At 41.8% G+C, this 42215-nt stretch carries 35 protein-coding genes, 1 tRNA gene and 2 pseudogenes; 20 read left to right on the top strand and 18 right to left on the bottom strand.

What is annotated here, in order from left to right; translation table 11 throughout:
• Window positions 1-789 (top strand): annotated as a pseudogene (locus ACKTT2_RS13755) (IS1634 family transposase); the annotation flags it as partial.
• Between the two features lie 361 nt (window positions 790-1150).
• Entirely contained in the window at window positions 1151-3277 is a 2127-nt protein-coding gene (locus ACKTT2_RS13750) for a caspase family protein (RefSeq protein WP_407887685.1), read from the top strand.
• Between the two features lie 52 nt (window positions 3278-3329).
• Here ACKTT2_RS13750 and ACKTT2_RS13745 read toward each other — a convergent pair.
• The 3 genes and pseudogenes from ACKTT2_RS13745 to ACKTT2_RS13735 all read right to left on the bottom strand — a co-directional run.
• Window positions 3330-3509, bottom strand: a pseudogene (locus ACKTT2_RS13745) (RluA family pseudouridine synthase); the annotation flags it as partial.
• A gap of 110 nt (window positions 3510-3619) precedes the next feature.
• Window positions 3620-3970 carry a clan AA aspartic protease gene (locus ACKTT2_RS13740; protein ID WP_407887683.1) on the bottom strand — a complete coding sequence of 117 codons (351 nt, stop codon included), beginning with the start codon at window positions 3968-3970 and terminating at the stop codon, window positions 3620-3622.
• Between the two features lie 11 nt (window positions 3971-3981).
• Window positions 3982-4254: a hypothetical protein gene (locus tag ACKTT2_RS13735; protein ID WP_407887681.1), complete on the bottom strand. Its 273-nt coding sequence runs from the start codon at window positions 4252-4254 to the stop codon at window positions 3982-3984.
• 207 nt (window positions 4255-4461) lie between these two features.
• Between ACKTT2_RS13735 and ACKTT2_RS13730 the strand changes: the two genes are divergently transcribed.
• A complete protein-coding gene (locus ACKTT2_RS13730) occupies window positions 4462-5094 on the top strand; it encodes a hypothetical protein (protein WP_407887679.1) in 633 nt (210 codons plus the stop codon).
• Between the two features lie 159 nt (window positions 5095-5253).
• Here ACKTT2_RS13730 and ACKTT2_RS13725 read toward each other — a convergent pair whose 3' ends face one another.
• Window positions 5254-5586, bottom strand: a complete 333-nt coding sequence (locus ACKTT2_RS13725; RefSeq protein ID WP_407887677.1) for a hypothetical protein — start codon at window positions 5584-5586, stop codon at window positions 5254-5256.
• A 954-nt stretch (window positions 5587-6540) separates the two neighbouring features.
• Between ACKTT2_RS13725 and ACKTT2_RS13715 the strand changes: the two genes are divergently transcribed.
• The 5 genes from ACKTT2_RS13715 (at window position 6541) to ACKTT2_RS13695 (ending at window position 13208) form a co-directional block, all read left to right on the top strand.
• On the top strand, window positions 6541-7455 hold the full coding sequence (locus tag ACKTT2_RS13715; RefSeq protein WP_407887675.1) for a histone deacetylase family protein: 915 nt from the start codon (window positions 6541-6543) through the stop codon (window positions 7453-7455).
• Between the two features lie 72 nt (window positions 7456-7527).
• Window positions 7528-8673, top strand: a complete 1146-nt coding sequence (gene gshA, locus ACKTT2_RS13710; RefSeq protein WP_407887673.1) for a glutamate--cysteine ligase — start codon at window positions 7528-7530, stop codon at window positions 8671-8673.
• A 380-nt stretch (window positions 8674-9053) separates the two neighbouring features.
• On the top strand, window positions 9054-9515 hold the full coding sequence (locus ACKTT2_RS13705; RefSeq protein WP_407887671.1) for a tRNA (cytidine(34)-2'-O)-methyltransferase: 462 nt from the start codon (window positions 9054-9056) through the stop codon (window positions 9513-9515).
• A 2903-nt stretch (window positions 9516-12418) separates the two neighbouring features.
• Window positions 12419-12937 (top strand): M23 family metallopeptidase, encoded by a 519-nt coding sequence (locus ACKTT2_RS13700; RefSeq protein ID WP_407887688.1) that lies wholly within the window; start codon window positions 12419-12421, stop codon window positions 12935-12937.
• Window positions 12938-13134: 197 nt separating this feature from the next.
• Window positions 13135-13208 (top strand) — tRNA-Met (locus tag ACKTT2_RS13695).
• A gap of 97 nt (window positions 13209-13305) precedes the next feature.
• Here ACKTT2_RS13695 and ACKTT2_RS13690 read toward each other — a convergent pair.
• The gene (locus ACKTT2_RS13690) at window positions 13306-15381 is read right to left on the bottom strand and encodes an amylo-alpha-1,6-glucosidase (protein WP_407887669.1); all 2076 of its coding nucleotides are present in this window, start codon (window positions 15379-15381) and stop codon (window positions 13306-13308) included.
• Between the two features lie 184 nt (window positions 15382-15565).
• Between ACKTT2_RS13690 and ACKTT2_RS13685 the strand changes: the two genes are divergently transcribed.
• The 3 genes from ACKTT2_RS13685 to ACKTT2_RS13675 all read left to right on the top strand — a co-directional run bounded on the left by ACKTT2_RS13685 (window position 15566) and on the right by ACKTT2_RS13675 (window position 17128).
• The gene (locus tag ACKTT2_RS13685; RefSeq protein ID WP_407887667.1) at window positions 15566-16177 is read left to right on the top strand and encodes a peroxiredoxin; all 612 of its coding nucleotides are present in this window, start codon (window positions 15566-15568) and stop codon (window positions 16175-16177) included.
• Between the two features lie 66 nt (window positions 16178-16243).
• Complete coding sequence (locus tag ACKTT2_RS13680; protein ID WP_407887665.1) at window positions 16244-16468, top strand: hypothetical protein; 225 nt, start codon at window positions 16244-16246, stop codon at window positions 16466-16468.
• Between the two features lie 114 nt (window positions 16469-16582).
• Complete coding sequence (locus ACKTT2_RS13675; RefSeq protein WP_407887663.1) at window positions 16583-17128, top strand: peroxiredoxin family protein; 546 nt, start codon at window positions 16583-16585, stop codon at window positions 17126-17128.
• Window positions 17129-17154: 26 nt separating this feature from the next.
• Here the strand turns inward: ACKTT2_RS13675 and ACKTT2_RS13670 are convergent, their stop codons facing one another.
• The 5 genes from ACKTT2_RS13670 to ACKTT2_RS13650 all read right to left on the bottom strand — a co-directional run bounded on the left by ACKTT2_RS13670 (window position 17155) and on the right by ACKTT2_RS13650 (window position 22483).
• A complete protein-coding gene (locus tag ACKTT2_RS13670; RefSeq protein WP_407887661.1) occupies window positions 17155-18159 on the bottom strand; it encodes a DnaJ C-terminal domain-containing protein in 1005 nt (334 codons plus the stop codon).
• 176 nt (window positions 18160-18335) lie between these two features.
• Window positions 18336-18797: an AAA family ATPase gene (locus ACKTT2_RS13665; protein ID WP_407887659.1), complete on the bottom strand. Its 462-nt coding sequence runs from the start codon at window positions 18795-18797 to the stop codon at window positions 18336-18338.
• A gap of 117 nt (window positions 18798-18914) precedes the next feature.
• On the bottom strand, window positions 18915-20204 hold the full coding sequence (locus ACKTT2_RS13660) for a glucose-1-phosphate adenylyltransferase (RefSeq protein WP_407887657.1): 1290 nt from the start codon (window positions 20202-20204) through the stop codon (window positions 18915-18917).
• 137 nt (window positions 20205-20341) lie between these two features.
• Window positions 20342-20644, bottom strand: a complete 303-nt coding sequence (locus ACKTT2_RS13655) for a hypothetical protein (protein WP_407887655.1) — start codon at window positions 20642-20644, stop codon at window positions 20342-20344.
• A gap of 102 nt (window positions 20645-20746) precedes the next feature.
• Window positions 20747-22483, bottom strand: coding sequence for a S8 family serine peptidase (locus tag ACKTT2_RS13650; protein ID WP_407887652.1), 1737 nt, complete (start codon window positions 22481-22483; stop codon window positions 20747-20749).
• A gap of 403 nt (window positions 22484-22886) precedes the next feature.
• Here ACKTT2_RS13650 and ACKTT2_RS13645 point away from each other — a divergent pair, with 403 nt between their 5' ends.
• The gene (locus tag ACKTT2_RS13645; protein ID WP_407887650.1) at window positions 22887-24764 is read left to right on the top strand and encodes a response regulator; all 1878 of its coding nucleotides are present in this window, start codon (window positions 22887-22889) and stop codon (window positions 24762-24764) included.
• A 114-nt stretch (window positions 24765-24878) separates the two neighbouring features.
• Here the strand turns inward: ACKTT2_RS13645 and ACKTT2_RS13640 are convergent, their stop codons facing one another.
• The gene (locus ACKTT2_RS13640) at window positions 24879-25049 is read right to left on the bottom strand and encodes a hypothetical protein (RefSeq protein WP_407887648.1); all 171 of its coding nucleotides are present in this window, start codon (window positions 25047-25049) and stop codon (window positions 24879-24881) included.
• Between the two features lie 147 nt (window positions 25050-25196).
• Window positions 25197-25415, bottom strand: a complete 219-nt coding sequence (locus tag ACKTT2_RS13635) for a hypothetical protein (RefSeq protein WP_407887646.1) — start codon at window positions 25413-25415, stop codon at window positions 25197-25199.
• 482 nt (window positions 25416-25897) lie between these two features.
• Here ACKTT2_RS13635 and uvsE point away from each other — a divergent pair, with 482 nt between their 5' ends.
• Together uvsE and ACKTT2_RS13625 are read left to right on the top strand one after the other, a co-directional pair.
• Window positions 25898-26905, top strand: a complete 1008-nt coding sequence (uvsE, locus tag ACKTT2_RS13630) for a UV DNA damage repair endonuclease UvsE (RefSeq protein ID WP_407887644.1) — start codon at window positions 25898-25900, stop codon at window positions 26903-26905.
• Between the two features lie 54 nt (window positions 26906-26959).
• Window positions 26960-28558: an Hsp70 family protein gene (locus ACKTT2_RS13625; protein WP_407887642.1), complete on the top strand. Its 1599-nt coding sequence runs from the start codon at window positions 26960-26962 to the stop codon at window positions 28556-28558.
• 567 nt (window positions 28559-29125) lie between these two features.
• Here the strand turns inward: ACKTT2_RS13625 and ACKTT2_RS13620 are convergent.
• Complete coding sequence (locus ACKTT2_RS13620) at window positions 29126-29635, bottom strand: L,D-transpeptidase (RefSeq protein WP_407887686.1); 510 nt, start codon at window positions 29633-29635, stop codon at window positions 29126-29128.
• A 207-nt stretch (window positions 29636-29842) separates the two neighbouring features.
• Between ACKTT2_RS13620 and ACKTT2_RS13615 the strand changes: the two genes are divergently transcribed.
• The 3 genes from ACKTT2_RS13615 to ACKTT2_RS13605 all read left to right on the top strand — a co-directional run bounded on the left by ACKTT2_RS13615 (window position 29843) and on the right by ACKTT2_RS13605 (window position 32312).
• Complete coding sequence (locus ACKTT2_RS13615) at window positions 29843-30934, top strand: WD40 repeat domain-containing protein (protein ID WP_407887640.1); 1092 nt, start codon at window positions 29843-29845, stop codon at window positions 30932-30934.
• A 236-nt stretch (window positions 30935-31170) separates the two neighbouring features.
• On the top strand, window positions 31171-31344 hold the full coding sequence (locus ACKTT2_RS13610; protein WP_407887638.1) for a hypothetical protein: 174 nt from the start codon (window positions 31171-31173) through the stop codon (window positions 31342-31344).
• Between the two features lie 629 nt (window positions 31345-31973).
• A complete protein-coding gene (locus ACKTT2_RS13605; RefSeq protein ID WP_407887636.1) occupies window positions 31974-32312 on the top strand; it encodes a DUF760 domain-containing protein in 339 nt (112 codons plus the stop codon).
• A 136-nt stretch (window positions 32313-32448) separates the two neighbouring features.
• Here the strand turns inward: ACKTT2_RS13605 and ACKTT2_RS13600 are convergent, their stop codons facing one another.
• Window positions 32449-32772, bottom strand: a complete 324-nt coding sequence (locus tag ACKTT2_RS13600) for a threonine dehydratase (RefSeq protein ID WP_407887634.1) — start codon at window positions 32770-32772, stop codon at window positions 32449-32451.
• A gap of 569 nt (window positions 32773-33341) precedes the next feature.
• Between ACKTT2_RS13600 and ACKTT2_RS13595 the strand changes: the two genes are divergently transcribed.
• The 3 genes from ACKTT2_RS13595 to ACKTT2_RS13585 all read left to right on the top strand — a co-directional run bounded on the left by ACKTT2_RS13595 (window position 33342) and on the right by ACKTT2_RS13585 (window position 36567).
• Window positions 33342-34079, top strand: a complete 738-nt coding sequence (locus ACKTT2_RS13595; RefSeq protein ID WP_407887632.1) for a cytochrome c biogenesis protein CcdA — start codon at window positions 33342-33344, stop codon at window positions 34077-34079.
• Between the two features lie 68 nt (window positions 34080-34147).
• Window positions 34148-35560 (top strand): cytochrome c biogenesis protein, encoded by a 1413-nt coding sequence (locus ACKTT2_RS13590; RefSeq protein WP_407887630.1) that lies wholly within the window; start codon window positions 34148-34150, stop codon window positions 35558-35560.
• Window positions 35561-35649: 89 nt separating this feature from the next.
• Window positions 35650-36567, top strand: coding sequence for a competence protein CoiA family protein (locus ACKTT2_RS13585; RefSeq protein WP_407887628.1), 918 nt, complete (start codon window positions 35650-35652; stop codon window positions 36565-36567).
• A gap of 249 nt (window positions 36568-36816) precedes the next feature.
• Here the strand turns inward: ACKTT2_RS13585 and ftsH2 are convergent, their stop codons facing one another.
• The 4 genes from ftsH2 to gltX all read right to left on the bottom strand — a co-directional run bounded on the left by ftsH2 (window position 36817) and on the right by gltX (window position 42055).
• Window positions 36817-38703 carry an ATP-dependent zinc metalloprotease FtsH2 gene (gene ftsH2 / locus ACKTT2_RS13580; protein ID WP_407887626.1) on the bottom strand — a complete coding sequence of 629 codons (1887 nt, stop codon included), beginning with the start codon at window positions 38701-38703 and terminating at the stop codon, window positions 36817-36819.
• A gap of 308 nt (window positions 38704-39011) precedes the next feature.
• The gene (locus tag ACKTT2_RS13575) at window positions 39012-39812 is read right to left on the bottom strand and encodes a Uma2 family endonuclease (RefSeq protein ID WP_407887624.1); all 801 of its coding nucleotides are present in this window, start codon (window positions 39810-39812) and stop codon (window positions 39012-39014) included.
• A gap of 47 nt (window positions 39813-39859) precedes the next feature.
• Complete coding sequence (locus ACKTT2_RS13570; RefSeq protein ID WP_407887622.1) at window positions 39860-40363, bottom strand: hypothetical protein; 504 nt, start codon at window positions 40361-40363, stop codon at window positions 39860-39862.
• Window positions 40364-40624: 261 nt separating this feature from the next.
• Window positions 40625-42055, bottom strand: coding sequence for a glutamate--tRNA ligase (gene gltX / locus ACKTT2_RS13565; RefSeq protein ID WP_407887620.1), 1431 nt, complete (start codon window positions 42053-42055; stop codon window positions 40625-40627).
• Between the last annotated feature and the right edge of the window lie 160 nt (window positions 42056-42215).

Genomic DNA, 42215 nt, shown 5'->3' with positions numbered 1-42215 from the left:
ATTCCCAAAGCCTTGCAGCATCTATTATCCGTGGTCAACAGCAACGCATTAACAGTGCACAAACTGCTCTGGATAAATTAGCAGCCAAACCAGGAGAGGATCGGGGGCAACTCACCCAGAAAGTAGAAAACATTCTCACGCGCTATCGTGTCAACGATTTTTTCTCAACCACAATTACAGAAGAAATCACTCACCAAACTCGCCATGTCGGACGGGGACGACCATCAAAAAACTCTCCAACTGAGTCCGTGACTAAGATCTGTCTTCAACTTCATATACATCCGATTGATACTGCGATTAAGGAAGCAGAAACCTTGGCAGGATGGCGATTGTATGTCACCAATGCTCCGACCACTCGAATGACCTTACCACAAGCTGTAATGTATTACCGGGATGAATGGCTTTTGGAGCGTGGGTTTCACCGTTTTAAAAGAGGTTCTTTGCCCGCCTTACCCATTTACTTCCAAAACGAAGACCGAATTACTGGCTTAATGTTCATTTTGAACATAGCTTTGCGCGTATTTACAGTAATGGAGTTTGTGGTACGGCTAGCTCTTGAGCAAACTCAACAATCTGTCTTCTGGTCTTTATGATGGCAATCCAAAGCGAAAAACCAATCGCCCATCTGCGGAGCGAATGCTTAAGGCTTTTTGCAATTTAACTCTCTATTTTCTCCCTGATTCTACCATCTTCATCACGCCTCTGTCCGATCTGCAAAAACAAATTCTCTCCTTAATAAAAATGCCTGAGTCCCTTTATCAGCTAGAACAAGTGCAAAACTTTACATAATTACGTCTTACCCCTATAAAATCAGCACTCCTTGACAATAAGACACGGAATTGAATGTCCCATTTCAACATCAGCCTCAACCGTGTATTACACCGTAAGTCCTATTTGAATAGCACTTTTCTTCCATGTATTACACCGAAGAGCCTGTGCTCTTAAAATCTTTTTTGTGCATTCTCCGCTCTCCATATATTACACGGATAATCTGCTTCCTTTTTTCCGTGTAATACACCGTTAAGCTGACAAATCTTTTTCCAAGTATTACATGGTATCACGATCGTCAGATCCAGAATCACGTTAAAACCTTACACACTAAGGTTTTAATTCGTCCCCCCTCATAAAATAAGCGAACGTACAGTTACTTGTGGGAATTAACGATTATAAGAATGGTATACCCCCTCTACAAGGTTGCGTAACTGACGTTTCCTTGCAACAAGAGTTACTAATCAATCGCTTTGATTTTAACGAAAAAAATATTCTCACTTTAACCGACGCACAAGCCACACGCCAAAAGATTTTACAAGCATTTGACGAACACCTCATCAAGCAAGCCAAACCTGGTGATGTAGTGTTATTCCACTTTTCTGGACATGGTTCGCGGGTAAAAGACAGAGACAAAGATATGCCCGATGGAGTCAACGGTACAATTGTCCCGGTTGATAGTTCCTTACCTCCAAATGGTGGTGTGGTGCAAGATATCATGGGACACACGCTGTTTTTACTCATGTACGCATTGCAAACCGAAAACGTCACCGTGGTGTTAGATTGCTGTCACTCAGGGGGGACAAAACGGGGAAATTTTGCTGTTCGTTCCCGTGATGGTGGAAGTAATTTCTTACCCAGTCCCGCAGAATATGAAAAACAGGGTAAATTATTGGCGAAAACCGGACTTTCACAAACAGAATTTATCAACAAACGCCGTCAAAACGTTGCTAAAGGAATCGTAATTGCAGCTGCAAAACGCGACCAATTTGCTGTAGATGGTCAATTTAGTGATTTCAGTGCAGGGGCTTTTACCTACGCTTTAACTCAATATCTTTGGCAGCTAAATAGAAATGAATTTTTTGCAAGAACTTTCGCAAGTGTTAGCCGCAATGCTTGGTATTTATCCATGAACACAGGCGGTTTTCAAGAAGCAGAAATAGAAAGGAATATCAAAAATGTTAACACCCCATTATACTTTTTATATCCGAGAAAAATTCCCGCAGAAGCTGTAGTCAGCGGTGTGAATGGCAACCAAGTAAATTTATGGTTGGGTGGAATTGAATCCCAAAGTATAGAAGGTTTTAACAAAAGCGCAACTTTAACAGTTGTCGATGAAAAAGGAGAACCACGCGGACAGGTGCAAATTGAATCACGTAATGGCTTATTTGCTAAAGGTAAACTACTCAACACCTCACGTACACAAACACCATTAGCAAAAGGAACGCTTTTACAAGAACGTATCCGCACTATCCCGAAAAATATAACTTTAAAAATCGGATTAGATGACAGTTCTCTTAATAGTAACACTATTGCTCAGGCGAAACAAGCACTACAGGCAATACCCAGCATTGAAGCCCTACCTCTACGACAAAAGGAAGTGCAATATATATTTGCTCGCATGACTCAAGCCAAATATCAGGAATTACAGAAACAACGCATACCAAATTTACCTGCAGTGGGTAGCTTTGGTTTATTTACACCTACCTTAGATGCCATTATTGTTAACTCCTTTGGCAATGCAGGAGAAACAGTAAATGCCGCAGTTAAACGCTTACAACCAAAACTTCAATCATTCTGGGCTGCTAGAATTGTTAAAAACATCCTTGGCAATAAAAATACATCAAAAATCAGTATTTCTGTTTCGATGATTATTGCTGATAGTCAGGAACCCCTCGCCGAGACTTTTACAACTCGTGGTGTCAAGCTAAATAATGAAACAGAAAACCGACCGACACCAACAAAACCAGTAAATATTTCCGATTCCGGTATACCAAAATTGCCCTTAAAAACGAAAATTACCTTTCAGATTCACAATAAAGAAATAGTACCCCTTTACGTCAGTATTTTAGGCATAGATAGCGCCGGAGGAATGGATATTCTCTTCCCTTACGATTGGATGGAGGACACTATATTAGCTGCATCAATAGAAGCAGGAAGTAAAGTATTAATTCCCAAGCCCGAACATCAAAGTACCGGAACAAGGATAAATATTGGTGAACCATTGGGTTTTTCAGAAATACTTATCATCGCCAGTCCAACACCATTACGCGATTTACTTGACAAACTAAAAACACTTGCAGATTCCCAAGGACAAGCAGGTAAACGCAGTCCAATAACAGTAACCGGAGACGATTTTTTAGGTTTAACTAATAACTTACTTGATGATTTAGACAGAACCACTCGCAGTGCAACGAGTGCCAATAATATCCAACTTCCTGACGGAGAACGTGGGGTTGATACAAACAAGTTAGCTGTGATGTCAATTCCATTTGAGGTAGTAAGTTAAGGAATTTTTATAATAAGTTTGCTAACGATTATGGTGACGAAAACTTATTGGCACTGCTATCATTCAACAGATCGGAGAAAGCTTTGAGTATCCGTTGTTCTCCCGAAGATAGTTACACTAGCAAGACTCCATACATCTTACCCTCATGAGAATAACGCTCGTCAGTAGCAAGATGTCTCATTAAATCATATGCGATCGCTTCTACTAGAGGAGTGCGCGGAAGTCTCAGTATTTTACCACTTTAAGGACAGCGCTCTTCATAATAATAGGTAGGAGTAGAGTTTGCTGTAGTCCGCTCCAACCGGGTTATTAGCCTGCTTTAGCATCACGTTAAATTGGCATTTACAACTCGTCGATCATCACTAACCCGCCCTCTGTAAACTGAATGACGAGTTCTTGCTCATCCAGCAAAGCAGTTCCAAGCAAGGGTCGCCTCCCAGTTGCAACTACCAGAACTTGTCTTTCTTCACTATCCCAAAGGATAACCGCTTCGTGGATTGGTAGTAAAGCTTCGCTATTGTCCGCCAAATTTGCGGGAACGTCATGGATGAAAGGCAAGCGCATCAATGAAACCGCTTCTGGAGGCAGACAAAGATACCCCGTAAAACCTGTGTCGATGACGAACTCAATCGATATAGTTGAGCCATTTGGCAAGAGGAACGTCAAAGCAACAACCGCATATCTATCAGTCACGAGTCCAGAAATCACTTATGGACACGCTCCATGACACCACCAAAGGAGACCGCAACGTTATATCCAATGCGAATACCAAAGAGTCGAGCGTTTGGATGCTTCTCCATAAGGATGTGCGATGCTTTCAACCCAGTTTCATCAACTTCATAGTCACCTGTTTCAATGTCAATGATGACCATCTTGCCGATATTTTCTTCTACCTCCACTTCCTGGCGGATTCTGCTTTCATATAGTTGCTTTGCCCGTTGAGCAACCTCTTCACGACTTAACAGAATTGCTTGCATACGTTAACTCCCGATCGCTACGCCAGTTTTGTGTACCCCTTTATAGTATCTTACAAAGAAAACCATATGCGATCGCTTCTACTAGAAGAGTGCGCGGAAGTCTGAGTATTTCACCACTTTGAGGACAGCACCCTTCTTATGCCTTCGGCTTATCGCCCACTGGCTTCGATAGAATAGGCATACTGTTTTAATCAGGAGATCGACACCGTGCCCAAGGTTTTAGATCCAAACGAGTCCTATACCTTTAGCAAGTATTTTGATTTGCCTTACTCACCTGAAGATATTTTGGCAGATTTGGGCTGTACGTTCGAGCGCACCGATCGCGAAGATCTCCCCTACACGCAACGTGAATTAGATTGGTTAGCTGAACTGCAAGAGAGTACGCGGCGCAGACTGAAACGGGTGAATACAACTACTGAACAAGCCCGACGGGAGGCATTAATTTTTCCATTGCTCGATCGCATTTGCGATCTTTTAGACTATTCAATTAATATTGAGTATACGGTTAGTGTGAGCAATTGGTTAAAAGGCTCCCTAGATTACTATATTCCCAGTCCGAGTCATCTTCTGATTATTGAAGCAAAACAATCGGATTTGACCAAAGGCTTTACTCAGCTCGCTGTTGAATTGATTGCGCTCGATCGCTGGGTAGAAAGTGAGAATCCGATTTTATACGGTGCAGTTTCAACCGGGGAAATTTGGCGATTTGGTTTGTACGATCGCGCAGCACATCATGTGGTGGAATATTTACCACTGCATCGAGTACCGCAGGATTTGGAGTTTGTAACGCGGACGATTATTGGGATTTTGCAGGGAGAAGCAAAGAAGATGCAGTCTTGAGGCGAAATTCGAGATCTGACTGACACTGCTGGGTCGTTTCTTGTTGCTTAGTCTAGATCTTGGTGCTGATTTCCAGATTAAAAGCCCAATCATTGCCTCTACGCTGAATAATTTGATAGTACACAGGACAAACGACTGTGGTGCTGGAATCAATTAAGCCTAATCTTTATCCTGAAATGGGTCGTCTCTCCCAATTCCTAATTCCTTTAGCTTAGTTTTTACATCCTCCCACTGAGTACCGCAATAGTAATATTGTTTATCTAATATATTTGCAATGTAGTAACCCTGCTTTCCACCATTAATGCGGAAAAGCGCGATTGCTACTTTTTTCATTGAAGTCCCAAAAGCTGCATATATATCTTCATGAGAGAGTAAAGGAGCATTCAAAAAGTTGATGAATGGTGTACCTTCCTTAAAAGCCCAACCATTACCCCGACGCTCAATAATTCTGTAGTACAACGGACGTACAATCGTAGTGCTAAAGTCTGACATATTTCATAAAAGTGTAAAATTATTAAGGAAGATAGCCCCCAAGGGTAAGTTAGGGGCTATCGTTTTAATTAGTTGTCATCATTTTGTGACCTTTGTTGTGGTTTGTCAGCCACATCATCTAAGTCACTTTCGACAACTTTCGAATCAACAAGGTATGTTTCACCAGATACTTTATCCTGCTTCTCCCATAGTCTTAGAAGAGTACGGATAAAGACTTTAATTGGATTTCAAAAACCTTGATGACCGTTACCGTTTTGATTCAATAAATCACCTCCTTAATTCGGAAAATGGGGACACAATTGTCCCCATTTTCCATTACTTTTACACCATTTTTTATGAAAAAATTTCACTATTTTTAGAGACGACAGATGATTTATTACTGAGGATTAAGATAATTTCTCCATTGGCGATCGCATCTAATAGTAGATAAAATAGTATTCATCCCCATAGAATCATTATTTCTAGTTCCGCTCTAGCTACAGTGGGGAGCGGTCAGTTAAATATTATGCGTCAAGGAGAACGTTACGCAAATGATCGAGCTGTATATGGCACGCAGTTACTCAAAAAACTTGCTGACGATTTAAAAAATCGAAACATTAAAGGGCTATCAAACTGTAATTTACAAAACTTTCGACAATTCGCCTTGACTTATCCTAGCTTGGCTAGTGATGAAAACTTGTCAGCTTTTTTACCATTAATTAGTTTACCAGTAAATAATACTATAATTCGGCAGACAGTGTCTGCCGAATTTAAAACCACACCACAAAACCTATTCCCTGCACTTCTAGCACGCGAGCTACAACACCCTTCTCTTTCATGGCAAGACAGTAACTATTACCAACGCTTATTTACTACCCTATCTTGGTCACATATACTGGAATTAACCCGTATCGACAATACTACTAAACGGGCTTTTTATGAAATAGAAAGTATAAAAGGTTCAATAGTAGTGATATGGATTTACCTATTGTTTACCATCCCGATTACGTTGCCCCATTACCCGAAGGTCATCGCTTCCCGATGCCCAAGTTTAGATTACTTTACGAACTACTACTACACGATGGTGTGGCACAAAAAGAACAATTTCATACACCCTCACGCCCACCACAGGAATTTATCGAGTTAGTTCACACTACAGAGTACGTTCAAGCTTACTGTGAAGGTACTTTGGATGCCAAAGCGCAACGGCGCATCGGCTTACCTTGGAGTCCTGCACTAGTCAATCGTACCTGTGTAGCGGTGGGCGGTACTATTCTCACTGCTCAACTCGCACTTCAAAACGGGTTGGCTTGCAATACTGCAGGCGGAACTCACCATGCTTTTCCCAGTTACGGATCTGGTTTTTGCATTTTCAACGATCTGGCTATTGCAGCCCGCGTGTTGCAAAAACTCGGTCTCGTTCAAAAAATTTTGATAGTGGACTTAGACGTACATCAAGGAGATGGCACTGCTTTTATTTTTCAAGAAGATGACAGCGTGTTTACTTTCTCAATGCATTGTGAAGTCAATTTTCCCGGTACAAAACAGAAAAGCGATTTAGATGTTCCTTTGCCAGTGGGAATGGAAGATGATGCTTATTTGCAAACATTAGCCAATCAATTACCAGATTTACTGTCTTTTGTCAAGCCAGATATAGTATTTTACGACGCTGGTGTTGACCCTCATATAGGTGACAGATTGGGAAAATTAGCACTCACAGATACAGGTATTTTTCGACGTGAAATGCAGGTTTTGAGTACTTGTGTTGCGGCTGGTTACCCTACTGCCTGTGTCATTGGTGGTGGTTATGCTGATGATATGAAATCCCTCGTATGGCGTCACTCCCTCGTGCATCGTGCGGCTAGCGAAGTATATCGTTTGTGTTGTTAAGTAACTCAAACGTAAGATGCAGAAATTTCGTGATTCCAGATACAATTTTAGAAGTATGGAGAGCCGAGGGGAATGATTAAGGTGCTGTTAAAAGGCTTTGAAGTAGAAATGTACACTGGTACAGCCAATGGTGAGATCGTCGGTCTCTCCGACAAGATTGTTACATCTTTGGATGGATTTGTACGCGAGCCAGATAATCGCAATGTAGAATACACAACGGCTCCGGCAGAAAGTTATGAACAACTGTTGTGTGCTTTACTACAGCCTCGTGTAAAGTTGCGAAATTATATCAAGCAATTGGGTGACTATACCCTTATCCCAGGAAGTTCTTTATCTTTGGGTGATAGCACTCACTTTTTTCGCTCCGATCCAACTAATCCCTATCACGATTATATCGAGCAAAGTTACGGCACTAAAGTCGTTACAGCTAGCGTTCATATTAATATCGGGATCAGCGATCTGGAATTATTAATGCGGGCGTGCCGAATTATTAGGGTAGAAGCGCCATTGTTCCTTGCTCTTAGCGCTTCATCTCCTTTTATAGATGGAAAAGCAACTGGATATCATTCTACTCGATGGGGTATTTTTCCACAAACGCCTGCTTATGTTCCTTTGTTTGAAAGCCACGCCCACCACGTTCAATGGGTGGAAAATCAGTTAGCAGCTGGAACAATGCAAAATGTTCGTCATTTGTGGATGTCAGTGAGACCAAATGGCGATCGCCGTCCCTATGACTTAAACCGTCTGGAGTTACGAATTTGCGACCTAATTATAGATCCAGTTGCGTTACTCGCCATCACTGCTTTCTTAGAAGCACGGTTGTTACAAGTTATCGAAAACCCTCGGTTAGATCCTTTAATTCAAAGTACTTTCTCACCTGAGGAACTCATCTCTCTCACAATGGCGAATGAAGCAGCAGCTGCCGCTACCAGTCTTGATGCTCAACTCAGGCATTGGCAAGATGGCAGAACTCTCTCAGCTAGAGATTGGATTAGTGAAATCTATCAGGATGTATGGCCGATCGCCAAACAACATGGTTTTGCCTGCTTCCTTTCACCACTACAAAAAATTCTGCGAGAAGGCAATGAAGCCCAACAATGGCTGCAACTCTACTCTTTAGGTATTAGCCCAAAACACATTATTTCCCAAGCGATTAGTGCAGCTAAGGATCGCGAAATCGAATTGGAAGACAAATTGTGTTCTTCTGTCAGTATCTAGTAAGGGACTGGGGACTGGGAATTGGGGATTAGTGACTGGGGAAAGACCAATGCTCAATCCCTAGTCCCTAGTCCCCATTGCCCCTCAACAAGGAGGGGGCCCTGAGTTCCCCAATCGCCAATTCAATAGATTTTCTTCTAGCAACCCCGCTTTTATATAAATTTTTTATATATTAAATTTAAATATACATTTTTTAAAAAAATGTCATAAGCGTGGAGAACGAGAAAAAGCGTTCTAAAAAAATTCTGTAGTAATTTTAAATTTCTAATCATAAGTATTAAAGAAAGATTTATAAAGAAAAGCTATATATGACCTCTATCCATAGATAGATTTGAAAAAAATGATACATTGTTTGTTCTAATATATTTATTCCTCCGCAAATGCCGCAAGTCGTCTTAGTTAATCCATTGATCCCTCCCAATACGGGGAATATTGCCCGTACTTGTGCGGCTACAGGTACTGAATTGCATTTGGTCGGACCTCTAGGGTTTGAAATTAGCGATCGCTATTTGAAAAGAGCTGGATTGGACTACTGGCCTTATGTCAAACTCCACTATCACGAGTCTCTAGAAGCTTTTAAAACAGTACATCAGTTGCGAGGTGGAAGATGGCTGGGCTTCAGTGTTCGCGGGAATTGCAATTATGTTAGCTTTCAATACCAGCCCGATGACTGGTTGCTATTTGGTAGCGAAACGACTGGGTTAGCACCTGAAGTCATATCGGCTTGCGATACCACTCTCTACATTCCAATGAACGAAAAAAATGTCCGTAGCTTAAATCTTTCGGTAAGTGTAGCAGTAGGTTTGTTTGAAGCCCGCCGTCAGCTTAATTATTTGCAGTAGGGATACATAATAAGGCAGAGGGCAGAGGGCAAAAGGTAAAAGGCGCAAGAGCTTAGAACATAAGCTTTTAGCTCGTTGTCAATCAGCTTTTTATTTACGTCATACCGCACTCAAAAACGGGCTTGGGTTCTTAGGTAAAGTTGCGGACTTCAAGTTAATTAATATTTTCTATAGAAAGAATTTGCGGAAAAAGATTTTGCAGTTGCTTATGCGGTAATAGTGCTGTAAATTATACTAATAATTTATCATTTTCCTCAAAAAATAGTGGTAAATACTTAAAACCATAGATAGAGATCTATAAGAAATTTGTATATATCTAGAGGCGATAAGTCAGAGAAAAACGATAGATTTTTATGAATTTAGGGTGTGCTGCAACAGGGGAACAAAAACCTGGAAAACCAGTCAAATTAGGCATTTGAGTTATGTATCGTCGAGTGTAATTTGATTCTCAAGAAAAATGGTTTGCGAGTTAATACGGTTGTTTTTTAGGGAATAATCAACGTAAAGTCGCGTGTGAGGTAGACGGATTAGATGGAAAAACTTTGAAGATATCTACAACAGGGTGTAGTTTTATGAGAGAAGTTGCAGCATCTAGTAGCAAGAGGTGACAACGGCTACAAAAACAGCCCGACTAACTCAGACAAAAAAATCTAGAGACAACTGTAAAGAGAAAAACTTATATGGTGTGTGTTTTAAGGTGTGAGCAATGTGACAGACAAGTTAACTCTTAAATTTAAATTTTTGATATACAGTGTGAACTTGTCTAAATCGGAGAAGCAAGGTAATCTTGCGTAAGTATCTCTGATGTGTGATCTCGATCTATTTTTCATAGTGATCTAAATCATTGACTAGTATCCGACAGAAAAAAAGGTCAGTTAAGCGCTAGCGATCGTAGGAGGTCCTCTTTGAAACGAGCATTGAAGAAGAAAGAAAAAGCTGAATTGGAAAACAACCAAAGCGATGATGTTCCGGTGGAGCAGGTAAACGCAATTCACGCACGGGGAAACAGCCGTCGGGTACCAACAAAAGCGGCGATGATAGGTTTGGCGATCTCCATGGGTGCTACTAGCCTTTTGGTAACTCGTCAAAGCGATGGAGCCATAGCAGCAGAGCCAGTAGGCAATCAGAATACAGCCTCAACGATTCCTTCTGCTTCTGACAGCGAGGTGAAGTTGGCTCCCACAACTCAACCGCAGCTTCCAACCGTATCATCGGTGAGTCTGCCAGAAAGTCCTTCTGTGGTCGAACCCACAGCAGTTTCCCAAGTTGCTGAGCTACGAGCTAAGTGGCAAGGTGTGGCAAAGGTGACGTCTGTACAGCCAGTGTCTGTACCAGTAGCGGTTTCTAACTCATCTCAAGCGGTCGAGGAACAGAGCGTTTCCCTAGAAGCATCCACCGTTCAACAACAAAACATCAAGCAAGAAGAGACCGTACAAACGCTCTCTAGTGCTTCGGGTCTTGTCGGAACTCAAGCCATGTCAGAACCCGCTCAACAAGAAGCAGTTCAGGCAGAAAATGCAGTAGAGCCAGAAGTTAATGCTCAACTGAAGGCGCAGCAAGAGTTTGCGTTGAACCAATTACAGCTAAAATCAGACCGTCTCAGAAAAAGTCTTAAGGACTTGCGGTCAAATCAAGCTCAAGAAACCTTACCAGTTGTGCCAGCAGGAGTACCACAGGTAACAGTCCTTGACAACAGGTCACAAGTAGAAGCGAGAAACACTGTAACAGAGCCATCAGAGACTGCAAACAATGTAGACAGAGAAAAACTCATTTCGCGGTTAAAGCAGAGGTTGGAAACAACTAAGGTACCAACACAAGTACCAACTGCTTTAGGTGTCAAGCCATTGGCGCAAAAAGACTCTGCAAGCTACGAAGTCAAACCTGGAGATACATTAGCTGATATTGCTAGCAAATACAACACTTCAGTTTCAGAACTCGTTAAGGTAAACAATCTTAACAATCCAAATCAACTCCGGATTAATCAACAACTGAAAGTTCCTGCCATAGAGAACAGCAACACTTCCATTCCACTGGCGATAGCACGTCCGCAAACGCCAAACGCAACTCCCCAAAGCCCTGCTATTTTCGGCAGTAGTGCTACATCCCAAGATAGTGTCAGCAACTCAATTGCTAACAGCAGCAGTGTTGCAACTCCAACAGCAGTTGTTCCAAACAACCCCTCTTGGAAAAACAGAATTGCGGCAACAACTACCGATAAAGCGATTGAGAACAATGCCACTGTCCCTGTGAAGACCCCAATCGTTGCTGATGATTCCGTTCGGAAAAATCAAATTGCACAAGGTAATACTAACAGCTTAGTTCTTGGCAATAGCAACGTAACCTTCCCAACAGCAGTTATTGCAGATAGTTCTGTTAAGACAGGAGCGACAACAGAGCGCAAAGCAACTTCTGCTACAAACTCTGACGCCAACTCTTCGGCTACTTCTTTAGGTGTTGGTGGTGATGCCCCAGTGCCAAAAGTTTTTACCGAAATGAGAGAAGCCCAGAAATCTCAATCCCCAGAGGCAAGAAAAGCTCGGGATTCTCAACGTCTTCGCAGCTTACAATTAGAAATTAACAAACTACGGGAGAAATACCGCGCTCAGCAATCTGGCAATGTTGTTGTTCCAGCAGTAGCTGAAACAGATAATGTTCCAGTTACAGTGTCTCATTCCAGTGAGAATGAGAATGTAGTACAAATTCAGGTTCCAACACCAAACAGTGCGTCGTTACAGTATTCAGCGCCCAAAGCCAATGGTGCAATATCCATTCCAGTGCCCAAGCCAATGACTGGTAACGCGAACCGTCAACCCGTTAAACCTGCTAACAATCGCCGATTCGCAAACGAACCCATTAATCCAGAGTTACTGCGCGAGCAACGAGTGGCAACTCCTTCAAAAGGGATGAATGCTTCCGAGATGCTGGGAACTATGCGAGGTACAACTGTTACTCCACAGTTACCACCTTTGGCAGCAGTCGATAGATACCTACCCAGACCAATTGACGAAAATCTACCCCCTCCTTCTACCTCCGCTAATGGTTATATATGGCCAGCTAAAGGTGTCCTCACTTCTGGTTTTGGTCCTCGCTGGGGAAGAATGCACAAGGGCATAGACATTGCTAACTCAATTGGTACGCCAATTCATGCAGCATCTGCAGGTGTTGTTGAAAGGGCTGGTTGGAATAACGGTGGTTACGGTTACCTCGTAGATATTCGTCATCCTGATGGCAGTATGACACGTTACGGTCATAATAGCCGTATTTTGGTTCAACCCGGTCAAACTATCCAACAAGGACAACAAATTTCTGCGATGGGTAGTACCGGTTTTAGTACTGGTCCTCACCTGCACTTTGAAGTTCACCCATCGGGTAAGGCAGCAGTAAATCCAATTGCTTTCCTCCCCAAAGAACGCCTGCAATAAGGGGCGGGCTGTAATTCAATGAAAACTTTGCTAACAGAGGGAGTTAGTCTCCCTCTATTACACTTTTAAGCTAATGGCTCGTTCCTAACAGTTAATTGCTTTAGATACCATTAGCCATTAGCTTAAAAATTAGCGCTCGGCATAGGTAGTCAAGAAAAAGTCTGTATGTTATATTAGGGGAGACTAATGAATGTTAAGGCTCAGTAGCTCAGTTGGTTAGAGCACGGGACTCATAAGCCTGGGGTCGTTGGTTCAAATCCGACCTGAGCCACTAAGGAATTATGAATGATAAATGATGAATTATGAAGCGCTCGGAGCAATGTACGAGGTTTCGGATAATTCATAACTCACAATTCATAACTCATAATTCATAATTTAATATGTCGAATAACCTCAGCAACAGAACAAGCTTGAGCGATCGCACCCCTGGGTTTATGTGGTTCGTCACCATCAAAAATTTCAGAGATAGACCCGATACAGCCATCATGCAGAAAGCTTTCTAACAAAGGTTGCCAATCAAAGGGTAATGGCTTTTGAGGATAAAAACGTTCCCAAGCACGGCTAAAAGGACCAATGAGCCAACTCCAAACAGTCCCCTGGTGATATGCGCGATCGCGTTGTTGAGGATTCCCTTCATATTGACCTATATACTCAGAGTCAGTAGGAGCAAGAGTACGCAATCCATAGGGAGTAAGCAGGTGAGAACGAGCTACGTCAAGTATTTGCTGTCCCTGCTTTTGCGAAAACGCGCAATGGCTAAGAGACAATGCAATAACTGCATTGGGTCGAATTTGACAATTGCGGCGATCGTCTGGCTCAATAGTGTCATACAAGTACCCCAATTGAAAATTCCAATATTTTTGCAGCGAAGCTTTTACCTGTTGTGCCTGTTGCCCATAACGTAATGCTTGTTTTGCAAAACGTGCGGAATCTTCAGGTGTACTATGCTCGCTCAAAATCTCTGCCCATCGATTTGCCCAACATAACGCTGAGTACCACAAAGCATTAATTTCAATTGGCTTACCACGACGGGGAGTCACAGGTTCTCCTGCAACCACCGCGTCCATCCAAGTCAGAGCTACATGACGTGCGTACCACCCCACTAGCCAATCCGTAGAATCAACTTGTATGTTGTAGCGAGTTCCTCCAATAAAAGCTTTATAGATCTGTTGTACTATGGGGTACTGCTCCGCTAAAAATTGCCAGTCTTGAGTAGCTTCTAAATAAAGCCCCAAAGTTTCGACCCACCACAGTGCTGCATCAAGACTGTTATAAAACGGCTCCCCACCAATATCAGGAAACGCATTGGGAATCAAACCAGCGTGGCAGTAACGCCCAAAGGTTTGCAAAAGCCCTTTTGCTAAATTATATCGCTGTGGAACAAGTGCTAACCCAGGTAAAGCAATTAAGGTATCGCGTCCCCAGTCATTGAACCAGTGATATCCAGCAATGACAGTAGGACCATCAATTGACGCACGATAAACAATAAATCGATCGGCAGCTTGTAGGAGTTGTTTCCATATTGGGGATTGGGGATTGGGAACTGGGGACTGGGGTACTTCCCAATCCCCAATCCCCAATCTCCAGTCCCCAGTCCCTCCCTTCCATCCAAAAATTTGAGACAATCGCTCTTGTTCTGCTTCTTGTGCTTCTACAAAAGTATCTGAGGTGAGAGTGCCTTGCGATTCGTTTGGAAAACCCACTCTTGCTTCCAGTGTCACGGCATCACCAGGATTGAGACGCACGCTTAAGTAACCAGGGCTGAACAAATCTTCTCGATCGCCCAATCCTCGCAATGTTTCTTCAGGCAAACCGTAATTCCAATACCAAACTGCATCAGCTTGATACTCTCCGTGCGTCCAGCGCAACTGCCAAGGCGTACCAAAACTCCTAGAAATAATGGCTTGCAAGCAAACTTGCTGTTGCCCTAACATTTGGGAAAACTGTAATTCTGGAATGGCTTTCTGTTGGTGGTGAAAATCGCGATCGCTCACAAGTACTCGTAGCCTTAGAGTAGAAACATCTGTTCCCTCATAACGATACTGAATCAAAACCCGATGACTCATAGAGGAGTGGAGATCGGATTCTTTTTCCCTACTCCCTTCAAATCCATAGGGCATGACCAAAAGCCTTGCGATTTGCCAGTCCTCTTCTCCCCAGATCCATTTTGGCACTGGGTTAATCTCAAAGTGGCGCAGGAGGTGATAACCTTTTGGCTCAATTTCACCGCTTCCCCAAAAATTTGTCCCTAGTGCTATAACTCGGTTTGGAAGTTCGAGGCTAGCTTCTATATGTGACAGCAGCAGGGTACGCCCTGAAGGTGGACTAGTGGCGGCAAACAACCAGCCATGATATGTCCGAGTGCGGATATCCGACACTGTACCACTGGCAAAACTTCCTAAGCCATTGGTTAGTAACCATTCTCTTGTATCTAAATCAACCATTTGCTACTCAAAATCGTTATGACTATGATATAGTCGTAACAGATTGCAATTAAACTGTTAGGGACTTTCAACAAAGTCTGAGAGATAAAGATAAAGCATTGAGGGAAAAGTGAATACTTAATCCTTCATACTTCATACTTTATCCTTCGCGCTTTCGGATGTAATTTTAAGGAGATATTTGTAAATGCCTCTTAGTTACCCATCAGAAGGATGCCTCCGTGTAGGTCAACAAGCTCCCGACTTCACAGCAACTGCTGTGGCAGATCAGGAATTCAAGACAATCAAACTTTCCGACTATCGCGGTAAGTACGTCGTACTATTTTTCTACCCCCTAGACTTTACCTTTGTTTGTCCCACGGAAATCACAGCTTTTAGCGATCGCTACGACGAATTTAAACAAATTAACACTGAAATTCTTGGTGTTTCCGTTGACAGCGAGTTTTCTCACCTCGCGTGGATTCAAACAGATCGCAAGTCTGGTGGGGTTGGAGACTTAAACTACCCCCTAGTTTCTGACATCAAGAAAGAGATTAGCGCTGCTTACAACGTTCTCGATCCAGCAGCTGGTGTTGCTTTACGCGGTTTGTTCATTATTGATAAAGAGGGTGTTATCCAACACGCTACCATCAACAACCTAGCTTTTGGTCGTAACGTTGATGAAACTTTGCGGACACTACAAGCTATTCAATACGTTCAATCTCATCCTGATGAAGTTTGTCCCGCAGGTTGGCAACCAGGTGACAAGACAATGGTTCCCGACCCCGTGAAGTCCAAAGTGTACTTCTCTGCTGTATAGTATCTCAGGGATCTCCAACAGATATAGCGGTTCTCAGTTGAGTGCAATACATTAAATAATGGTCTTGTGGAAAACAATGGTCTTGTAGAAAACAATGGTCTTGTGGAAAACAATGGTCTTGTGGAAAACAATGGTCTTGTGGAAAACAATGGTCTTGTGGAAAATAATGGTCTTGTGGAAAATAATGGTCTTGTGGAACGGGCGTCCCCGCCCGTTTTAGGCAAGCGTCCTCGCCAGCCCCACAAATTGTATTGGTTTCAAGTGAGAACCGCTATAACTTATTTGCTCTGAGGGATGGGCGTCCCTGCCTGTCCTCATATCTCAAATGGGCGGGGACGCCCGTTCCACAAGAAAATTAAGCAAACCGACTGAAAATCATATTGATAATCATTAAGGATTAAATTTATGATAAATTCAATGAGTCTAAACGGATTATTGAATGAGAGATTTTTTCGCAACTTTCTACCAATACCCGCAACCAATAGGTTAGTTGTAGGGCAAACTGTACCAGATTTTCAACTTCCAGATATAAATAACGGAACAACTGTAAAAATATCAAACTACAGAAGCAAACAACCAGTTATACTTGCTTTTACGAGAATTTTTACAGAAAAACATTATTGTCCCTTTTGCTTTCCTCATATCAAAGCTCTCAATGAACGCTACGAAGAATTTCAAAATAGAGGGATAGAACTTTTACTAATTACTACTACAGATCGAGGGCAAAGTAAGATAGTCGTCCAAGATTTAAAGTTGAAAATGCCATTATTGAGCGACCCAAGTTGCCGCGTATTTCAAACATACGAAGTTGGGCAAGCTTTAGGAGCACCCTTACCAGCACAATTTGTATTAGATAAAGATGGCAAACTCCTCTACAAACATCTATTCTCATTTCTTGACCATAATGCTAGCGTTGAGAAATTGCTAGCATCATTTGATGTTAGTGGTTAGTAGTTAGTGGTTAGTTGTTGGTGAGATTACAACCTAATATGTTGTAGATTGGTACGGGGATTAAATGTACGCAGATCGCGGAGTTTTTCGTAATACTCCCGTTCTTGAGAAGTGATATCTTTAGGTGGTACGATCGCCACTTTAATCAACTGGTCGCCACGTCCTCCCCTGGGTTGAGGCCATCCTTTACCACGTAAGCGCAAAGACTGACCAGATCTGACTCCGACAGGAATTTTAACAGTAACCATGCCATCAGGTGTTGGGACTTCAACAGATGTTCCCAAAACAGCTTCGTCAGGTGTAATAGGTATTTCACATACCAAGTTATCACCTTCAAATTGAAATAAAGAATGGGGTTGAAGTTCAACCTTAAGATATAAATCTCCTCTTTGTTGCGTGAAAGGGTTGAGTGGTCCTTTACCCCTCACACGCAAACGACTCCCAGTCTTTGCCCCTGCAGGTATACGAACATCAATAACCTCACTACCAAGACTGAGGTGTTTTTGAACGCCATGAAATGCTTCAGAAAAATTTAAGGTAATTGTCGCTTCACTATCTTGGGTAGCACCAGCAGAACCCATATCTTGAGTTCCATAGTCACTAAAGCCACCAAAACCACCAGGTCTACCTGTAGATGTACTGTAGCTGTAAGCTTGTCGTCCACTACGAGGATTAGCACTTCCGCCAAAGCGTCCTAATAATTCACTGATAAATTCATCAAAACTTCCATATTGGCTGAAGTCAAAACCGCCCATGTCAACTCCGACGCCACCACCAGACGGAAACCCTTCAGATGCTTGTTTCCAGTACTGACCAAATTGGTCATACTTTTTGCGTTTGTCTGAATCTGACAAAACCTCGTAAGCTTCGTTAATTTCCTTAAAACGTGCCTCAGCTTGCTTATTACCGGGGTTCACATCAGGATGGTATTTGCGAGCTAATTTACGAAAAGCTTGCTTAATTTCTTCTTGACTGGCAGTTTTACTAACTCCCAATGTTGCGTAGTAGTCTTTGAAATCAGTTGAAGCCATTTACCAGCCTCCTATAGAAATTCCCATTAAATTTTCTTATACATTTTCAGCCCTTGGAAGCGCGACAGCTTCTCTTAGAGCCTTTCTATAGATTCTGATATTAAATTAACAAAGATTAAAGAAAATCAAGTGCGGTTTTTGCTCTCAGCGCAAGTGCAATTCCCGTACTCTAAAGGTTAAAGAGAAAATCTCAGTAAATCATCAAGTCCTTCCTCTAAACTTGGTGGTGCATTGCGGAGTTGGCGGTGCATGCGAAATATGACTTCTTCTGGAACTTGACGCTGGCGTTTCTTATTCCGTGCCAGACAAAGCCAAACTGGAGTATCTACCCAAATACCTGTGATGTGAGTAAACCCTATTTCACGGGCTGAAGCAATCGCTTCTCGTCGTTGGCGGCGCTGAGCATTAGTAGCATCGTAGATTGCTATATTATCAGTCACTACCGTTTCTCGGAATTGCCGCAAAACTTCACGCCAGAGAACTAGCCAAGGTCCTTGAACTGCTTCACCGCCAAATAATTGTCCCCGGATAGTATCGGTAGAAATGATTCGTATCTGGGGACAATCTAATAGCAAATGCTTGGCTAGAGTTGATTTACCACTGCCAGGAAGACCTATAAGTAACAGTAGTTTAGACATGAGTTAATGGCTAGTTAATAGTTGATAGTTGTTAGTTGTTAGTCGGTAGTGGAATAATCAACCACTAACCACCAACTATTAACTACTAACCACTAACCACCAACTACTAACTACTAACTAAATTACTGTTCCATCAGGAATGACAGCATTTTTCAGCACTACAATAATGCCACTACGAATGTAAAAGCCTTGACTTTCTTTCTCAGCTTCTTGGATATTATCCTTGTTGACAATGTGTACATCGCAACCAATCCGAGCATTTTTATCAATGATGGCACGACGAATTGTCGTGTTACTACCTATTCCCACAGGAATTGGAGTTCTTTCGCAATTTGTTTGACGTTCGGCAAAAGGTTGATAAAAATCGGCTCCCATAATCAGGGAATCTTGAATAACACACCCACTTTCAACACGCGCTCGCACGCCTAAAACCGAGTGTTCAATTCGGCAGTTCTTCAGAATACATCCCTCACTGAGCATTGATTCTACCACTTGGCAGTCCAACATCTTAGTAGGTGGTAAGTAACGAGCTCGGGTATAAATTGGTGCGTTTTCGTCATAGAAACTAAAGGGTGGCATGGGTTGCTGAGTCAGTGCCAAATTTGCGTGGTAGAACGCTTCAATAGTTCCAATATCCTCCCAGTAACCCTCAAATAAATAAGCTTGAATGTTATGGTCTGCGGCTGCTGCTGGAAGAATTTCTTTTCCAAAATCTGTCCATTGTGAGGCGTCTTTCAACAATTTAATCAAAACGTCTCTTTTAAAAACATAAATGCCCATTGAAGCAATGTATGGCTGTTCTTGAGCTTGTTCTGGAGTCAAGCCCAATACAGTTGTATCAACGCGCATTTCAGCTTTTGCCTCACCTTTAGGTTTTTCGCTAAAGTTAATAATTCTACCAGAGCCATCAATTTTAATCAAACCAAAATCAGAAGCGCGACGGTCATCAATGGGTAGTACCGACAACGTAATATCAGCCCCTGTATCTCTGTGACGCTGAACGAACTGGCGGTAATCCATCCGGTACAAATGATCTCCGGATAGAATGAGATAATCTTCTACGTCCCATTCTTCCATCAACCACAGATATTGGCGAACAGCATCAGCCGTACCTTGGAACCAACTAAGGTTTTCTGGTGTTTGCTGTGCTGCTAAAACTTCCGCAAAACCTTCAGTAAAGCCAGCAAAATTGTAGGTACGGGCAATGTGACGGTTTAAGGAAGCTGAGTTGAATTGTGTCAAAACGTATATTTTGAATATCTCGGAGTTTATACAATTACTAACAGGGATATCGATGAGTCGATATTTTCCTGCTACAGGTACAGCTGGTTTTGCACGTAACTTAGTTAGAGGATAAAGGCGGGTACCTGCACCCCCTCCAAGAATGATAGCTAAAACACTTTTCACGCTAAGTTCTCCCGACGACTGCCTTCAACTCACTTCTTCAGTTTAGGACTGTCTGTAGCTGCTGATAAGGGGGGGAAGGTAGATTGTTATATTGCTTCTGACAGAATTTATGAATTATGGGAGTAGGAAGTAGGCGGTTAGGCTAATCTGATGCCACCTGGAGTTTTTTGATTTAACAAATTTAGGTTTTGAGACAGCTTTATATATTGTACCCAAGGTTGTTCGGACAACTGAGAAATAGCATTAGGGGATAAATCAGCTGTAAACACATCTTTTCCTGGTGTCACATCGGGTATGCCCAAGTTTTTTAATGTATCAGATGCATCAGCAGTATCTGCGGTTGTATTTGTGTGAATGAAGACCTTTAAACTTTGCTGTTGTGGGTCTTCAATTTCGTTGAGCCTCATTGTCAGGGCGGTATCTAACTTTTGATAATCCATCACGACCTCAAAGTGACGACTTTAAGATTCCCGACTTCTTTCGGAAATCTCCAGGCTATCAAACTTTGACAGTGGTTGATACTACCATTCGTTATAAAAAAGCTAGAGATTTTCTGTGTTAACTAATCCAAAACCCCATTTATTATCAAAAGTTCCTGCTGGTTTCCCTGGGATGGAGCAATTTTTTCGTAATATGTCTTTAATGGCAGTTGGGTCTAGATAAGGGTCGCGTTGTAAAAGCAGTGCTATAAGACCAGTAACAAAGGGTGCTGCCATGCTTGTACCCATCATTGCTACAAACTGAGTGTTAATTATACTGGTGCGATCGCAATTAGCACTGGAAGAAAGGGCAGAAACAATCATGGCTCCTGGTGCAGCAACATCTGGTTTTTGGGCATTATTCCGTAGGGGACCTTCACTGCTAAAATCTGAAATATCGTTTAATTGAAAACCCATTTCTTGCAACTTATTATCAATATCAATATAATTGGCTTTAGTTGTGTAGGAAGCGACTGTAATGGCACGACTAGCGCAACCAGGAGAACCAATTTTTACAGAATCTGCTACACTGCTACCTGTAAATAATACCGAGCCATCCAAAGTCCAAATGTCTATCCGCACATCTTGGGAAGAAGTGTTATTGAGTCGTAACTGCCAATTACCACCAGGTACGGGCTGACTAAAATTCCCCTTAGCCGAACCCCGAATTTGGACGACTATATTGTAGTCATCGTTAAATGGATCGGAACCTGGTGTTGCTATTTGTACCCGTGCATCTTTCAGAGTATGTTCTTGGGTGTAATTACCTTCAGTAATAATGGGTTGGAAAGGAGTCACGAAACCATTGGGGCTTCGGACGGAAACCTCTAACTGACTTGCGCTGGAGTACCAACCAGTTAATAATGCTATGCTTGTCTGACTGTATGGAACATTAAAACGCATAGTATGCTGTTTACCTGCAGGCACGATCGCTTGACCGTGAATGTTGTCATTCCCCTCGTTACCAGCCGCACAACAGACAATCTGTCCGGAACCGCTTTCGGCATCAATAATTTTTGATAACGAATCAGTGCCATCGTGAGCATCATAATGCCCACCCAAGCTTAAATTAATAACTGCCGGACGCCCCATCTCCCTAGCAACTCGGAAGATGTATCGAATACCATCTGCGATATGACCTTCATCTAAATCGCTTTTTACAATTACTAATTCGGCTTGTGGTGCTATCCCTCCATAGGTAACGTCATCACCTGCGGCAATACCAGCAACGTGCGTTCCATGACCGTAAGTATCTTGAGAAACTGTTAACAGCGAATCAGTTAACTCCGCCCCATATTTACCTTCAGCAACTCCAGGTCCCGACAACACTTGATCCCAAATACGTAAAATACGCCCTTCAAAAGCAGGATGTTTTGGATCGATGCCAGTGTCTATGATACCGATAATAACTCCCTTACCAGTAAGATTGCTGTTTTTCTTGATAAACTCTGGCACTCGTACAGCATTTTTTGCAACATCCATTCGGAGTTTAAGTTTGCGCGAAGGTTTAATACGTTGAATGGCAGGATCTTCAGATAGAGCATCTAAACTATCAATAGGTAAAAAAGCGGTGCGTACACTTCCTCGATTTTGGTTGACTTCGATACCATATTCTGATACGTGACTTAAATCGGCTTGTTCATCACAATAAAGAAAAACCAAGGTACGGGTTGGTTTGAGAGTGTTTCTGGGGGGAACTATGCTCAGCGTTCTTATCTGTGGAGTTAACGCTTCTTGTCCTTCTCTTTGATAATCTTCAAATGCTATCAGCAGTCCAGGAGAAAGTTTTTCGTGCCTCATTTTACCTCAGCTAAAGTTTAATGACTGCAAATGGGTAACAACATAAGTTACTTCAATATTATTGAGAAAACGTAATCTTTTTCGTTTCTTTACATTTAGTTTAAGAAAAAGGTGTACTTGATAACAATAGAACGAAAGAGTAAGATCGTTTAAGGAGATATTTATAATTTACACGCTTTACTGAGCTAAAACTTTAATGAAGTATTCACTATATATAGTAATCCTATTTTATTTGTGAAATAAAAGTAGGTAGGGCTAAAGCCCATTAATTAGGAGCGGGTGGTGGGCTTTAGCCCTACCTACGTACTTAATATTTTTCACAAAAGATTTATGATTCCTATACTTCAATTGAGTCTATTAATAATTTCTTAAGATTATTGACAATAGTTATTTAAAAACTCTTATGGTACTCGCATCAATGTTTATTCCCCACGGACACTGCTATCTTTGGCAACCAGAGTTAGTGGGATTGCATATTATTTCAGATGCTTTGACGGCAATAGCTTATTACTCTATTCCTTTCACCTTAACTTACATTGTTGAAAAGCGGCGCGATATTCCTTACAACTGGATTTTTCTCTTGTTTGGAGCTTTTATTGTTCTATGCGGTACAACCCACATCTTTGAAATTTGGACGCTTTGGTATCCCAACTACTGGTTATCTGGCTTTACAAAAGCAATTACTGCCTTAGTTTCCCTGTACACGGCTGTTGTGCTGGTTAAATTAGTGCCGCAAGTTTTGGTAATTCCTAGTGCTGCTCAGTTTGAAGCAGTGAAAAATGAAATCGTGGAACGCCAACGGGTGGAAGTGGAATTGCAAAAAGCTAAAGAAAATGCTGAGGCTGCCAATCGTGCGAAAAGTCGCTTCTTGGCTTCTATGAGTCACGAACTACGTACCCCCCTCAATAGTGTATTAGGTTTTACTCAAATTCTGCACCGAGATAGTTCTTTTTCTTCTGAATACAGGGAGTATATCAATATTATCCATCGTAGCGGTCAACACTTGCTGGAATTAATTAATGATGTGTTGGAAATGTCTAAGATTGAAGCAGGGAGAGTTAAGCTAAATATTAATACTTTCGATCTCTATCGCCTTATAGATAACTTGGAAGAAATGCTGCACTTGAAAGCCGCATCCAAGCAACTGACACTAACTTTTGATTGTGCATCGACAGTCCCTCAATATATCAGTACAGATGAGAGCAAATTACGTCAAATTTTACTAAATTTACTCAGTAATGCTATCAAGTTTACAGAAAGTGGTAGTGTAACTTTGCGTGTAAGACTGGCGACTGGCGACTGGGGAATGGCGACTGGGGGACAAACTACCCAGTCGCCATTCCCTAATCGCCATTCCCTTTATTTTGAAGTGACAGACACTGGTTCTGGTATCGCTCCTACAGAGATGAATTTACTGTTTGAAGCCTTTGAACAAACTTCTATTGGCAGACAAACAGCAGAAGGTACGGGATTGGGACTACCTATCAGCCGATTTTTTGTCAATATTATGGGTGGTGAAATGACCGTTAGCAGTATTGTGGGCGAGGGCAGTGTATTTGCTTTTAATATTCAGGTTGAAGTACCGCCCATAACACAGGTACAAACTAAATTATTTCAGAAACGAGTCAAGAGCCTTGCACCTAATCATCCAACCTATAGGTTGCTTATTGTAGATGATACTTGGGAACATCGCCAACTATTGCGATCGCTGCTTAAACCTGTGGGTTTTGAGATAAAGGAAGCAGAAAACGGTCAACAAGGTATAGAAATCTGGGAGAGTTGGAAACCTCACCTGATTTTTATGGATGTGCGAATGCCTGTCATGAATGGTTATGAAGCAACACAGCATATCAAAGCTACCTCTTTGGGGCAAGCTACTGCAATCATTGCTATTACAGCGAATGCGTTTAATGACGAGCAATCGCTAACCTTATCTGTAGGATGCGATGATTTTATCCGCAAGCCTTTTCAAGAGGAAGAAATTTTTGATAAACTTGCCCAACATTTAAATGTAAGTTATACTTACTTCGATTGCTTGCCTACAGAGCAAACATCACAAAATCGCTCTACTGGCTTAAGTTTAATCAAAAGAGATTTAGCAGTGATGCCAGAACAATGGGTGCAGCAGCTGTATGAAGCCGCTTCTGGAGGTAGTGACGAGCGTATTTTCCAGTTGATAACTCAAATTCCTACAGAGCAAGCTGCTCTAATCGATACTCTTCAACAACTGACAAGCGACTTTCGCTTTGACGAAATTATTAATGCTATAAAGCAGGCTTAGCAAATAATTATTCGTCACTTTTGTGAGGTGTATAAAGAAGGAATTAACCGCACCCTATAGCGGATGGACGCTGATGAATTGATACCTCAACAGATTAAGGAAATCTAGATTTGGTTATTCATTTTTAGGTGGATCTGATATGAGGTCATCAACATATTTTCTGAGAATATCTTGCCAATTTGGTATGGCTCTCAGTTTTTCCCTAACTCCTTTCCTGACTTTGAATTGAACGGGGTTTTTATCATAAGCTTCGCCTTCTTTCGGTTGGAATTTTTGGGTAGGCATAGTTAACTTATATTTTAATACCTAGTATACTAGATATCATTTTGAATAAGTTTCGTCAAATGTCAATTCTCATATGTCGCAAGGCTAAAAGCATTTATGTGTTGTGTGGTGTTACATTCAAGAATACGTGAAAAATTATACCTTAAATTATACCTTGGAAGTCGGTTTGAGAAATAGCCAAGCGACAAAGAAGGTAGCAGCCGTGAATAGTTGCGTTAAATCCAAGGCAGAAATATATCCATCTGAAAAAGATGCAATACTGCGATCGGTAATCCCAAAGAGCCAAGACGAGATACCAAAAAGCCAAATCCCATTCTTAAAATTACCCACAAATTGATTGGGGTTTGATGGTTGTTGGTTATTCATAGATTTTTTGTTCCAGTTGTAAAAAATTTGATGGTCAAGGAGACGTACCAGTTGATACGCACTTTTGTAAGCATTTCTTGGTTTGATGCTTGGACAAGCTCTAAATTTTTGGGTACTGACTCCTAGAGTTAAGTTACTCTTATATTAATAAATATTTACTACACTTGACAACAATACCAAAAGATATAACTACCCTATTGTATATTTCACAACAGAGAATAGCCCCTGTACTTTTCACTTAGAATTGTCGAATCCAGTCAAGATGCACTTTTTACGCTTATTAGATGTTTAATGTAACAATTATTAACTTAAGAAAATTTAATTTTCTGTAGAGATAGATACAATTTCTCATTTGTCACTGGTCATTTGTCACTGGTCACTGGTCACTGGTCACTGTTCGCTGAATTCTGTCTTTAGATACTGAGCAACTAGAGGCAGAAGTCAGTTAGATGGAAGTAGTGGAGTAATAGCGATATAAAATTATGTCAGCAGTGCAGGAATCAAAATCCCGATCGCGGATTGCAAATCATTCATCTAATGCACGACAGTTGCCAAAAACTAGGCAGGATGATGCGAGTTCCCCCATTGCAGCAACTGCGTCTCCACGCTTAGGGCTTGTTTGCATTACATTCTCCAAAGATGTTCGCTACCGAACCATAACGCGAACCCGCTACCTAGAACTTCCAGAAAATGAGCGTGAAACTGCTCTCAAAGTTATTTATCGAGACAACCTACAACGTTTGGATTTTGCATTAACTTTTTGCGTGCGAAACTCGATTCATCTTTACCGTATGCCATCCGGCTTATTTCCTATGAGCGACCTAGAAGATGAAGTCGGTGCAACTGTGTTGCAAAACATGAGTGCAGAGTTAGCAAAAATTGGACAAAGGGCAGAAAGAGTAGGCATTAGAATGGTGTTGCATCCAGACCAATATGTAGTGCTAAGTTCCGATTCACCGCAAGTCGTCGCATCAAGTATCAAAATTTTAGATCGTCACGCCCGCACGTTGGATTTACTATGCTTACCACGTTCTTCTTGGTCGTTGATGAATATTCATGGCGGAAAATCTCAACGAGCAGATCGACTTGTGGAGGTCATTTCAGGATTACCGGAGAAGATCAGAAGTCGATTAACTTTGGAAAACGACGAAAACGCTTACAGTGCTAGTGAAATTTTGGAAGTTTGCCAAAAAGCTCGCATTCCACTCGTATTCGATGCCCATCACCATATTTGCCATGAAAATTTAGAGAGTTATGACGACCCAAGTGTTGCTGAAATGTTTTACGCCGCACGAGAAACTTGGGATAACCCCGATTGGCAGTTAGTTCACATTTCTAATGGTGAAGAAGCATTCGGAGATAGAAAACACAGCGAGTACATTACGGCAATGCCGAGTGTATATAGAGAAGCACCTTGGATAGAAGTTGAAGCTAAACGAAAGGAAGAAGCAATAGCCCATTTGCGTACTTGGTGGGATATGGGAAAATAATTTTATTTGAAAGCTGGCAAAGTTTGTGTCTCCGCATGATTTAATTGAAAAAATATGGCAATAGCAATCGATTTTGGTACTAGTAACACGGTTATTGCTCGTTGGAACCCCGTTACGAAAAGCCCAGAAACTCTCAACCTACCAGGTTTATCGATTCAACAAAGTCTCAATCCACCTTTGATTCCTAGCTTGGTGTATGTTGAAGACGCTTCAAAGGGACAAGTTTTGGTCGGACAACAAGTGCGCGATCGCGGTCTCGATTTGAAAAACGAACCGCGATTTTTCCGGAGTTTCAAACGCGGTATCGGTGCGGATATTCAGGGATTCTTACCGGAATTAGATGGGCAAATCATTACCTTTGAACGAGTAGGGCAATGGTTTCTTTCTCAAGCGATCGAACAATTGGTATCCCTAGAAGGTGGAATTGATTCTTTAGTGTTAACTGTACCTGTTGATAGCTTTGAAACCTACCGTCACTGGTTGGGAAAAGTTTGTCAAGCCCTTCCTGTAGAGCAAGTGCGAATGCTAGATGAACCGACTGCTGCTGCTTTAGGTTATGGTATGACAGACCAAGAAACTCTTTTGGTTATTGACTTTGGCGGTGGAACATTGGATTTATCCATAGTACAGTTGGATCGAATCGTAAAAGAGACTCAAAAGCCTTTAGGATTTATACTTAAGTGGGGCAATAAGTCTTTAGCAGAAGATTCCAAGCAAAAGGTAAAAACGGCTCGCGTTTTAGCAAAGGCAGGGCAAAATTTAGGCGGTACTGATATCGATAATTGGTTGCTGGATTACTTTGCCAAAACTCAAGAGATACCAATTAGTCCTTTAACAACGAGATTAGCGGAAAAGATAAAAATTCAACTCTCGTCTCAAACTCAAGCAAGCGAAGTTTATTTCAATGATGAGACGTTTGAGAGTTATGAATTAGAACTCAACCGCGAGGTATTGGAAAACATTCTTAAAGAAAATTCCTTTTTTGAACGTCTTGATGAATCTATGACTTCTTTGTTGCAACAAGCGCGACGCCAAGGAATAGAAGTCTCAGATATTAATGCGGTTTTATTAGTTGGTGGTACAGTACAATTACCTGCCGTTCAAACATGGGTGAAGCAGTATTTTGCTCCGGAAAAAATTCGTTGCGAACGTCCTTTTGAAGCCATTGCCCAAGGAGCTTTGCAGCTGGCTCGAGGTGTAGAACTTAAAGATTTTCTTTACCACAGTTATGGCGTTCGCTATTGGGATCGCCGTAATAGCCGTCATAACTGGCATCCAATTATTAAAGCGGGACAACCTTATCCCATGGCGCAACCAGTGGAGTTGATTTTAGGTGCTTCTGTGGATAATCAGCCTAGCATTGAGTTAATCATGGGTGAATTGGGTGCAGAAACTGGTGGTACAGAAGTTTATTTTGATGGCGATCGCCTGATTACTCGCCGTCTTGGTAGCAGCGAAAGCAGCGTCAAACCCCTGAATGATAAAGATGGCGCAAGAACTATTGCTCAACTGACACCACTAGGACATCCGGGAAGCGATCGCGTCAAAATTCTTTTTTTAGTTGACGAGGAGCGCTTTTTACGGATTACAGTTGAAGATTTATTGAGCAATGAGATGCTGTTAGAAAATCAACTTGTTGCACAATTAAGTTAGTTAGTGGTTGGTGGTTAGTTGTTAGTTGTTATACTGTAACCGGCTAACAACTGTTCTTTTTTGAATGGTTTCATAGTATTTGTAGGGGCGCAAGGCATTGCGCCCCTACGACTATTCACAATTGTTGAAAAGTCAGTTTCTAAACCTTTTTTGGTATTACAAATACACGTAGGTAGGGCTATGCCACACATTCGCGCTTTGGTAGGTATTGCCCACCCTACCTATCCAACTCATAAAATCAGAACTCATAAAACCAGAATAGTAGCTATTCACCGCTAACCACTAACCAACAACCAAGTATTATGTAATTTTACGTAAACAACAAATTGAAATTAAGATTTAGTGAAGGAAGCCTTTTATACTTGATAACTTTCTGAGAAATCCATATTTTATAAGAGATATTTCAGTGTATAACAGTTCATGCAAATTCTTATGAGAGAGTACCCCTTATGGAGGGGTAGCTGCTGTTTGTTAATCTCTATGCATAAATTGGTAAACCGTATGTTGTCAAATGTACATAGATGATTGAAAGCAGTACTTGGAATCTACGCTAGTTTGTTGCCCCTATTACTTTTGCACTACCACTGGTGTCCCTATAGATGCCCACTTGAATAACCATTTAGCATGGTTGGGTGCTAAATTAACACATCCGTGACTAACTGGGGTTCCAAATCTACGATGCCAGTATGCTCCATGAATTGCATAACCTCCACTATAGTACATAGCGTGTGGAACATTAGGAACATCATAGTCGCTACCGCGCATTCGGGTAGACTTGTGCTTGGATTGAATTTTAAAAACACCAGTACGAGTTGGAGTAGATTTTTTACCTGTCGAAACGACAATTGCGTACACGGGTTTGTTTCCTTCCCAAGCCACTAACTTTTGTTCTGAAAGCTTAACCTGAATCCAACGCTGAGTAGATTGTCGTAACGTCTGTATTTGTTGTTTGATAACTTGAGATTTTGATTGTGCCAAAACCTCACCTGATGCAGCAGCAGAAACATTCAGAGCTAAGACTGCACCAGTCAGTAATTTCAAGGGACGTACCCAAATAGGAGAGAGCGAGCTTTTCATGGCAGACATGCTTCCATAATAGAGTTGGGAAAACGGTTTACCTGTCTCCTATACTGCCCAGTTTATAGCTGTAACATATCTATTGTCACTCGCTAGACCTGAAGACAGGTTTGAACTCATAGGAATGACCTGCTGTAGTCTAAAGCGTGCCTACAGCTAAAAGAAATGTTTGCCGAAGAACGGCGGCTATACAGAAGGATCATTTTTATGATTATGATTTTACAATCTATGTTTTCTAAAAAAGTGTTAGCAGGGTTAGGAATAACCAGTGTAGTAGCTACTATGAGTTTAGGTTGGGCAAAATTGCCCTCCCGACCAAGAATATGTGTTTCATCACTTCAAGATGCCTTGACGACTAGTGTGTCCATCACTCTTAAAGGTCATACAGCTGAGATTTATACAATAGCAATGAGCGAAGATGGTGAAATCCTAGCTAGTGGTAGTTATGACGGCACTATTAAGATTTGGAAGTTGCACGCAAGCAAAAACAAATTACTCTTTACCATCGCTGCTCATACTGATGCAGTTAAATCTCTGGCTATTAGTTCTGATGGTACTACCCTCGCTAGTGGTAGCTGGGATAACCAGATTAAGTTATGGAATCTCAAAACTGGCAAAAGAATTCGTACTCTTTCAGGACATTCAGACGATGTTGAATCTGTGGACTTTAGCCCGGATGGAAAAACTGTCATCAGTGGCAGTTGGGATAAAACGATCGCATTGTGGAACGTAAAAACCGGAAAAGTCATTCGCCGTTTGAACCAGAAAGAAGTTGTGAGAACGATCGCGATTAGTCCTGACGGACAAGTTATTATAAGCGGCACGGAAAATGGAAAAATCGCGATTTGGGAAGGTTCAACAGGAAAGTTAAAAACAACCTTGACCTCCCACGATAAATTTGTGTCCGCCATCGCCTTCAGCCCTGATGGAAAAACCTTTGCCAGTGCGAGTCAAGACCGAAAAATTAAGTTATGGAGTACTGAAACGGGCAAACTGCAACAGACACTCACTGGACATGAGAATACAATTTTATCCGTTGCTTTTAGCACAGATGGGCAGACTCTTGCCACTAGTGGTTACGATCGAGATATCAGGTTATGGGATGTTCAAACTGGACAGTTATTGGAGACCCTTACAGGACATGAGAAAGCAGTTTGGTCTGTTGTTTTTCGTCCCAAAACTAAAATGCTTGTGAGTGCTAGTGCGGATGAAACTATTAGAATTTGGCAATTTCCACTATTGCAAGAAGGCAGTCGCAATGAAAAAATTTCACTGCCAAGCATGAAAAAGCTAAAGTAGGTAGGGCTGTGCCGCACATTCAATATTGTAAGGCATTGCCCTACCTACGTTCTATTTTCAAGTCAGAGGAAGGCAGAAGGTAGAAAAAGTTGAGAATTGGAGAACTGGCCACTGTTAAAGAAGTAATCAACCTTTTTATACAGATTGTTGATAAGCCAAAAGTTAGATGAAGTTTTTTATTGTTGAAGGAAACTAGAAAATAAATAGACATTAACAATAAACATCAATAAAAAGCCATGACAACTAACAAAACCACAAATTCTAACAACACAATCTCTCAAGGCGAAGACCAAAATAAAGAAGCCTTAAATAAGAAAACATCCGTACAATTTGTAACAAGCGCTACAATAGGAATAGTAGTTATTATCCTTCTTGCGGCAAGCGCGTATTTCGGAATCATCAAGTTTTAATTTGGTATTAGCAAGAAGTAGAAGGAACCGTCAGTTGAAGGTTCGGTTAGGCTCACTGAATCTCAATAAGAAACTGCTAAATTAGTATGTAGAAGTACACATAACTATAGAAATTGCAGGTTTCTACCGTCAGCGCCCCGTACTAAAGTAACGGGGCTTCGCGCCCCCTAATTTTAGTTAGCTGACCGCGATTTAGTTCTTAACTGAACTACGTTATTGGCGAGAGTTAAAGTCTCACCTACAGATGCTGGGCTGTGTCTGTAGCCCTGAAACTGAGTGATTAAACAGATTTACAAGGGGTAAGTCAGTGTCGCTCGGAAAGTACCGACCAATAACTTTGTGCAGGTACGATTACTCCCGCAAGGAAAGGCTCTTTTGAGCAAAACCATTATGCGTACAGGTGAGACCAGCCCTGTAGAAAGGTATCCTTTCGGAGGGGACTGGCGAACCCGAAGGGGTTACAAAATATCAACTTGTAACTGCCCAAGTGAAAGTAGATTGCAAAACTACACGGTATCAAGTAACCCCAAGGCGGTAATGGAGTGAAGACGGCTAATAAATTAGCCCGTGTCTCGTTTCCTACGCAGGTCTAAAGACGCAAGGTTTCCCACGCTCCCGGAGATTTTTAGATGAATAATCTGTCAGATCTTAACCCAGAGTATTTTGGTAGTGAAGTGTCAGATGGAGACGTATTGTGGCAATACGTTCAATCCATGAGCCCTGACACCATTGCCCAACTTTCCAAACCTTCATCTCCCGAAGTGCTTCAAGCAATGGAACGCACAATTATTACTATGTTGGGAGGTCTGCCTTCAGAACACTTCAATGTTACCATCACAACAAGTCGCGACAACCTTGGAAAGCTGCTTGCTGCTGCAATGATGAACGGTTACTTTTTACGGAACGCTGAAAATCGGATGGTCTTTGAAAAGGCTTTACAAAGTGCAGATGCTCGCTCAGAAGATTAATAACAACTTTTTTGTGGGCGATTCAATGGGGGCGAAAACGACTCCCGCATTTTTTTTGGAGAGCTCGTCGCATTCATTTAGTGCTTTCATTGGTTGTAAAGACGCCTATTGAAGCGTCTTTACATACAAACTTTCCTTAGTCTTTCTTGACGTCTCGAGCCATATTAAGAAAGTAGTCCATTTCAGGGTTAGGACGGCGGTAACGAGTTTTGGTTTGTGTTTCGTTTGTTTTTGCAGGTTTGGATTCTGTTATTTTTGATGGCTCTGTTATACCGCGCTTTATTCCCTGTGCTGTATCTGGTTCTAAGAAATATTGAGAATTGGAATTGGAAAACCCAAACAGCTTAGCAAAAAAATTCTTAATGCTACTGAAGAAATTCGAGAGACCTCTAAATAGAAATCCGAAAAAAGCTTCAAAGCGTATAAAAGTATTTTGAATAACTTGTATTAAACGTGACATGGTAGCGTCCCCTATAGCTACTATGTATTTAGTATAGCTAAAAAATATTGCACTTTGGAAAATGTTGTAGGTCATTCTACAGTTGTAAATTAATGAAATATAGCAATCCTAAGAGATTTCCAAGATATAAATTATCCATCTTGTGGAACGGGCGTCCTCGCCCGTTCTATACTGGTGGCGGGCGGGACGCTCCGCACCACAAGAGAAAGTTGTATATTTTTTGATTTGGAAGTCCCTAATTGAATTATCAGAAAACACGTAATCAGATAATCCAAGATAGATGTAAAATTTAATTCATTCTTGGCAAATCTAATTCGCGGCTATACAAACGAAACCAGACGAGCGCTGGTTTCTTTAAGAAAGTCCACTTACGTGGACTTTGTTTTTATAGGTGCGAATTATATTCGCTAAGAGCGCTCGTAAGTTTCTTAGAAATGATTAATGATTTAGGATTGCTATATAAATATAGGAACCATAAATCATTTATGAAAAAATCAAACAATGCCAAGCAATATTCAAAGTAAGCTAAAATGCAAGCAGAATAAGCGTTTCTCCCTTTGAAAAGCCTCATGCTTGAAATCCTGCAAACTCGACTGTATGAACTAGAACAATTTGCAAATGCCCTCGTAGCCAACCAACTGACTCATTTGACGTGGGTAAGTGTAGGTATTATTTTCATTGCAGGATTGCTCACCAGTCTCACGCCCTGTATGCTTTCCATGCTGCCAATTACCATCGCCTACATTGGTGGTTATGAAGCAAAAAGTCGTTGGCAAGGTGTTGCTCAGTCAACTTGGTTTGCTTTGGGATTGGCAACTACACTTGCTGGGCTAGGTATTATAGCAGCTTTAGTTGGTAAAGTTTACGGTCAAGTGGGTCTTGGCTTACCAATTATTGTCAGTATTATTGCTATTCTCATGGGGTTAAACTTGCTTGAAGCTTTACCCCTGCAATTGCCTTCTTTTGGCGGGACAGATTGGATTTCTCAAGAATTACCCCAAGGAGTACGAGCATATTTCATAGGTCTTAGTTTTGGTGTCGTTGCTTCTCCTTGCAGTACTCCTGTTTTAGCTAGTTTGTTGGGTTGGGTTGCTCAAACACAAGACTTAGTTTTAGGTGCTGTTTTGCTCCTTTGTTATACAGCGGGTTATGTTGTTCCTCTAATTTTGGCAGGTACTTTTACAGCTTCTATAAAGAAATTACTAGAGTTACGCCGTTGGTCTAGTTGGATTAATCCAGTCAGTGGTGCGTTGTTGATAGGATTTGGCGTGTTTTCCTTGATGTCTCGGCTTCCACTAATGCAGTGACCACCTGACCACCTGACAAGTAACCAGTGACCAGTGACCAATGACCAGTGACCAGTGACGAATAAAAAATGACTATAGAAAATCCAGTTTCTGAAAAAACTTCTATATGGGTAGTACTAGGGCGCGTGCTGCGACAAGAGTTCTTACCCGTGTTGACAGATTTGCGCTTGGCAATTTTGATGTTACTTGCGATCGCACTCTTTAGCGTCAGTGGTACTGTTATAGAGCAAGGTCAATCAGTGGCATTCTACCAAGCTAACTACCCAGAACATCCAGCCCTCTTTGGTTTTCTCACATGGAAAGTCATCCTCATTCTGGGCTTAGACCATGTTTATCGAACCTGGTGGTTTTTGGCATTGCTCATCTTTTTTGGCACTAGCTTAACAGCCTGTACCTTTACTCGTCAGTTACCTGCTTTAAAAGCTGCCCAAAGATGGAAATATTACGAAGAACCCCGTCAATTTCAAAAACTAGCTCTAAGTGCAGAATTTGATAATGTAGAAACTGGACGTGCAACGACTCTACAAACTCTACTGCAAAAACGCGGTTACAAAGTTTTTCAAGAAAAAGAAAATACTCTCTACGCCCGCAAAGGAATTATTGGGCGCATTGGACCGATTGTGGTTCACATTGGAATTGTCCTGACTCTCCTGGGTGGCATTTGGGGCGCTATGACTGGATTTGTTGCCCAAGAAATAGTAGCTAGCGGCGATACATTTCAAGTAAAAAATATCATCGATGCTGGACCTTTTGCATTGGCTCGAATCCCCAAAGATTGGTCAGTGCGCGTCAATCGCTTTTGGATTGACTATACCTCCACTGGAGGGATCGACCAATTTTACTCGGATTTGTCTGTTATAGACAATCGAGAACAAGAAGTTGACCGCAAGACAATTTACGTTAACAGTCCGCTTCGCTATCATGGCGTTACCTTCTATCAAACTGATTGGGGAATTGGTGCCATTCGAGTCAAACTTAATAACAGCCCAGTCTTTCAAATTCCTATGGCACCACTCAATACTAATGGTCAAGGAAGGATTTGGGGAACGTGGATTCCTACCAAACCAGATTTAAGTGCTGGTGTATCCATACTGGCAAAGGACTTGCAAGGAATGGTACTTATTTACGATGCAAGTGGTAAGCTAATTGATACAGTTCGCGCTGGAATGGCTACTCAAGTTAATGGTGTCACTTTAAAAATACTGGAAATTGTAGGCAGTACTGGCTTACAAATAAAAGCAGATCCGGGAATACCCATTGTTTATAGTGGTTTCGGCTTATTGATGCTAGGTGTCGTCATGAGTTACTTTTCCCACTCTCAAATTTGGGCATTACAAAAAGATAGTCGCTTATATGTAGGCGGAAAAACCAACCGCGCCCAAGTCACTTTTGAGCGAGAAATGCTGGAAATATTGGATACTTTGAATTTACCATCTAACGATGAAAAGAAAACGGTATCAGTGGAACCTCAATCAGTTTAAGTTCGCCCAAAGATGAAGCAGCGCGTTGCGGAGGGTTCCCCCCGTTGAAGCGCCTGCCGTCGCAAAGGGCGTTAAATTGGGAGGTTTTCATGTGGTTGAAATATGGTACAGATGAAGATAAGACATTGGTAAGTATTGAAGAGGTCTCTAGAGGAAAGACCTCACTTAAATGTCCTTATTGCGACCAAGGTCTAACTGCTAAAAAAGGCAAGATGAAGGAGCATCATTTTGCTCATAATGGAGAAACCTGTCGTCCTGTGAAATCTCAAGAATTTCCAGTTCTGCCACTTTACGACACTTTCAACATACAGTTATCTGGTAAGGATTTGGAACAATTAAAACGGCTTTGGAAAGAGTATGACTCACAAAATTACTTAATAAGTCTAGACTTAGTTCCCTCTAATTTGATTCGAGCAGGATTATTACGAAAAAATGTTTCTACTCGTCCGTCAGGATATGAATTTACCAATCTCGGTAAAATTCCTGTTGGAGCATTAGAATTGTCACTCTTTAACGAAGTACAAGAGCCACTATTACTTAAAAAATTAATGAAGTTAGAGTTAGCTGTAGAACACGCTCAGCACAAAAATACGGTTGATTTACACTACAAGCTCACTGATTTAAAACTGTACTGCGTTCAACTCAAACGTATCCTCTCCTGTCAGTTGTACTTTTTAAAGATTCATACAATTAAAGAAACTTTATATAAGATAGGAGTCACCGAGCAACCTATTTCAGAGCGATTGGCACAGATAAAAAGAGATTTACTTGCTCATTACCAAAGTGTTGATATAGAGGTGTTAGGAACTTGGGAACATCGGGGAAATGTAGAATTGTACTTCAAACACCGCTATCAAAATTTTAACTATCCTATTGGGAATTTAACTGAGTACTACAAATTCAATTCGCGAGACAGCAAAATTGTGCTAGGTGACCTACAACAAATGAAGCCTAAAGTCCTCTCTTCAACGGAATGGGATATCCTTAAAGGTAAATTTCGTATTTGAAGCGGAAAGTTTCAGTTTCAAGAGATATCGAATCTGTGTAACGATAGTAGAATTGTTACTATAGCGGTTTTCAATAGGGTACGATACATAAAAATTTATGGAACCGCAGATAAACGCAGATGAACGCGGATAAGGATAATCTATACTTTCTTTAAGTGAAAACTTCTAGATTGTACAAAAAAGGGTGTAACAATATACACCCTTACTACCTGATAGAAATCATTTATGATTTGTGAAAAAATTTTGAAATTACAGTGTAGGAATAAACTGCTGCTTCTCAGGTACGGTTGTGTATTCAGCTACAATTTGCCGGAATTCCTCACCGTCAATGCTTTCTTTCTCAATCAGTAAATCTACGAGTCTATCCATAACAGTACGATTATCTCGTACAATCTGTTTTGCTGATTGGTAGCACTCTTCTACAATGACGCGAACTTGAGAATCAATGCGAGCGGCAATGGATTCTGAATATTCAGATCTGGTCATCCAATCACGACCTAAGAAAACTTCACCCGTTTGACTTTCTAAGGACACTGGACCTAAATCGGACATTCCAAATCGCGTTACCATTTGTCTTGCCATTCCGGTGACTTGTTGCAAGTCGCCACCCGCACCAGTGGTAACTTCAGCAGCACCAAAGATGATGTCTTCAGCAGCACGACCACCCAAAGCACCAGTGATTCTAGCTTTAAGTTGCGATCGCGTAATCAGCCCTTGTTCTTCATTAGGAATAAACCAAGTTAGACCTTGTGCTTGTCCTCGTGGAATTAGAGTAACTTTTTGCACTGGATCGTGGTCTTTGAGCAGTGTACCAACAATCGCGTGTCCGATTTCATGATAGGCAATCAAACGCTTGCTCTTGCTATCAACCAATGGCGTTCCTTCCATACCAGCCACAACCCGGTCTACTGCATCATCAATTTCTGTATTGGTGATGGCATCTTTACGGCGTCTTGCAGTCAGAATAGCAGCTTCATTGAGCAAGTTAGCCAAATCTGCACCAGTAAATCCAGGACAGCGACGGGCAATTGTTTCTAAGGAAACGCTAGGATCTAGTTTCTTATTACGAGCGTGGACTTTTAAAATTTCCAAACGTCCTTTGATGTCAGGAGCATCCACAATCACTTGTCTGTCAAAACGTCCGGGACGCAACAGGGCTGCATCGAGTACATCAGGACGGTTTGTAGCAGCGATAATAATGATGCCAGTGTTACCCTCAAAGCCATCCATTTCGGTGAGTAATTGGTTGAGAGTTTGCTCGCGTTCGTCGTTTCCGCCACCGATTCCTGCACCCCGTTGACGTCCTACAGCGTCAATTTCATCAATAAAGATGATACAAGGAGCATTATCTTTTGCTTTTTTAAACAAATCGCGGACTCGTGAAGCACCGACCCCAACAAACATTTCCACAAATTCGGAACCGGAAATGCTAAAGAACGGTACGCCAGCTTCACCTGCAATTGCTTTCGCCAACAGTGTTTTACCTGTTCCTGGAGGACCAACTAGCAGCACTCCTTTAGGAATGCGTGCGCCAACTGCAGTAAATTTCTCTGGCTGTTTCAGGAAGGTAACAACTTCTTGTAGTTCCTCTTTCGCTTCTTCAATACCAGCAACATCATCAAACTTGACTCCGGTTTTTGCCTCCATTTGGAAACGTGCTTTTGATTTACCAAAGTTCATTGCTTGACCGGGACCACCTGGTAGGTTGCTAGAACGACGGAACAGGAAAAACAATCCGGTAATCAATAAGACAGGAAAAACAAGGTTTCCTAACAGTCCCCAAATTGCTCCATCATTTCGCATGGGGTGAGCGTCAAAACTCACTCCTTTCTCTTTAAGCTTTCTAATCAATTCAGGAGCACTCGCTGGTAAGTCTACCCGCACTCTCTGTACGCGGTTATCCAATTCTGGATCGACGGCTTCCACAATTGCCGTTCTGCCACCTTCATATAGATCGACGCCTGTCACGCGATTGGCATCTAAGTATTCTAGAAAGCGACCATAAGTCATGCGAGTGCTGGCTGCATTCTTACTTAGGTCGGTTGGAGCACCCGAAAACGCGCCCTGCCAAAAGAAAAAGCCAATTACCAATGCTGGCAATGTCCAGAGTATTAAAACTCTCCAGGAAAATTTCATTTTTGTTTGCCTCTAGATAGTGCAGCAGCCCAAAAATAGAGCTTTTTAATCAATGTTTTTATATTTATGTGTCAAAGCAACAGCTGCCCGCCTGTTAGGCGAGATGCAATAACTGAGACAACATTCATAATCTTAATTAAATTTAACTTAATTTTGCCCCCTTGTACTATATCTATTTGGCGTGAAACCACACTTGACTCACGGCAAGATATATACTGAATGCTAAATTCAGGCAATTGATTTCTTTTTTATTAAATTTCGTCAGGATTTATTCCTTGCGATCGCCTTTGGCGCAAGCCGTACCCGGCTTATCGCAATAGCTCGGCTAACTTTGCCGCCCGTTGCTCGGCTTGAGATGCTCGTTGTTCGGATTGAGACGCCCGTTGCTCGGCTTGAGATACCCGTTGCTCGGCTTGAGATGCTAGTTGTTCGAGTTCCTGAGAAGTTAACAAGCGTTCGCCCGTTTGAGCATCTACCATGACAACTCGACCATCTTGAAGCCCGATCGATAACCCGACTGTCTCAAACAAAATAAGTCCGTCTTCGTCAGGAGTTAGTGGTAAATACTGACCATCAACCAAGCGATAACCCAAGACTTCCTCAATCGTTTGTTTGCGTTGCTTGCGTCTGTCAAAGATTAAATACTCTCGTACTCCAGCACGAGCATACTGTTTGACCTTGGTTTCCCGATCTTCTTTACCGTAGCGAGGAGAAACAACTTCCACAATTAACCCAGGACGAACTCCTTCATCCGGAACAACAAACTCAGTACGGACTTGCTCTTTGTTCTGCAATCCAAAAACAACGAAGGTGTCGGGACAGTGGTTTTTCAAATCTGGAGTTCCCCACTTAACAATTAAATCTCGAAAAACTCCTGTTGTGCGATCGTTAGCGTAGCGGCGAGTCAGTATATCCTTAACACTACCTGCTATATCCTCATGAAAAGTACTGTTGGGCAAGCGATATCCTTCTTGTGGGTGAAGAAACTCTTCTGATGTCAGAGGGATTCTAAAATAATCTTCGCTACCATCTGGCTGAGTTACAATTTCAGTACGCCAGCCCCGTTCAGTAAAATCTTCTGATAAATCCTGAGATACCGTAACTGTCATAGTTATCCCTCCCTACTGGTCACTGGTCACTGGTTACTGCTCACTGATTATTTACTTGATTGGGTAATGCGTAGCGTATAAGGAAGATACTTGTCCTTTGTATAAGACCCAATCCAAATATTGTAGCTTCCTGGCAACCACTCACCCAGAATCCCAGGATTTTTGTTATCAAAATCGTCATTACACCAAACGCCGCCAGGTCCTTGAATAATTAACGTGGTATCTTCCGGGCTTTCTACTTGCAATTTTAAATAATCAAACTTATTTGTTAACTCTAATGTATGGTCTGGTTTTTCATCAAAAAACCCCGTACACGAACCTGTAGGAGTTTCTCCCTTGCCAACAAGTTGCTTCCCTGGTATGGAACCGCCACTCATACCGCGAACTGTCATTGGATCTGGAGAAACTTTGTGACTAATAGTCATATCCCCAAAGATTGGAGGTGGTGTTTCTTGTTGAGCATCAGCTGTTGTAGTATTTACTGAAGCGATCGCAATTGCTGCGACTGCCAAAGAAATTCTTATCCCTTGATTTATAACTTTTATCAACATCTGAATTACACATTTTCTTAAGTACTTCTTATGACGTTAATTTTACATAAAAAGTTCCCAATACGAGGGTATGTAGATCGCGTTTTTACAAAAAAGTTATAAAAACGTTCCGGATTTTTAGTCAACCAGAAGAAGTGATACGAACTAGAACTCCAGACCACCCCTCGATCCGGTGGCTCCTACCTCTCCTCGTTCCCAGGTAGAACCTGGGAACGAGAGGAACGAGAGGAACGAGAGGAAAAACTGCTCTGTATGGGTAGTTTAGACTGCTTGAAGCAAACGTCGCTTATCCAAACCAATTTTATTAAGCAGCAGCCAGGATTGGATGAGATCCGGACCGTGCAAATCTCCTGTTAACCCAGCCCTGAGAGAACGCATAACCAAACCTTTTTTGACGTTTTGCTCCTTCACAACTTGCTTAATCAATTCTTGAGCGCTAGCTTCTGTCAACTGCTGATTATCCAAAGCATCTACAATCCACTTGAGAGTAGCAGCAGAACCTTCTTGCTTTAATTGTGCTTGTGCTTCCTCACTAAATTCAACTGTATCTACAAAAAAGAGTTGTGAAATTGAGACTGCATCTGTCAAGCGAGTAAGACTCGGACCAATTAAAGTGACTAACTGTTCCAACCAAGGACGATCGCGTCCTCCTGTCAATTGGTATCCTGCTTCTTCCCAAAAGGGGATTACGAAATCTGTGAGCTTATCAACAGGCATATTATGAATGTACTGACTGTTAATCCAGTCCAATTTTGCCCAATCAAATTTTGCCCCTGCTTTATTGACTCGCTCAAAGCCAAACACTTTGGCTGCTTCCTCTAAGGTGAAAAGTTCTTGAGTTGAGTCTGGGGGAGACCAACCTAATAGTGTCATATAATTCACCAACGCCTCAGAGGTAAAGCCCATTTGCTTAAAGTCAAAAATAGATGTTACTCCATCTCGCTTGGAAAGCTTACGTCCTTCTTGGTTGAGAATAAGGGGTGTGTGGGCAAACTCTGGGACTTTGGCACCAAAAGCTTCATATATAAGTATTTGTTTGGCGGTATTAGCAATATGGTCTTCGCCTCGAATTACGTGAGTGATTTGCATATCTATGTCATCAATCACTACAGCAAAGTTGTACAGGGCTACACCGATATCATCGGCGGCTGCACGAGCAATGACCATATCACCACCTAGATCGTTCCCCCGCCAAAGCATCTTGTCACGGACTAGATCGTTCCAGACAATTTCGCGATCGTCATCAATCTTGAACCGAATTACAAAGCTTCGCCCTTCTGAAGTGAAAGCTGCTTCTTGTTCTGGGGAGAGATTTCGGTGACGGTTATCGTAACGGGGAGCTTCTCCTCTCGCTTTCTGCGCTTCTCGCAGCGCTTCTAGTTCTTCTGCAGTAGTGTAGCAGCGATAAGCCAATCCCTTATCTAAAAGTGTTTTAACTGCTTGTTTGTACATTTCCAAACGCTCGGTTTGGAAAAATGGCCCTTCATCCCAAGTCAGCCCCAGCCAGCGCAATCCCTCAAGGATGTTATCTGTATATTCGGGACGCGATCGCTCGACATCTGTATCTTCTATTCTCAAGATAAATTGACCGTCATGATGGCGGGCGAACAACCAGTTAAAAACGGCTGTTCTTGCTGTACCAATGTGTAAATTCCCAGTTGGGCTGGGAGCAATACGGACTCTAACAGTCACTGGAAGTTCTCTCTTTTATCTAACGCACAACTTTTGTAGCTTATACCACTATAAGAAACAAGCGCTGATTCCAAATCACTTTCAATTCAGTACTCAGCACTTGTTTCTTCTAAAGTTTAACGGGACTGACGGGGCTCGAACCCGCAACTTCCGCCGTGAC

The organism is Scytonema hankhaensis NUACC26, from assembly GCF_045865695.1.
Taxonomy (GTDB): Bacteria; Cyanobacteriota; Cyanobacteriia; order Cyanobacteriales; family Nostocaceae; genus Scytonema.
The sequence above is the reverse complement of the archived record's forward strand: the minus strand, read 5'-3'. Positions and strand labels throughout refer to the sequence as shown.

Coding starts and splice junctions, on each gene's coding strand:
- ACKTT2_RS13665 (WP_407887659.1), bottom strand. CDS start 18,797: ATGTCTAAACTACTGTTACTTATAGGTCTTCCTGGCAGTGGTAAATCA.
- ACKTT2_RS13655 (WP_407887655.1), bottom strand. CDS start 20,644: ATGGATTATCAAAAGTTAGATACCGCCCTGACAATGAGGCTCAACGAA.
- uvsE (WP_407887644.1), top strand. CDS start 25,898: ATGTCAGCAGTGCAGGAATCAAAATCCCGATCGCGGATTGCAAATCAT.
- ACKTT2_RS13675 (WP_407887663.1), top strand. CDS start 16,583: ATGATAAATTCAATGAGTCTAAACGGATTATTGAATGAGAGATTTTTT.
- ftsH2 (WP_407887626.1), bottom strand. CDS start 38,703: ATGAAATTTTCCTGGAGAGTTTTAATACTCTGGACATTGCCAGCATTG.
- ACKTT2_RS13615 (WP_407887640.1), top strand. CDS start 29,843: ATGATTATGATTTTACAATCTATGTTTTCTAAAAAAGTGTTAGCAGGG.
- ACKTT2_RS13590 (WP_407887630.1), top strand. CDS start 34,148: ATGACTATAGAAAATCCAGTTTCTGAAAAAACTTCTATATGGGTAGTA.
- ACKTT2_RS13620 (WP_407887686.1), bottom strand. CDS start 29,635: ATGAAAAGCTCGCTCTCTCCTATTTGGGTACGTCCCTTGAAATTACTG.
- ACKTT2_RS13705 (WP_407887671.1), top strand. CDS start 9,054: ATGCCGCAAGTCGTCTTAGTTAATCCATTGATCCCTCCCAATACGGGG.
- ACKTT2_RS13600 (WP_407887634.1), bottom strand. CDS start 32,772: ATGTCACGTTTAATACAAGTTATTCAAAATACTTTTATACGCTTTGAA.
- ACKTT2_RS13645 (WP_407887650.1), top strand. CDS start 22,887: ATGGTACTCGCATCAATGTTTATTCCCCACGGACACTGCTATCTTTGG.
- ACKTT2_RS13605 (WP_407887636.1), top strand. CDS start 31,974: ATGAATAATCTGTCAGATCTTAACCCAGAGTATTTTGGTAGTGAAGTG.
- ACKTT2_RS13725 (WP_407887677.1), bottom strand. CDS start 5,586: ATGTCAGACTTTAGCACTACGATTGTACGTCCGTTGTACTACAGAATT.
- ACKTT2_RS13735 (WP_407887681.1), bottom strand. CDS start 4,254: ATGCAAGCAATTCTGTTAAGTCGTGAAGAGGTTGCTCAACGGGCAAAG.
- ACKTT2_RS13610 (WP_407887638.1), top strand. CDS start 31,171: ATGACAACTAACAAAACCACAAATTCTAACAACACAATCTCTCAAGGC.
- ACKTT2_RS13715 (WP_407887675.1), top strand. CDS start 6,541: ATGGATTTACCTATTGTTTACCATCCCGATTACGTTGCCCCATTACCC.
- ACKTT2_RS13685 (WP_407887667.1), top strand. CDS start 15,566: ATGCCTCTTAGTTACCCATCAGAAGGATGCCTCCGTGTAGGTCAACAA.
- ACKTT2_RS13570 (WP_407887622.1), bottom strand. CDS start 40,363: ATGTTGATAAAAGTTATAAATCAAGGGATAAGAATTTCTTTGGCAGTC.
- ACKTT2_RS13670 (WP_407887661.1), bottom strand. CDS start 18,159: ATGGCTTCAACTGATTTCAAAGACTACTACGCAACATTGGGAGTTAGT.
- ACKTT2_RS13640 (WP_407887648.1), bottom strand. CDS start 25,049: ATGCCTACCCAAAAATTCCAACCGAAAGAAGGCGAAGCTTATGATAAA.
- ACKTT2_RS13650 (WP_407887652.1), bottom strand. CDS start 22,483: ATGAGGCACGAAAAACTTTCTCCTGGACTGCTGATAGCATTTGAAGAT.
- ACKTT2_RS13595 (WP_407887632.1), top strand. CDS start 33,342: ATGCTTGAAATCCTGCAAACTCGACTGTATGAACTAGAACAATTTGCA.
- ACKTT2_RS13700 (WP_407887688.1), top strand. CDS start 12,419: ATGAATGCTTCCGAGATGCTGGGAACTATGCGAGGTACAACTGTTACT.
- ACKTT2_RS13585 (WP_407887628.1), top strand. CDS start 35,650: ATGTGGTTGAAATATGGTACAGATGAAGATAAGACATTGGTAAGTATT.
- ACKTT2_RS13625 (WP_407887642.1), top strand. CDS start 26,960: ATGGCAATAGCAATCGATTTTGGTACTAGTAACACGGTTATTGCTCGT.
- ACKTT2_RS13635 (WP_407887646.1), bottom strand. CDS start 25,415: ATGAATAACCAACAACCATCAAACCCCAATCAATTTGTGGGTAATTTT.
- gshA (WP_407887673.1), top strand. CDS start 7,528: ATGATTAAGGTGCTGTTAAAAGGCTTTGAAGTAGAAATGTACACTGGT.
- ACKTT2_RS13690 (WP_407887669.1), bottom strand. CDS start 15,381: ATGGTTGATTTAGATACAAGAGAATGGTTACTAACCAATGGCTTAGGA.
- ACKTT2_RS13575 (WP_407887624.1), bottom strand. CDS start 39,812: ATGACAGTTACGGTATCTCAGGATTTATCAGAAGATTTTACTGAACGG.